At 36.7% G+C, this 57,671-nt stretch carries 49 protein-coding genes and 2 other annotated features (2 of these 51 running past the window's edge); of the genes, 47 read left to right on the top strand and 2 right to left on the bottom strand.

The features are described from left to right. From ispD to CRO00_RS09450, 20 genes are all read left to right on the top strand, one after another. Positions 1-65 carry the end of a 2-C-methyl-D-erythritol 4-phosphate cytidylyltransferase gene (ispD, locus tag CRO00_RS09355; protein WP_097073426.1) on the top strand. Its footprint begins 625 nt before the window's first position, so the window shows 65 of its 690 coding nt (coding positions 626-690); the start codon falls outside the window, past its left edge; the stop codon is at positions 63-65. A gap of 217 nt (positions 66-282) precedes the next feature. Beyond that, positions 283-1,278 (top strand): helix-turn-helix transcriptional regulator, encoded by a 996-nt coding sequence (locus tag CRO00_RS09360; protein WP_097073427.1) that lies wholly within the window; start codon positions 283-285, stop codon positions 1,276-1,278. A gap of 78 nt (positions 1,279-1,356) precedes the next feature. Continuing rightward, positions 1,357-2,115 (top strand): hypothetical protein, encoded by a 759-nt coding sequence (locus CRO00_RS09365; RefSeq protein WP_097073428.1) that lies wholly within the window; start codon positions 1,357-1,359, stop codon positions 2,113-2,115. A gap of 91 nt (positions 2,116-2,206) precedes the next feature. Beyond that, positions 2,207-4,420, top strand: coding sequence for a hypothetical protein (locus tag CRO00_RS09370; protein ID WP_097073429.1), 2,214 nt, complete (start codon positions 2,207-2,209; stop codon positions 4,418-4,420). 19 nt (positions 4,421-4,439) lie between these two features. Then, positions 4,440-4,877, top strand: a complete 438-nt coding sequence (locus CRO00_RS09375; RefSeq protein ID WP_097073430.1) for a hypothetical protein — start codon at positions 4,440-4,442, stop codon at positions 4,875-4,877. Beyond that, the gene (locus CRO00_RS09380) at positions 4,874-6,439 is read left to right on the top strand and encodes a phage baseplate assembly protein V (protein ID WP_097073431.1); all 1,566 of its coding nucleotides are present in this window, start codon (positions 4,874-4,876) and stop codon (positions 6,437-6,439) included. The genes CRO00_RS09375 and CRO00_RS09380 overlap by 4 nt, the downstream gene beginning before the upstream one ends. Positions 6,440-6,470: 31 nt before the next feature. Continuing rightward, positions 6,471-7,736, top strand: coding sequence for a hypothetical protein (locus CRO00_RS09385; protein ID WP_097073432.1), 1,266 nt, complete (start codon positions 6,471-6,473; stop codon positions 7,734-7,736). Then, on the top strand, positions 7,729-8,430 hold the full coding sequence (locus tag CRO00_RS09390) for a hypothetical protein (RefSeq protein WP_097073433.1): 702 nt from the start codon (positions 7,729-7,731) through the stop codon (positions 8,428-8,430). Before CRO00_RS09385 ends, CRO00_RS09390 begins: the two co-directional genes overlap by 8 nt. A gap of 15 nt (positions 8,431-8,445) precedes the next feature. After that, positions 8,446-10,626, top strand: a complete 2,181-nt coding sequence (locus CRO00_RS09395) for an Hsp70 family protein (protein ID WP_097073434.1) — start codon at positions 8,446-8,448, stop codon at positions 10,624-10,626. Between the two features lie 21 nt (positions 10,627-10,647). Beyond that, entirely contained in the window at positions 10,648-11,337 is a 690-nt protein-coding gene (locus CRO00_RS09400) for a hypothetical protein (protein ID WP_097073435.1), read from the top strand. A gap of 9 nt (positions 11,338-11,346) precedes the next feature. After that, positions 11,347-12,900, top strand: a complete 1,554-nt coding sequence (locus CRO00_RS09405) for an acetate and sugar kinases/Hsc70/actin family protein (protein WP_141396954.1) — start codon at positions 11,347-11,349, stop codon at positions 12,898-12,900. Beyond that, positions 12,863-13,498 carry a hypothetical protein gene (locus CRO00_RS09410; protein ID WP_097073437.1) on the top strand — a complete coding sequence of 212 codons (636 nt, stop codon included), beginning with the start codon at positions 12,863-12,865 and terminating at the stop codon, positions 13,496-13,498. The genes CRO00_RS09405 and CRO00_RS09410 overlap by 38 nt, the downstream gene beginning before the upstream one ends. After that, positions 13,498-15,000 (top strand): hypothetical protein, encoded by a 1,503-nt coding sequence (locus tag CRO00_RS09415; protein ID WP_097073438.1) that lies wholly within the window; start codon positions 13,498-13,500, stop codon positions 14,998-15,000. Before CRO00_RS09410 ends, CRO00_RS09415 begins: the two co-directional genes overlap by 1 nt. A gap of 67 nt (positions 15,001-15,067) precedes the next feature. After that, positions 15,068-17,107 carry an Hsp70 family protein gene (locus tag CRO00_RS09420; protein WP_161946656.1) on the top strand — a complete coding sequence of 680 codons (2,040 nt, stop codon included), beginning with the start codon at positions 15,068-15,070 and terminating at the stop codon, positions 17,105-17,107. Then, on the top strand, positions 17,104-20,334 hold the full coding sequence (locus tag CRO00_RS09425; RefSeq protein WP_097073440.1) for an acetate and sugar kinases/Hsc70/actin family protein: 3,231 nt from the start codon (positions 17,104-17,106) through the stop codon (positions 20,332-20,334). Before CRO00_RS09420 ends, CRO00_RS09425 begins: the two co-directional genes overlap by 4 nt. 64 nt (positions 20,335-20,398) lie before the next feature. After that, positions 20,399-20,737: a PAAR-like protein gene (locus CRO00_RS09430; protein ID WP_097073441.1), complete on the top strand. Its 339-nt coding sequence runs from the start codon at positions 20,399-20,401 to the stop codon at positions 20,735-20,737. Between the two features lie 10 nt (positions 20,738-20,747). Continuing rightward, positions 20,748-21,569, top strand: coding sequence for an SH3 domain-containing protein (locus tag CRO00_RS09435; protein ID WP_097073442.1), 822 nt, complete (start codon positions 20,748-20,750; stop codon positions 21,567-21,569). Positions 21,570-21,581: 12 nt separating this feature from the next. Next, positions 21,582-24,437 (top strand): acetate and sugar kinases/Hsc70/actin family protein, encoded by a 2,856-nt coding sequence (locus CRO00_RS09440; RefSeq protein WP_097073443.1) that lies wholly within the window; start codon positions 21,582-21,584, stop codon positions 24,435-24,437. A 137-nt stretch (positions 24,438-24,574) separates the two neighbouring features. Continuing rightward, positions 24,575-24,814 carry a hypothetical protein gene (locus CRO00_RS09445; RefSeq protein ID WP_097073444.1) on the top strand — a complete coding sequence of 80 codons (240 nt, stop codon included), beginning with the start codon at positions 24,575-24,577 and terminating at the stop codon, positions 24,812-24,814. A gap of 10 nt (positions 24,815-24,824) precedes the next feature. Continuing rightward, positions 24,825-25,280, top strand: coding sequence for a hypothetical protein (locus CRO00_RS09450; RefSeq protein ID WP_097073445.1), 456 nt, complete (start codon positions 24,825-24,827; stop codon positions 25,278-25,280). A 39-nt stretch (positions 25,281-25,319) separates the two neighbouring features. On the opposite strand, the gene CRO00_RS09455 is transcribed toward CRO00_RS09450, so the two are convergent. Beyond that, positions 25,320-26,066: an SDR family NAD(P)-dependent oxidoreductase gene (locus CRO00_RS09455; RefSeq protein ID WP_097073446.1), complete on the bottom strand. Its 747-nt coding sequence runs from the start codon at positions 26,064-26,066 to the stop codon at positions 25,320-25,322. A 206-nt stretch (positions 26,067-26,272) separates the two neighbouring features. Here CRO00_RS09455 and ispF point away from each other — a divergent pair, with 206 nt between their 5' ends. The 23 genes from ispF to CRO00_RS09570 all read left to right on the top strand — a co-directional run bounded on the left by ispF (position 26,273) and on the right by CRO00_RS09570 (position 52,108). Then, positions 26,273-26,749, top strand: a complete 477-nt coding sequence (gene ispF, locus CRO00_RS09460; RefSeq protein ID WP_097073447.1) for a 2-C-methyl-D-erythritol 2,4-cyclodiphosphate synthase — start codon at positions 26,273-26,275, stop codon at positions 26,747-26,749. Between the two features lie 135 nt (positions 26,750-26,884). Continuing rightward, positions 26,885-28,345 carry a glutamate--tRNA ligase gene (gene gltX, locus CRO00_RS09465; RefSeq protein WP_097073448.1) on the top strand — a complete coding sequence of 487 codons (1,461 nt, stop codon included), beginning with the start codon at positions 26,885-26,887 and terminating at the stop codon, positions 28,343-28,345. A gap of 76 nt (positions 28,346-28,421) precedes the next feature. Further along, positions 28,422-28,642 (top strand) — a binding site (T-box leader). A gap of 79 nt (positions 28,643-28,721) precedes the next feature. Further along, positions 28,722-30,125 carry a cysteine--tRNA ligase gene (gene cysS, locus CRO00_RS09470; RefSeq protein WP_097073449.1) on the top strand — a complete coding sequence of 468 codons (1,404 nt, stop codon included), beginning with the start codon at positions 28,722-28,724 and terminating at the stop codon, positions 30,123-30,125. Positions 30,126-30,127: 2 nt separating this feature from the next. Next, positions 30,128-30,544, top strand: coding sequence for a Mini-ribonuclease 3 (locus CRO00_RS09475; RefSeq protein WP_097073450.1), 417 nt, complete (start codon positions 30,128-30,130; stop codon positions 30,542-30,544). A gap of 1 nt (position 30,545) precedes the next feature. Beyond that, positions 30,546-31,298: a 23S rRNA (guanosine(2251)-2'-O)-methyltransferase RlmB gene (gene rlmB / locus CRO00_RS09480; RefSeq protein ID WP_202615650.1), complete on the top strand. Its 753-nt coding sequence runs from the start codon at positions 30,546-30,548 to the stop codon at positions 31,296-31,298. Between the two features lie 2 nt (positions 31,299-31,300). Further along, complete coding sequence (locus CRO00_RS09485; RefSeq protein WP_097073451.1) at positions 31,301-31,813, top strand: NYN domain-containing protein; 513 nt, start codon at positions 31,301-31,303, stop codon at positions 31,811-31,813. Between the two features lie 74 nt (positions 31,814-31,887). Then, positions 31,888-32,535 carry an RNA polymerase sporulation sigma factor SigH gene (gene sigH / locus CRO00_RS09490; protein ID WP_097073452.1) on the top strand — a complete coding sequence of 216 codons (648 nt, stop codon included), beginning with the start codon at positions 31,888-31,890 and terminating at the stop codon, positions 32,533-32,535. 86 nt (positions 32,536-32,621) lie between these two features. Then, a complete protein-coding gene (gene rpmG / locus CRO00_RS09495; RefSeq protein ID WP_097073453.1) occupies positions 32,622-32,768 on the top strand; it encodes a 50S ribosomal protein L33 in 147 nt (48 codons plus the stop codon). Positions 32,769-32,827: 59 nt separating this feature from the next. Continuing rightward, positions 32,828-33,013, top strand: a complete 186-nt coding sequence (gene secE / locus CRO00_RS09500; protein ID WP_097073454.1) for a preprotein translocase subunit SecE — start codon at positions 32,828-32,830, stop codon at positions 33,011-33,013. A gap of 168 nt (positions 33,014-33,181) precedes the next feature. Continuing rightward, positions 33,182-33,718 (top strand): transcription termination/antitermination protein NusG, encoded by a 537-nt coding sequence (gene nusG, locus CRO00_RS09505; RefSeq protein WP_097073455.1) that lies wholly within the window; start codon positions 33,182-33,184, stop codon positions 33,716-33,718. A 238-nt stretch (positions 33,719-33,956) separates the two neighbouring features. After that, complete coding sequence (rplK, locus tag CRO00_RS09510; protein WP_141396955.1) at positions 33,957-34,382, top strand: 50S ribosomal protein L11; 426 nt, start codon at positions 33,957-33,959, stop codon at positions 34,380-34,382. 122 nt (positions 34,383-34,504) lie between these two features. Further along, positions 34,505-35,197, top strand: coding sequence for a 50S ribosomal protein L1 (rplA, locus tag CRO00_RS09515; protein ID WP_097073457.1), 693 nt, complete (start codon positions 34,505-34,507; stop codon positions 35,195-35,197). A gap of 59 nt (positions 35,198-35,256) precedes the next feature. Beyond that, positions 35,257-35,406: a sequence feature (ribosomal protein L10 leader region), on the top strand. A gap of 33 nt (positions 35,407-35,439) precedes the next feature. Next, the gene (rplJ, locus tag CRO00_RS09520) at positions 35,440-35,943 is read left to right on the top strand and encodes a 50S ribosomal protein L10 (RefSeq protein WP_097073458.1); all 504 of its coding nucleotides are present in this window, start codon (positions 35,440-35,442) and stop codon (positions 35,941-35,943) included. 78 nt (positions 35,944-36,021) lie between these two features. Then, positions 36,022-36,381 (top strand): 50S ribosomal protein L7/L12, encoded by a 360-nt coding sequence (gene rplL, locus CRO00_RS09525; protein WP_097073459.1) that lies wholly within the window; start codon positions 36,022-36,024, stop codon positions 36,379-36,381. 85 nt (positions 36,382-36,466) lie between these two features. After that, positions 36,467-37,069: a class I SAM-dependent methyltransferase gene (locus tag CRO00_RS09530; RefSeq protein WP_097073460.1), complete on the top strand. Its 603-nt coding sequence runs from the start codon at positions 36,467-36,469 to the stop codon at positions 37,067-37,069. A gap of 241 nt (positions 37,070-37,310) precedes the next feature. After that, positions 37,311-40,868, top strand: coding sequence for a DNA-directed RNA polymerase subunit beta (gene rpoB, locus CRO00_RS09535; RefSeq protein WP_202615651.1), 3,558 nt, complete (start codon positions 37,311-37,313; stop codon positions 40,866-40,868). A gap of 109 nt (positions 40,869-40,977) precedes the next feature. Then, positions 40,978-44,667 carry a DNA-directed RNA polymerase subunit beta' gene (gene rpoC, locus CRO00_RS09540; protein ID WP_097073462.1) on the top strand — a complete coding sequence of 1,230 codons (3,690 nt, stop codon included), beginning with the start codon at positions 40,978-40,980 and terminating at the stop codon, positions 44,665-44,667. A gap of 133 nt (positions 44,668-44,800) precedes the next feature. Next, complete coding sequence (locus CRO00_RS09545; RefSeq protein ID WP_097073463.1) at positions 44,801-45,052, top strand: 50S ribosomal protein L7ae-like protein; 252 nt, start codon at positions 44,801-44,803, stop codon at positions 45,050-45,052. A 99-nt stretch (positions 45,053-45,151) separates the two neighbouring features. Beyond that, entirely contained in the window at positions 45,152-45,571 is a 420-nt protein-coding gene (gene rpsL, locus CRO00_RS09550) for a 30S ribosomal protein S12 (RefSeq protein ID WP_097073464.1), read from the top strand. Between the two features lie 147 nt (positions 45,572-45,718). Continuing rightward, complete coding sequence (gene rpsG, locus CRO00_RS09555) at positions 45,719-46,189, top strand: 30S ribosomal protein S7 (protein ID WP_097073465.1); 471 nt, start codon at positions 45,719-45,721, stop codon at positions 46,187-46,189. A gap of 93 nt (positions 46,190-46,282) precedes the next feature. Continuing rightward, positions 46,283-48,358 (top strand): elongation factor G, encoded by a 2,076-nt coding sequence (fusA, locus tag CRO00_RS09560; protein WP_097073466.1) that lies wholly within the window; start codon positions 46,283-46,285, stop codon positions 48,356-48,358. Between the two features lie 131 nt (positions 48,359-48,489). Beyond that, entirely contained in the window at positions 48,490-49,677 is a 1,188-nt protein-coding gene (gene tuf, locus CRO00_RS09565) for an elongation factor Tu (RefSeq protein WP_097073467.1), read from the top strand. A 247-nt stretch (positions 49,678-49,924) separates the two neighbouring features. Next, positions 49,925-52,108, top strand: coding sequence for a malate synthase G (locus CRO00_RS09570; protein ID WP_097073468.1), 2,184 nt, complete (start codon positions 49,925-49,927; stop codon positions 52,106-52,108). Positions 52,109-52,161: 53 nt separating this feature from the next. On the opposite strand, the gene CRO00_RS09575 is transcribed toward CRO00_RS09570, so the two are convergent. Beyond that, positions 52,162-53,049, bottom strand: coding sequence for a LysR family transcriptional regulator (locus CRO00_RS09575; RefSeq protein WP_097073469.1), 888 nt, complete (start codon positions 53,047-53,049; stop codon positions 52,162-52,164). Positions 53,050-53,224: 175 nt separating this feature from the next. Between CRO00_RS09575 and CRO00_RS09580 the strand changes: the two genes are divergently transcribed. The 4 genes from CRO00_RS09580 to CRO00_RS09595 all read left to right on the top strand — a co-directional run. Continuing rightward, a complete protein-coding gene (locus CRO00_RS09580; RefSeq protein WP_097073470.1) occupies positions 53,225-53,908 on the top strand; it encodes a response regulator transcription factor in 684 nt (227 codons plus the stop codon). A 192-nt stretch (positions 53,909-54,100) separates the two neighbouring features. Beyond that, positions 54,101-54,925, top strand: a complete 825-nt coding sequence (locus CRO00_RS09585; protein ID WP_237658370.1) for a sensor histidine kinase — start codon at positions 54,101-54,103, stop codon at positions 54,923-54,925. Positions 54,926-55,025: 100 nt separating this feature from the next. Continuing rightward, positions 55,026-55,787 carry an ABC transporter ATP-binding protein gene (locus CRO00_RS09590; protein WP_097073472.1) on the top strand — a complete coding sequence of 254 codons (762 nt, stop codon included), beginning with the start codon at positions 55,026-55,028 and terminating at the stop codon, positions 55,785-55,787. After that, on the top strand, positions 55,777-57,671 hold the 5' portion of the coding sequence (locus CRO00_RS09595; protein WP_097073473.1) for an FtsX-like permease family protein. The gene runs 82 nt beyond the window's last position; only the first 1,895 of its 1,977 coding nucleotides appear in the window; the start codon lies at positions 55,777-55,779; its stop codon lies beyond the right edge, outside the window. Before CRO00_RS09590 ends, CRO00_RS09595 begins: the two co-directional genes overlap by 11 nt.

Below are 57,671 nucleotides of genomic sequence, written 5' to 3' on the forward strand. Positions count from 1 at the left end.
TGACAACAAAAGAAGATCTAGTATTGGGCGAAGCAATTTTAAAGAAGCGCGTTAATAATGGTTAATTTCAAAGAAAACCTATCAACTTTAATTAGTTGATGGGTTTTTTACATTTTAAGAAACTTTCAATTAATCGATTTTCCCTACAAATATCTAATTACTGGAAATAAACTGGCTAAAATATAAATTAAATTAACAAATGTACATACGGTTGTCCAATTATATTAGTAAAATATGTATATAAAGGTTGTTCTTGAAAATTAGATTAATGGGGTGAACACCTTGAAGGAAAAAGGAAGCAAAGAGAAAGAAGAAAGTACGGCACAGTTAAATCGCATTCTATCAATTTTCGATCGTTTAAGTAAAGGTCATGCGATAACGAAACAATCTGAAGCTACAAACTTTCATGTAAATGAAAAGACAATTCAACGGGATATAGAAAATATTCGTTCGTACCTTGAAACAGCGAAGACCAATTACTATCTTGAGTACAACCGTAAAGAAAAGGTCTATAAGCTGGAAACTGATGACGAAAATTATTTGCGAAACGAACAAATATTGGCGATTGTAAAAATTTTAATTGAATCAAGAGCTTTTCCAAAACCCGATATGGATGAATTAATCGATAAACTGACCAATCTCGCACAACCAACAAAACAGCCATTTATAAAAAAAATCATGTCCAATGAAAAATATAATTACGTTGATTTACAACATAAACAATCTTTATTTGGGTTGCTTTGGGAACTCGCCAAAGCCATTCATACAAAAAAGGTAATTAACATCCGTTATAAAAGGGAGTTTGATCAACAAGATAGTGAAAGAACGATAAAACCTGTGGGAATTATATTTTCAGAATACTATTTTTATCTAATTGCCTATCAATCGAAAATTGAGTTAGATTTCCCAACAATTTATCGAATAGACCGGATTACAGCTTGCAACATTACTTCTGAACATTTCAAATTACCTTACAAAGATCGTTTTGAAGAAGGAGAATTCCGAAAGAAAATTCAGTTTATGTATGCAGGGGAATTGTTGAAAGTGAAGTTCCGCTTTAATGGTCCTTCCCCTCAGGCTGTTCTTGATCGATTACCAAATGCTTATAAACTATCAGAAGATGAAAAAGGAATTGTATTTGAAGCTGAAGTGTTCGGTAAAGGGGTAAAAATGTGGCTCTTAAGTCAGGGCGAAAATGTAGAAGTATTAGAACCAAAAGAGCTTAGGGATGATATTCAATTAAGTATTAAAGCAATGTTAGAAAAATACCAAAAATAATTTAGTAATACCAGTTTATTATTCTTGAAAAATATGAAAGAATAATAGTACTAATAGGTAAAAAGAAGGTGGTACATATTGCTTATTTCGAGAAGTCTGAATTTTCAACATCATGATTTACTCACAGTACAAATGCTAGAAGGTTTGCGTGATAACACTTTAGAGGGTGTGCTAGCTGCGTTTATTACCTATGCTGATGGGATTGTCAATGGTTTGACGGTCACTATGGATATGGAACATCAAATTTGTATTTCACCAGGGGTTATTAAATGGAACAACAAATTATATGTCATGACTGAGGAGGAGAGGATTCCCTTAGAAAAGGATTGCCGCCATGGATTGATTGTTGCACGCCCAACTGAAACTGCTTTTATCGTAACAACTACTTCACAGTTAGATGAAGGTGATTTAGAGCTTTCCCGTTTTGAACGGGATACGGGGAGCTTGGTTTCAGTGCCTCAACAGTTTAATCAACTTAAATATTTAAATCAATTTGATATCCGCTATAGGAAAATCGGTGGATGTGACCAGCAACTAACATATGGCTCTGAATTTGCACGTTTATTTGCTCAAAGTTTGCTTAGTTGTCCGGGTGTAACGATGAGTGATACCGCATTTGCTTGGCAGGCAATTCAACATCCTCCTACAAAAACTATGTGGGAAACTTTCTTAAAGCAAAATGAGCTAAATTGGTTGGAGGATAGCAAAGAATTTTATGAGCAGTTAATAAGATTGCTTAATAAAAAAATGGAAACTCCATCGACACCTTATTTTGTACAGCGTGAACAACCGACAGCAATAAAAGTTAATGAGAATATTGGAATCATTGTAGACTAGTAGACTAGTAGACCAGTAGACCAGTAGACGTGTAGACGTGTAGACGTGTAGATGTGTAGACTTGTAGATTAAATAAAAGGGAGACAGTGCTATGACTTTAAAACATACGACCACGATGTTAATTGGTGAAATTAATGAAGAAATCTTTGGACTTGATACATTTCTCGGAACAAAGGTAGGCGAGTTTGATAAATCTGTAGCAGAGCACATCATTAAAGAAATTGAAGAAAAATATATCGTTACTAGCTGGAAGGAATTTCTTGAAAAGTTTTCACCTTCTCTTTATGAAATGCCAACTGTTAATGAGGAGACAGAAAAGTTTACAATTAACTATACAACGAAAAAACCTTATGATGATGCGACTGCCATTGAGTTTTCTCATTCAACTCCATTTATTCAATCGATTATTAGGTTAATGGATCAGCGTGAGGCTAATGGTGAAACAAATGCTTACTTTGAGTTTTCTGAAGCTTTAAAAAGTTTTTCGCCAGAACGTGTTAAAGAGCAAGCACAAAGTTTAAAAAAAGAAATGCTGAGTTTAACTAATGAATATCAGAAGCTAGACGACCGTAATCCAGAAAAACAAAGAATTGGTGCTAACCTACGTACAAAACTAAACGATGCAAGTAAGCTATTTAATAATAAAACAGCTTTATTACAACTTGCCCAAGCAACAATAGGGGAACAATTATTACAACTTGCAGCACCTGCTGGAAGTAAAAATGCCGATAAGACACCATTAGCATTAACAACATTTGAAATTACAGAACAAGGTATACAAACATCCAAACTCCATATTGAGCATCGTAATTCGGATAACGATTCGTCAAACAATGTAGAAGGTGCACAAGCGTTAATTGGTTTTATCGGAAACTCTTATGATTATACAGTTTCGAAACGAATTCAAACTGCTGAAGTAGATAAACGCAATGAGTCGTACCAAAAAGATCTTGTTGTCACTGCATTTACTGCAACAGGTTCACAATTAATTAACCCAGAAGAAATTCCACAGAAAATACAACAATATAATCACTATGTGGAAGCAACGGCAAATGTTATGGAAAGCTACTTTAAAGCAATCAGTAAGATTTTCTCAACAATTGTTGGAGTTAAACTTTTCTTTGATGAATATGAACGACATACAAAATTGAAAAAAGTAAAACCTCGTCTTCTAGTTACAAATGCAAAGCTTGAAAACTTATTGGCAAAAGATCAATTCAAAAAATTTATTAATACAGTAAATGATATAAATTTTTTATATGTCCATGGTTTAACATCTGTAATTGTTCCTGGAGTAGATTTAAAGGAAAAAAGCGAAGAGCCAATGGGTGGTTTTGACCCATTAACAGGGCAAATGTTTGAAGCGCCAGTAGAAACAAAATCAGAAGGCGTTTCTTTACAAGATGTTCAAGTATTAGCGAAATACTTAGCGCCATACAAAATCCCTCTATTTTTTGGATTTAATAGTGAAAGCTCAACATTCGCAAGTTTACAACAAAATGCCTTTGACCAAGATTTAAGACCAATTTTGGAGAAATTAAAAAGTAGTCGGGAAGAGCATGACGTTCTTGTACCGTGTTACCCAAATATGACGGTTATTCCAAAGAACTCAAATTTAACAACTGCCACAAAAGTACAATTAACGGATGAGAAAAGTATTGTTGAAGATGGAAAAACTGATATTTACTTACCGGGATTTTATATCGATTCTTCATATATCGCAGCTTCATTAGTAGCGGCACATCATTGTAGCGGTTACTTAAAAGGGAAATATCCAGACGAAGCAAATCGCATCACAGATGATTATCCTGGTATTCGATTAGCTTATCCAGAGCTAGTAACGAAAACGTTATTGCCAATTGAGGTAAAAGGGTTACCGTCAAGCCTTATCGAAGAAGCCACTGATTTAGGTGTTGGATTTATGTTTATTTCTGAAAACCGCCCAGCATCGGAAAAGCGAATTACAGTTCGAATTGCAAATACATGTAAAGTAATGGACAACGGCAGAGTGCGCCCATTGTATCGTGTGCTTGTGGAACGCTTTGTTTATAACGAGGTAATTGATAACGTTAAAGGTAATAGCAAAGAAGCCTACGAAAGACAATTGGATGCTCAAGTAAGAGGATCATTAAAAGCAAATTGGGAACTTCTATCAAGAAACAATCAATTTAATCGTTTGTTTAAAGAAAAAGAAACAGTTGGATTTGAAACACTTGGTAATTCAGGGTTTATAAAAGTTTCCTTCAATAATGAGGAAACACCATTAACAGTAGATATTTCTTCAGAAGAAGTGAAATCAATTTAATTAAAAGGATGTTGAAAATATGGGTAAGTTTAATTTAATTTTTGAAGAATTGCGTGGACAAGCAGATGCTTCTGTTACATTAACGAAAATTACAGAGGTAGAGTTTAAGTATGATAGCCCGGATGAAGTGAAGGACAAAGCTTCTAGAGGGAGCATGACAATAATTGTAAAAGGCGAGATCAATGAAGAAAATGATGGGGAAACGTTAGACCTAATCAATGATTGGGTTAAATTAGAGGGGCAAGAAAAGGGTGCTTATTGTAAGGTTACACTTGATGTCTTTGGTGCAGATGAGCGATATCTTCGTCAATATATGTTCCCGCAGGCATTTGTTGTAGATTATAGTGAACATTTTGATACGGAAGGTGATGGAAAATTCCAATTACTCATTCGTCAACGTCAAGATAAGCTATCCAATATTAACATTGATGGTAGTTTCAAAGATAAACTTCTATGAAAAATTCAGAATTACACTTAAGTACTGAACCGCTTCCTTTCCTCCACTATGAAGAGTGCATTCTTCATAGTGAAGTGAACCAACATACGAAGTTAACTTTAAAAGGCTTAATATCAGAAGAATTAATTCATGAATTTATGGATGCGGCGGAGCAGAATTTAAATCTCCATTATAAAAATGATGATATAGAATTTTTCTGGGTTGGAATTATTCAAGAAATTTCAATCAAACGGTTCGCTGGTGGAACGAAAGCGGAAGTTATTGTGTTAGGAAAAACAATTGAGGCAGATCGTTCTCCTTATACACGATCCATTCAAGGGGATAGTTTGTCCTTAAAAGAAATTGCAAACCATCTTCATGATGCAGCATTTAAAAACTTTTATGGACAAGTTGCAAATACTTCATTATATAACAATTGGTTAATTCAATATGAAGAGACAAATTGGCAGTTAATGAATCGCCTTGCTTCACAAAATAACATTCCTCTTTTTATCGATGATTGGGATGGACAGTTAGAATTGTATGCAGGATTTCAAAACAACAATGAAACCTATCAATTAGGACCTCATGATTATGTTGAAATGAATACAAGACAAATAAAACTATCTTCTTTTCCACTTCATAATAAAGATTTCTTAAAACAGCCCTCTACTACTTTTCATATCGTAGGAGAAAAGCTTCAAATTGAAGGGAAGCCATACACCATTGTAGCAAGGACTTTACATTTACACCAATTTAGTTCTTTTCAAGTAGATTATGTGTTAGTGGTTGAAAATAAATGGAAAAGTAATCAGCCACAGCATCCGATTGAAGGACGGACATTCCGGGGAATTGTCGTTAATACGAAAGATCCAGAACATTTAGGGCGTGTCGCAGTTTGTCTGCCATGGGAGAATGAAAATGATGTTATCAATCGCTTTCTTCCATGGGCAACACCTTTTGCAACGAAGGAGATTGGATTCCATACACTACCGGAATTACATGAAATTGTGTTTGTGATGTTTCCAACCTGTGAAGTAGAAGATGTTTTTGTTTACCTTACAGAGCGAACAATGAGCAATGAACGGTTAACAAATGATATGCAATATTGGCGCACTGCTGATGGTACGCAAATTGCATTGAGTAAACATTTATTAACACTTTCAATCCCACATCCTGAAACACAAGAAACAAAGCGACATATAGTGTTAAAAGAGAATGAACTTGAGATTCATTTTGATGGTCGTCAAATAAAGCTAGATTCACAGAAGTTACTCGTAAATGATGATAAACATCAAATTGAGATGAATGAACAAGGAATTCATTTAACAACAGATGAAAACACCAAGATTCAGATACAACCGAATCACATTGTCTTTAAAAATGAAAAGCAACTGATTGAATTAAGTGAAAATGGGATTGTTATTAAAGGAACAAATTTAACAATTGAAGCGAATGAAATAAAAGCTGATGCCACAGAGCTTACTGCGACAGCAAAGAGCGGAATAAAATTGAGTAGTCAAAACACAACAATTGAATGTAGCCAAATCGAAATGAAATCTAGAAATATTTCAATGGGCTAGTAGATGTTCTATTTCGGAAGGAGTTTAAGAAATGTTTGATTTAAAAAAATGGCAGCGGAATTTAAAAGAAGATTTTATGAATGACGTTGAAAAGGCAAAATTGTGGAGTAATCAAATAAACCCTATAGTTGAGGAGCTCCTTCCGACTTGGGATTCTATATTAAATCGATTAGAAGAAAACGTTCAACAGCAAGTAAACGCACGGCAATCTAGCTATCCTATTATCTGTTCATTTTCAAAGCCTGGGATGATAGGGAATGGATTTACTACTATGCTAGATGAAGATTTTGAACGTCATATCATAACAAAACAACCTTTCAATTCAGTTAGTAATGAGAAATTACTACATATATTAAAAGATTATAAATCAGAGTTCAATATCTCAACACCTATTTGGGTACAATCAGGTATTTGCTATGGTGATGAACATCTTTTACAACAACAGCGTGTAATGATTCGTTTGTATAGTGGAAATAATGAAGCACTTTTAGAGGGGGCTTATGTGCGGTATGAAGGAGCTTTACAAAATATTGAAAGATTGCTAAGTAGAGCCCGGCAAATTCAACAAACCATCCCTTTTGTACCAGATTATTATGCTTCTAGGTTTTATGTACTCCAAGTGAACGAGATTGACTCGGCATCAATAGCCAATTGGACAACAATTGACCGCGTTGAGATCGAACCTTTTGAGCAACAAGTAGAGGATGAAGTAAAGATTCGTTTATATGAAGAACCTGTGTGGAATGTAAAGCTATCAACTCTAGAACCTAAAATAGGATCAAGAAAGTTAGTTAGTAACGGATTACATCGCCGGGATTTTATTTCAACTATAGAAACGCAATGGTTACCCCTTGTTCCTGACAATGGCGTTTTATGTTCATTTGAAATGGAACCAAGTATTGGTTTTCGTGCAACGGTTGAATTGCCAGGTTATATGAACACATTACCTGTAGCAACTTTTCACGAAATAAAGGTAGAAGGCAATATGATACATAATAAAAAGATTGAAAATGTACAGATTCATCATAGTCAATATCCGACAATAGCAGACTTTCAACAACTGACTCAAATTTATCCTTATATCAACTGTATAGAGATTGTAGAAGCAAAACTTGAGATTCAACCAGCTCTAGAAGGCGAATTGTGGCGCAGAGATTGTATTGTACTATCGGTGAAAGATAAACAGGATGATGATGTATTCATTACATCTCGAATGCGAGCATTAGAGCAGCTTGTCTATAATTATTGGCCTTATGCTGCGTGCCGTGTGGAATTGGTGGGGGAATCACATGCGTAAAGATGAATTATTAGAAGCGGCACTTTTTGCTGTGATGCGAGGAGCAATTCCGGAAAAACTGAAATTCCATCATCAAGACCATATGACAATGTTCCAAGGTATTTCAATTGAAAACACCCATGAACTTCAATTCAATGCAAATGATTTTTTATACGGTGATGAAGTAGATGAATCATTGGCCACTGAGATGGCAATAGCAAGCTTAATGCCTTTTTTAGTTACTTCTCACTTTTATGAAAAAGCAACATTCCGTGATTTAGAAGCATTGTTGATGGTAAAGCAACTAAAAAATGCAACGATTTATGGTGATAAAATAAGTCAACTTTATAGTGTTCAATCGACAGCTATTCAATGGGCATTGGCTTATGCATGTCTTGATAAAAAAAGTTGTACTGGAGAGCTTTTATTTCAACGTGTTATATTATCAGCCCTACCGAATGTAACGATGTATGTTCGTGATTGCTCCAATGAAAGTGTTCAACAAATCGAGTGGGTTGTGCATGTTCCAAGTTATTCATTGGACCAGGTTGATGACTTTATTCAAGTAACGGCCCTGTTATTGTTACCATTCCATCACCTTGTCACTACTGTAGCAAAGGAACCACCCGCACTGTTGCATAAGTCTCCACAAATGCGCATTGGTGGAAGCCGTATTGTGGATGCTACTTGCGACCGTATGAAGCAGTGGATTTAGAAGGGAAGTTTAGTCATGACACAAACAAAAGTGGAAGAAGTAAATTTTCAACAACTTGCAACAGATTATATTTTCGAGAAAAAAACCATTATAGAGTGCTTTTCATTATGGTGTCACCTATTGCAAGATGTGGCGAATGCAAAAAAACAGTTAAAAGCAATTAATCAATTCAAACTTAATAAGAAACAAAAGTGGGTTCAAAGTGGCGAAGAAGAATTAGCGGTATATATGTCCCCCGAACGAATTGAAAATGGTCGAATTGTTAACCAAAACAAAGAAAATGTTTACTTTATGGGCTGTATTCTTTTTGAAACATTGTTTTCAAGAACGTTTTGGCGTGAGAAGCGAATTAAAGATGAAGAACAATTTCTAAATTACTGTAATACCCATGATCTCTTTACAGTAAATGATCAGTTAGTTGAAAATTACGCATCAAAGTTAAAAGGTGTTACAAAAAATGAAGTTCAATTCATCTTTCAGTTACTTGCCTCCATGTTGCGGATAGATCCAAATGAACGACCACAATCTTTAAAACAAATTGCAGGGTGGATAGCAGAAGATAAGTATTTTAAAAGTAATACAACCTTTTATTATGCAGAGAAGGAAGATGCACAAGTTGATCAAACAGCCTATTTGGGAATTGATTTTGGTACAACAAATACGGTTGTTGTATTAGCCAAAGAAGGACGAATTTCTGAAGTGCGTATAGAAGATTCATTAACAATTCCTTCTGCGGTGTTTTTTAAGAACCCGAACACTCTTTACTTCGGTAAGCAAGCGTTAACCCGTGGAACTAACTATTCCAATTCTTTAGCTCGATCTTTCAAAAGCTATATGCAAGGTGCAGACGGACGATTCCCTAATTTATGTTACCAAGATAGCGGAGAAGAAATCCGAATTACGGGAATGGAAATTGCGCAAGCCTTCTTAACATGGGTGCGGGAACAAGCAATTAAAAGTTTACAAGAGCCTTTGAACCATGTTGTTGTTACAGTACCAGCAGAGTTTGATAATCGCCAAATCGAAACGATTAAGCGAGCAACACTTGGTGCAGGGTTTACCTATGTAGCGGTTGAGCGTGAACCAAATGCAGCTGGTTATGCTTATTTACATAGTACGAGAGAGCAATTTACGAATCATACGAATATTCTTGTATATGACTTTGGTGGCGGAACGTTTGATGTTTCCATTTTACAACGCACAGGAGAAAAGTCTTTTGAAATTATCGGACGTGATGGTGATCGTAACTTAGGTGGCGATTTGTTTACGAACGCGATTATTGATTGGTTAAAAGAGAAAATACAAGAACAATATTTTGAATTCACATTGGATGATTCCTTTAACTACTCAACAGATGAGTCAAAATTTTATTCGGCGAAGAGCAAATTGTTCGAAGCAGCTGAAGAAGCAAAGCACGCCTTAACGACGAAAAATGAAACGACGATTATATTACGCCAATTCCCAGTAACAGAAACAGATATCGTTCAATTTATGTTTGAATTGACAAGAGAACAATATGAAGACCGCATTATGGAGTATGTGGAAAGAGCAGAAAAAGCGGTAAAACGTGCTTTAGAACAAGCAGAGGGAGAAAAAGGGAATATTGAAATCCATGAAGTTGTGCTAGCCGGGGGTACCTCTTTAACGCCTCTGATTCAAAATTCTGTAGAACAATTCTTCGGTAAATTATCAAATAAGTCACAAAATATGAGTACGATGATCGCCCGTGGAGCAAGTCTCTTTGCCATGCTGGAATGGACATCAGATAAGGAACAATCCCTGTTAAAACAGGTTGTGACCAATAAAGTAACGCATGATTTTGGTGTTGGGGTTAAAATGCCGAATTCTCACCATTTAGCCTTTAAGGAATTGGTGCGCGCTGGTACTGAACTACCATGTACAGTTACTGAAAGCTTTACTACCGAGACAGAAAATCAAGAAACGCTACATGTTATTATCGGACGCCGCTCGATTCATGAACGTGAACAAGCCACATTATTTAGTCACGATGCAGTTGAACGGATTGATCGAATTGAAATTCACAATTTAACAAAGGCAAGGGCCAATGAATTAGATATTAAAGTAACCTTCCAATTTGATGGGATTGGTGACTTAGCTGTCTCTGTAAGAATACTAGACAGAAAAGGACAAGTTGTTCAACAACAGGATTTGGTCAAACATGCAGATACGTTATAACAAGAAAAGAGGCGAACTCACATGCAATATAGCGAATGGCAAGAACAGCTAGTTGAGACAGTTCAAGCTTGTCGACTAAAAGCACAAGAAGAATATAAAAAACGTTTAAATCGAATTCAAACTGCACAACCAGTTCAAAATGTTTCGGTTAAGTTAACATTTAACGATTATATAAAAAATTTTGTTGTGAATTCATCATCTGTATATAGCGGAGATTACAACATGATTGAAGGCTTCATTAATGAATGGAAAGCCCTTGTACAATCTCTTCAATTAGAACAACAGCCAGTCCATGTTCAACAGGCTATAGCCATAATGACAGGTGATATTGAGAGAGTAGTAGAAAATATCGCATCTCTTTCACCAAATGATGAAGAGTTCACACGGAAAGTAATGAAACAATTAGATGTTTTTATTAGCTACGTCATTGTCTCTATAAGAGATGGTTGGTCAACAAATCCGGAACTCTATAGCAAACTATTAACAATTACCAACGATTTTTTAAGTCAGATGGGTGTACATACCATTCCTCTTCAATTAGGTGAAAAGATAAATTACGAAACAACCGAGCCTGTTGTTTCTACTAGCAATATAACAGACGATGCAGAAGCGGACGAAACAATTAAAGAAATTCAGCTTTATCCATATGTATTTGGAAAAGAGGAAATACCATTTATCTTTGGCAAGGTCATTGCTTGGAAAAAGGGTTAGGTGAATGTTGTGAAAATAGGAATTGACTTTGGTAATAAAACATTTACATTAATGCGCGTTTTAAATAACGGAATAGAACCAGTACCAAATATCTTGCCCAATGGTTTTGGTAAACCTCAAGAAGCATATCCTGCAATTTTTACTTATAACAATGATAATTGGCTATTAACGGATGAACAGAATGAAGAAAGCTTAACAAACATTGTACAAGCTCTTCAAGAAGAACAGGAAATCACAAGTGAAGTGCGAACTATAGATGCTCTCACAGGTGGTTTAAAGACCATTCGGCAAATTATTGAGCAAAATCATCCAGGCCAAAATATAGAAGAAGTTATCTACTCAACACCACTACATCACAACGAAATTCATACATCGCTTTTTCATGCAATGCAGGAAGCTGGCTGGCCAGTGACAGACCATCAACAAGGATTAAAAGAAGCGATTGCAGCTATTTTTGGTAGTGGGTTATATGACGATCTAACAGCAATGATTGGTGCAAGCCGTACAATTTTAGTGTTAGACGGTAAAACACATGAACTAACCGCAACAATTTATACAGTGACGGTTACTGCAAATGAAGAAAACGCAATTCACTTTAATTTTTACCAATTGAATGGCCAAACAATGGAAAACTTAGGTGGCTTTTATATTGAACAAATAATGGCGCATCAATTGAAACAGATAGCTGCAGAAAAAGGAAACTTGGATATTACACAATACGCCCAAAAAGAATGGCTTAATTTAGTTGATTACATTAAAAATCTGTTTTTAGTAGAATCAGAACCTTATATTGCATATGACTTTACTTTTAACGATGGCACACCTTGGCAACAACCCGAAACAATAGATAGCCAATTAGTGTACGGTGCTTTTCGTGGTGAACCTTATTTAGATGAAAAGGGTGAATCTATTCAACGGAATCTTGAAATTGAATTACACAACTTCATTTATAAACTATGTGATGAAGGTGGAATAACGACGGATCAGTTAACGGATCTTGTCATGGTAGGAGGTACTTTTCGCTTACCATTTTGGCGTGAAACCATTCAAGCAATCTTGCCAAATGTACAGGTCGTAAATCCGCCAGATAATTTATCTGAGGTTGCCATTGTAGGACGTGGCTGTGCACAGGTTCTTCTATGGAAGGAACAATATCAGTTAACGTATACGGAACGACATAGAAGTGGTAACTATATCGGCATTTCTTATCGAGAGTTAGAGGGTGTAGAAAAATTTAAACCGCTACTAGATGTTGATAAGAAACTTGATACAAAATCTGCAATTATCTTTGTAAAAATTCCGACAGACTATCCACTAGTAATGGAAGTATACCGTGGGCAGCAAACAGAGTCATTGGACCATTGCGAAAAAGTTACGTACTTAAGATTTTTACATACAACATTAGCAAAACAAATAGAACTTGATTATGTAGGGTTTTGCTTCACATTAAATGAACAAGGTGAAGTTTATTATGAAATTCAGCATCCTTACACAAATGAAGTTTTGATTAGGGAGGAAATAATTAGTGACTTTAGAGCAAAAGAAGGTCAGCTTATCTATTGAGACGGATTGGCTGACATTTGAATACGTCGACCGATTAAGTAAAGAATTGGAGAATATCCAAAATACCATTAAAAATATTGAACAGCTAACAAAATCACGATTTGAAGAACTTCGAGAATGGTATCTTCTTGATCCAACAGAATGGTTAGAAGACATTGAAAGTGAAATTGAAACATTAAAGAAAAAATCTAAAGAGCGATTTAATAAATTAAAAGTCGAGCAAGAAGGACTAGCTGAGCGACAACTTGATGAATTTTCTAAAATGGCAAATGCAATTCTCGCGGAAGTTAGGGAGAATCGAAAAGTTTTTCTTAAAGAAATCGACCGGGTTGAAATCCAGGTAAACGACACAATTGTCGAAAGCCTAAAAAGCGATATGTACCGTCCACTTGAGCAACAAATCAGAAGCATGGAAGATAAGATTACTTCCCAAGAACAAGAAATCCAACTACAGTCAAAAAAAATCGATAATTTAACAAAACTAGTACACTCTCTTCATGAACAAAATGATATTCAACATACTCAACTACTTCATAGCCTAAAAGAATTAAAAACTCAAAGGGAACAACCTAATCATGTACAAGAGGAGGTAAGGTAATGTCGAAAGTTAAAGGTAAGAAACATTTAAATAATGGCAAGGAAAAAAAGGAGGCCACTATGAAACTTCTTTCTCGCATCATTAGGTTATTTATGGATAGTAAAGATAAAAAGGCATTAGAACTGGGCGAACAATTACAAAAAATTGAAACTAGCTGGAATGAAATCTCAGAAGATGTGTTTTCGCAACTGGGTGGAAAATTTGAAAAGAAATTAAATGAAATCGCCCCAAACCCGGATACTACAGATTTAGTGTTGCGACTAGAGGAAGCTGTTCGTAAATTGGAAGGAACAGAATTAGCTCAAACAACAGTGGCAGCTGGTCTTTCAGGTATTCATAATGTTTCTCAGTTAACAAACATTAACTCAGAAGTAGCAGAGTTAAAAGAATTACAAGGGTCTATGCGCAAAACTGTGGACGATATTAAACAATTAAATGGATTACTTCAAGATACTATTTCCGACACAAAAGATCAGGCAGATACAATTAATAATAAAACCGATGCCAATAGTCGCAAAGTAGATGAACTACTAAAAACGTTAGAAGATGAAATGGCAAAACTCGCAGAAGGCATTCATATCATTATCGGGACTACACAAGATGCAACGACAAAATTAATTCAAACTGTTCAAGAGAATGGGATGAATACAATCCATGCGATAAAGGTTAGTGAAACGAATACGACAAATGCAGTACAACATGTTGGTGTAGAAGTAAAAGAAGCTCTTAATGCTACTGCAAAAAAATCTGTGAATGCATTTAATGATGTACAAGAACGCTTTGATGATGTTGAAGAAGCCGTAACGAATATGGCAAAAACACTTAAACCATCTATAGAAGCAGTTCAAGGTAATGTAAGTACTCTAAAATCAGATATTCAACAGATAAAAGAGATTGCAAGTTTCCTAAAGCAAGAAGCAGAGCAATCATTGCAGTTAGTTGAAGCAACAGAAGATGAAGAATATGTAAAAGAAGCTGCTGAAATGATATCGGTATTAGTGGATCGTTTATTCGTTGGAGCACAATTGTATGCAAAACACCGTGAAACAATTGAAGCAATCGAATCAAAGGAACGTGAAGCGGAAGCCTGGGAACAAGAAAAAGAGCTTTATATAAAATCCGTAACATCATTAAAGACAGTAGAAGCAAAACTTGTAGCTGAACAGCAACGTGTAAGCGAACTTAATCAAGAAGTATTAGCACATCCGAAAGTCATTGAAAATAAAGAGAAGTTAGCAAAACTAGCTACTTACACAGAATTAGCAAAAAAATTGCCAATTGAAGAGTGGCCAGCTCCTTTACAAATTGCTTTAGCAGATGAGGGGATCAAAGTAGTACCTGAATATAAAAAGGGGACAATCATTGATTTAGACCAAGGAAAACCAAGTGGATTTAATAGATTAGTAGATTCTACTACGGAAGTAGGCAAAGTTCGATTAATTACATCTAGTTACATGAAGGATGTTCAGGTTATTCAAAGGGCCTCAGTAGAGCGTATATAGAAAGAAAATGAATTTCATAAAACCGTTTCGAACGATTAAAAGCGCTGTAAAAGGAGAGTTTGAGAAAATGAAGATACAGGTAGGGATTGATTTAGGAACGACAAATACCGTTTGTTGTTGGATAAAGGATGGAAAGGAACAATACGTTCGTTTTGCTGGGAAGGATACGTTACCTTCTATACTGATGTATACGAATAATCAAGTATTTATTGGGGATGTAGCAAAACGTCGGTCCATTCAAAATCCTGACAACTTTATTCGCTCTGCTAAAACATACATGGGGGATGAATCTTGGGTTCAAGAGATCGATGGAAGAAGTTTTAATGCTACGGATGTTGCTGTTGAAATACTAAAATATGTCCGTGAACAATTGATATCTTCATTCCATTTAGATTCTGACACAGAAGTTGAGGCCGTCATTACAGTACCTGCTTATTTTAAAGCAAAACAGAGGGAAGAAACTAAAATTGCTGGAGAACGAGCTGGATTAATCGTGAAAAGTATTATCCAAGAACCAGTTGCAGCAGCACTTGCTGATACGGCTAGTCGTCAGGAAGAAGAACGGATTTTTGTGCTTGATTTAGGTGGGGGTACATTCGATGTAAGTATTCTAAACTATTCACCCGATAGTCAAGAAAGTTACAGTATCGAAAAGATTGCTGGAGATTCAAAGCTAGGCGGAGATAACTTCGATGAAGAAATTAAAGAATGGTTATTTAGTAAAGTTGCAAAGGAAACAGGAGTCAATTTACGCGACGATCAGTGTGGGATTCAAGAAATAAATAGGGTACGCGAAAGAATACATCGCTTAGCGGAGGAAATAAAAATCGATTTAAGTATGAAAGAGGTTGCAGCAGGAAATTTAGCAAATTTGTTTGCTCATGATAACGGTACTTACAACTTGGAAGTTACGATGACACGAGAAGAGTTTGAAGAAGAGTGCTCTCTACTATTTAAGAAAATCGAGCGTACGATGCAACGAGCGCTACGAGATTGTTCTTTAGAACCTGATGATATTCAACGTATTTTATTAGTGGGCGGCTCTTCACAGATTCCAAAAATTAAAGAAATTACAAAGTCTCTCTTTGACAAAGATCCTCACAAAGAAAAGGATTTATCAAAAATTGTCGCAGCGGGAGCAGCTCTTTATGCTTCGAATCATGAAGGAATGGTTGAAAAAGTAGCAAACATATTACCACATTCTCTAGGGATTGAAGTAACGAGCGGTAATGAACAAGGTAAGATGGAAATCATGCTTAAAAGAGGGTCAAGATACTCAACGAAAAAGGACAAGCTCTTTACAACGAGTGAAGATTACCAAGATGCAATTATTATCAATATTTTTGAGGGTGAAAATGATTTCACGAAGGATAATGAGTTCTTTGGTTCGCTAATTCTTGATGGTATTGAAAAGGCTGAAAAAGGAAAGCCGAGGATTTCCATTTCCTTCATGTTTGATAATGATGGAATCTTACATGTACAAGCAAAAGACTTAAATACAAACGTTGAAATGAATAGCCAAGTAAAAATTGATAAACAAGCACCAAAAGTCGTTGCCCCAACCTCTACGAATATTGCCTTAATGATTGATACTTCTGGCAGTATGAAAAAAGACGGAAAGATGTTTAAAGCACAGCAAGCTGCCAAAACATTAGTAACGAAACAACTGGATTTATCTTTACACTATGCGGCTATTGTTAGCTTTGCAGATGGTGTAAAAGTAGAATCAAATTTCACACAAAATTCACAACAACTATGTGATGCAATTGATCGACTAACACCAAGGGGAGGAACACATTTACAAGTTGCCTTCCGCGAGATGCAAGAAGTGTTTAAAAAAGGTGTGAATAGTAGTAATTGCGCTATTATGGTGACGGATGGGCGGACAAGCCATGAAAAACTTGCAATCCAAAAGGCACAAGAACTTAAAGATCAAGGCGTTCGTATCGTAGCAATCGGTGTGGGTAGTGATGTGAAAATGAATTATCTAATGGGTATTGCAACAGAACAATCAGACTGCTACACGATTGCCAATATGGATGAGCTGACAGATATATTTGCGAAAGTATCAAGTTCATTATGTGTCGTGAAGGAGGCAATTGGATGATAACTGGGACAGATTTAAGAGAACAGTTTTGCAATCGTTTAAGAGAATTAGACTCGCAAAATGTATTGCCAGATGAAATTTTTACATCTCTTTATAATGAAATCATCATTTGCGACAGTACGGAGATTGAGAGATTTGGTTTAGAGATTGGGCAGCAAGTGGCCCATATATTAAATGCAGATGATGTCGACTATTGGTATGAAGTTGAAGAATTAAAAAATAAATATGTCAAAGCATTAGTCCTAGAACTTTTCTATGAAGTGCTCGCAATCGATTTTGAAGAATATAAAGACAATTATCGAGGCATTACGGGTGAACAAGCAGCAACGGAAGAAGTTGTAACGATAAACCATCATTCAAGTTTTATAGAATGGGCACAAAAAGGCACTGTAGATTTGCATAAGTTAACAACCCATGAAATCTACGAGGCGGTTGTGGATTTAGAGCAAGTTTCACTAGATATCGACTTATGGATTAGTGATGAAGTTATAAACTCAGGTGATGCTAGTACGGTTGTCGAAGCACTTGACCAAATTGAAAATAACAAAAAGTACAAGTCTGTTAAAGAACAACTATTGGAGCGTTTAGAGTTGTTATTAAAACCATATAAAGTGGGTACTTCAGAGCCTAAAGTAGAGCAAAAATCCAACGTCGACATTGAAGCTTGGGCTACCTGGTACAATAAGAATGGTGGGCAAGTGTACAATCAAGCTCAAGAAACACAAGATTCTGGAGCACCAAATAAAATTTATTGGTATGAAAACGTCAATTTAGAAAAGTACGATCAATACGAAATTCATGGACAGTTAACGTTACATGAAGAGGATGTTCTTATTTGTAATGGCCCAGATGGAGAGGTATTTGTAGGCTTAGCAAAGCTAGTAACAATCCAAGGCGAAAATGGTGAAAAACAAGTCATCACATGGAATAAAGAGATGATTGTTGAAGATGTATCCACTTTAACAAATGAACGATATTGTCTTTTAGCTGTAGAGAAGAATGACGGTCCTTTTTTCCAAGAAGCTGTGGTAAACGGCCAATTACCAAAATGCACTGTTTACCGTTTGCCTTTTAAACTAAGCTACGAGCCGTTAAATAAAATTGACTCGCCTTTATGTATTGATTTTGGTACGACCAATACGACAGTAGGCTGCTATTTAAAGCGTAATTACGTTCCGAACATGCCAACAAATTCAATTACGATTGGCAATGTACACTATGAAGGTTTAGAAATAGATGATTACGTTTCTGATGGTGTGAATTTTATTCATTTTTACGATAAAACATCTCGGGAAAAGCGTACGATTGAGGAAATGAAGAACTTTACAATTCCAACAGTTGTTTATGCCGATGCAATTGACCCATCAAGTGGGGAAATTCGTTATCAATATGGCTACGATGCATTAGCTGCTGTTCGTAAAATAAAAGATAACACACAACAATATTTAACTGAACGAAAAGTTGGAACATTAATATATGGTCTGAAACGATGGATTAATGAGTTAGATGTTTTAGAAGAATTAATTGATAGTAATGGCAACAAAGCTGAAGTCTCACGTCGAGACATTGTAAAAGGTTATATTGAATACGTTATTGAACGGGCAACACATCAAGTAAAAGGGCATTTTAATAAGCTTCATTTCTCTGCACCAATTAAAATGAAGGCACAATTTATCCAAGCGTTTACAGAAATGTTACCACAACACGAAGTATTAACAGACCAACATACATTGGATGAAGGTGTGGCTGTTTTATATGATGTGATACACCAAGAAATGGACCGTAAAAAAAATGAACAACAATATAAAGGACAGGCTTTCATTATTGATTGCGGTGGTGGTACAACCGATTTAGCCAAATGTGAATATGAAGTAGAACGAGGCGGGTTTTTAGGCGAAATCAATCTACTGATTAAAACAAATTTTGTGAATGGAAATCCAAACTTTGGTGGAAATAATTTAACGTATCGAATTATGCAAATGCTAAAAATTAAACTAGCACCATACTATTTAGATAATATGTTAGACAAGGCTGAACTAGATAAAATAACATCTGTTGACGAATATGTTTGTACTAGGGAAGAAGCGGTTCAGAAAATCAATGAATCGATCAGTGAATCGGAAGAAAGTGCAATCACTGCCATATATAAAGAATTAGAAGATACGTATAAAAAACAAGAAAAAATTATTCCAACCCGTTTCAAGCAATATGAAAGTAAAAGTAGTCAATATGTAGAGAAAGTACGTCACAATTTCTACTTCTTATGGGAAATGGCTGAAAATATTAAACGCGACTTCTTCAGTAAATTAGATAAAGTAACAATGGATTTAGACGAAAAAATTGAGGCAAAAGTAGGGCAATTTAAAGTGTATGTGGAACGTAATGGGGATTTACAGGAACAATTAGATAAGCCAGAAAAGTTCTCATTTACGATCCGTGAAGTCGAACAACTAATCGTACCGGATATTTATGCAGTTGAGCACCAGTTTTTAAATAACTTAGATTTTGAAAATATTCTTAAAATGACAACGATTAAATTAACAGGCCAATCATGTCGGATTCCGTATTTCCGTGATATGTTGAAAGAATTTATTCCAGGAAAGTATATTCGTTCATCATCACAAAGCAAAGACTCTGCTAAACAAGCATTAGAATTAAAGCTTGCATGTGTACGTGGAGTTATCCATTATTGGCGTGACCAAGCAAAAGGTGAAATAATTCCGAGAATAGAACAATTGAGTCCTGTAATACCTTATGATGTCCTGCTTGAAGCACCAGTAAAGGTACTAGATCAGACTAATAAAGTTCAGGAAACAAATTTATTGCTGTATAAAGGTGAAAAAATTGGAAGCGCAGTTGGGGTAGCGGCAATTTCAAACCGTGCTGAATATGTGGAAGTCAAAATACGCAACGAACGAAAGCAAATTGGTGGGGATCGTATCATTTCGTTAGTTGACGGGACAGAGAGCTATTATACGACTGCCCAATTACAAGATAAATTGAAAGCGAATGGCTTTACGGAGGGAGATTTACGATTACAGTTATTCAATGACCCTAGTCTGCGCAGATTTAACTTACTATTTACATATACAGATGCAGATGCATGGGGATTCACGATACAAACTACTTCCTTCGATGAGGAACAAGGGCAATGGAAAGTACGCAGCCACTATGAACCATTTGAAGGCCTAGATGCTTACGAAAACTTCTTTGACGGCGCACATTAATTAAAACTTATTTAGGTGGGTATCCGAATTGTCGGTGCCCACTTTTTGAAAGGAAAAGTGGAAAATGGATGAAATTATTGTAGATGGAGCGAGGTTAAAGTGCGCGGGTGGACCTAACGCCCTCTTAAAACTGCAGGTAGTAATGTCCTCTGTAAAAGTGAATGGCAAAAAGGTTGCGACAATGAACAATAGTAAAGTAGTTGCAACAGGCATTTGCCAAATAAAAACAACAGCTGCTCAAGGTGTTGCACAGCCCTGCATTCCTCAATTAACGCAATGGTTCCCTGCTAGTCAATCCTTAGTAGTAGATGGTTCGAAACCACTACTTACGTCAAGCTGTGTTACATGTGTGGTTGGTGGTCGCGTAACTATCCAATCAAGTGAATTTGTAAAACTGAAATAAGAGGTGTCGCATGGAAGAAGAATTCATAAAAAAGTTACTAAAAGCTTTAGAACATAAAAAAGTACAAAAGGCCATTCAAAAAATTGTCCAAAAAGAAGACCAAGTCCTGCCATATTATGAATCTCAGGAAAAAGATTATCAGATTCAACAATTAACAGTAAAACTTCAACAGATACATCAGGATTTTGATAAGGTAACTTATGAATTACAACAAGCGAATGACAAAGCGTTCAGTGAGGCACAAAAAGTTGCCCAGTTAAATCACCGTATAAATCAAATAGAAGGTGAAAACAACCAACTGAAACTAGCTTTATATAAAGAACAGCAATCCCATGATGAATGGAGACAACGTGCTGAACAAGCGGAACGTTCTTTAATAAAATCACAACAAGTAATCACTCATTTAGAATCTCGTTTTGTTGGTGCTGAAGCGGCCTTTAGTGAGTTTTTACAATTAACAGCGCCAACGAGATTAGCATTACAAGGCATTTTTAAAGGGTATTCAATCGATGAGTTTTTATACTGTGGCATTCAGCATGAAAATATAGAGCCTTTATGGGAATATATCAAGCGTGAAATCCTAGAAGATCGAGTGTCAGATATAGCTTGTTTGGTGGGGATCTTCAACTTCTTTTTTGAAGCACATAACAAAGTTTATGATCAACCGTTATTTGAACGATTGTCCGTGCTTGTGGGTGATTCATTTGATGAACAGGAACATATACGAGGGACTCAAAGTAAAGTATCTGGAATGATCTCAGAAGTATTGTTTATAGGATTTCGAAATAAAAAGACAAATAAAATCATCAAAAAGTCAATTGTACGGGTGTAGGGGGAAATAACCGTGATGGAAACAAAAGTTCTAACAACGATGCAAGTACATGAATCTGAGATAGATAAAATTGTAGAAGTAGCAGTAAAGAAAAAGCTTGATGAAGTTTTAGCCCGCTTTACCCATGAAAATGAGCTTCTTTTTAAGGAACTAGATAAGTTGATTGCAAAACGTTGGGTGTTTATGGAAAATGAAAAGGTGTTTTACGACAATGAAGTAGTTGCGTTGTTCCCAGATTTAGACCATTATGAATGTGCATATATTAATACCCCACAATTATCGAGCGTTCCAAAGTCAAAACTAAGGTTCTCCAAATTTGATGGGGAAGTTATGACATTAACTGAGTGTAAAGTAAGTTTTAATAAAAGGATCGCTTTCCCATTTAAAAAGGGAGAGCATTCTATACAATATAAAGGACAAACTACATCATACCGAATGGCAAATTTGAAAAGTGGTAATTCATTACACGGATTCGATATGGATGATGATAGTCTTCGAAGTGAACCAGGAGTGTTAATGCCGATATATCGATTAAATGGTGTAAATAGTCCGAAACTAAATAACATAGAAGTAATAAAACGGTGGCTAAAACATAGTCTAATTCCTAAAGGCCTGTCTGCAAAAGGTCAGAAACAATATAAAAGAATCTTAGAATCAAAATATATTTCCTTTGATGGTAATGCGCCAATTTTAAACGTAACAACCTTATATGAAGATGTGAATAATGGAATAGCTAACGAAAACTTCTTTGATATTAATTTAGATTGTAATGAAATCAAACAATCTCTTATCAATCAATCAGCTGAATTTCCAAAAGAACTTCTAGCAGATAAATTACTTTACTGTGAAAAGAGTCGTGCCGATATTGAGCCATATGACGAAAAAATTCTGTCGGACCCGAATAGAGGGCATTGGGATTTATGGTCATATACAGCGAGTAGCAATGAAATTGAGATTAAAGTAACTGATGGTTGGATTGCTCGGGACCCACGAACAGACATTAAAGAAGATGGCGTGATTGGCATTGACTTTGGAACAAAAAGTACAGTTGTGGTGCATCAAGAAAACAGCGATTATTCATTGCCAATGCGTATTGGGGTAGGGAATTTTAGTAAACAAATCGAAGCGAGTCATTATGAGAACCCGACCGTTATCGAATTTATTAATTTAGACCGCTTTTTGGAGCAATATGAATTGAAAAAGGGACGTCCTAATACGTTATGGGAAGATGTAACAGTTTCTCATACCGCTTTTAATAGCTTAATGGAGAGCAGTAGTGAAAACTATTACACGATTTTAAGCGACTTGAAACAATGGGCCGGGGATAAAAAACGTCAAATTCGCCTAAAGGATAAAGCTGGTGAAGATATTGTTTTACCATCATTTTTAGATTTAAGTGAAGACAATGTGAACCCGATAGAGCTGTATGCTTATTACATTGGTTTATATATTAACAACCAACATAATGGAATTTACTTAGATTATTCTTTATCTTTCCCTGTTACATACGAGAAGGAAGTGCGAGAAAAAATTATTGAAAGCTTTGAGAATGGATTGAAAAAGTCACTACCAATCGCTGTACTTGAAGATGAAGAAGTGATGAAAAAATTCCGTGTGATCAGTGGAGCAAGTGAGCCAGCTGCTTATGCCGTTTGTGCAATGCAGGAGTTTGGCTTTGAACCGGAAGAAGACGAGCCTCTATTTTATGGAGTCTTTGATTTTGGTGGCGGTACAACGGATTTCGACTTTGGTATTTGGCGAGCAGCAGAAAGCCCAAAAGAGCGCCGATTTGATTTTGTTATTGAACACTTTGGTGCAGGTGGAGATAAGTATCTTGGTGGGGAAAATCTATTGGAATTAATGGCATTTGAAGTCTTTAAACAAAACCAAGAAGTTTTACGCAATGCTCAAATTACCTTTACATTGCCACCCGAATGTCAAAAGTTTGCAGGAAGCGAAGTATTAATTAGTGATTCACAAGAGGCAAAATTAAATACAAAGCAATTAATGGAGCAGTTACGCCCACTTTGGGAACGTCATGAAGGATATGAAAGTAAATTTGACAAAGGGATTTTAAAAGTCACAACGCTATTCGATAAAACAGGTGTTCAAAAGCCAAATTTTGAATTAGATGTAGATCGTGAAGCACTAGAATCATTAATAAAAGCAAGAGTTGAAAAAGGGGTACGCAACTATTTTGATGCCCTCCAACAAGCTTTAAATAATCCACTAGCTGAAGGGGTAGAAGATGTCATTATCCTACTAGCTGGAAATTCAAGCAAGGCAGACATTGTAGAATCCTTGTTTGAAGATTATAGTGAATCATTTAAAGAAAAATTAGGAATTGAACTATTTGTATTCCCTCCACTTGGGACAAATCAAGCGTATGAAATGATGGAAGCACGTGGTTTCACCGTTGAACGCGATACAATTACACGCCCTACTGGAAAAACGGGGGTGGCATTTGGTCTTGTACAAAGTCGTAAAGGCGGCAAAATCAAAGTGGTTGATCACAATGTAGTAGAAGACGATGAAGTGAAATTTAAGTACTTTATTGGTTCAAGTAAACGTGGGAAATTTAAAGTAGATATAGACCGTGAGACACCATATAACGAATGGCTTCTGTTTATTGATGCAGCAGAAGAAGATTTTGAATTGTATTATACATCGTTACCAGAAGCTACAAATAATCAGCTCGATATCTCTCAAGTGCTACGAAAAAAATGTCGAATTGATTCAGTAAATGAAGATGCATTTGTTTACCTTCGAAAAGTAAGCCCGACTATTATTGAGTATGTTGTCGCAACAGAAGAAGGAATTCAAAATGCAACGTACAGTTCAGATATAACAACTCTGGAATTAAATTAGTTTCTACATGGCAGTGTAAAGTCTGAAGCGATTTTTCACTGCCCTTTTACATATTAAAAGTTTAAAAGTACATACAGTTGTCCAAGTGAATATATAAAATATAATTATCAGGATAAGTCACAACTGTGGAGGGAAAAATGATAGAGATCGACAAACAAATAAAAAGAGCTCATGCCGTTTACGAGAGATGGATGCAAATGCAAGACGATTGCTCTAATCATATTAATGTTGAAGTATTTATGAGCCATTATTTATACCAAGATTTAGTGCTCCTTCAAAACGAATCCACAACAGATTTAGGAGCGTATATTAAGGTGTTTTTAAATTACTCACAAACAGAAATTGCGAGAATACTTGAGAGGCAAAATCTAAACTAAGGGGTGCTATATGTTAAATAAAATAAAAGCAGGAATTTCGAAAGTGGTTGAACAAAAAGGAATTACTATTTCAATTACAGCAGATATTTTAAACAACTTGATTAATCGTTATCCAATTGACTCTATTACCAATTCTAAAGTGGAAATTGAAGATGGAATTGTACAACTTTCTGGGACAACGAAAATTAAAAAGTTTGGTTTGGAAAAAGAAATAGATTTTACGTTATTTTTAAGACCAATCAATGTTGAAAAGCGCAATTTACAACTAGAACTAGTGAACATGAAGCCGATTAATATTGATCAAATTAATAAAAAAGTGCTCCAGAGACCGCCTATCCTTACATATGAAAAAAGTATTATCAGTATCGATTTAAATGGGATAGAGGCGGTTAGAAAAATCCCTGTAGGAAATGTCCAACAGCTTGATGTGGAGGATAATAAAATTATCGTGGGGATTGGAATCTAAAAAAACACCCGAGGCTAATTTGCGCTCGGGTGTTCGTTTTTAAATTGCTGTATATCCACCATCTACAAGTAAGTTGCAACCTGTTACAAATTCATTTTCACATAGGAAGACAATCGCATGAGCAATTTCTTCTGGTTGACCAAGACGGCCAATTGGATGACGAGCAACTAACCCTTCATAGAAATCACCTAATGCTTCTCTGTTTACCATGCCTGATTCAACATAACCTGGGCATACGGAATTGATTCGAATATTTTTGCTAGAGTATTCTGCTGCTAATGATTTTGTCATAAGATTAGCAGCACCTTTAGAAGCGTTGTATGCAAATGCTCCTGCTTCACCCACTGTACCTAAAATCGATGCAACGTTTACAATTGCACCGCCACTACCTGTTTTCAAAAACTCTTGAATGGCATACTTACTGCCGTAGAAAATACTATCTTGGTTCACTTTAATTACACGGTGATATTCTTCATATGTTAGTTCATGAGTAGAGGCTAAAACACCAATTCCTGCATTGTTAACAATGATGTCTACTTTACCGTAAGTATCTACTGCAAATTTAACGAGTGCTTGTACAGCTGACTCCTCTGCCACATTCGCCTCGAAAAATGTTACTTCCCCACCAGTTTCACGAATCGAAGCCACATGTTGATTGCCTGCTTCTGTATTAATATCTGAAAGAATAACTTTCGCGCCTTTTTCAACAAATGCTTTTACTGTTGCTAATCCAATACCTGAAGATCCACCAGTAACGATGGCAACCTTATCTTGTAAGTTGAACATTTTAATAGCCTCCTCGATGTGTTGTTCACATTTAAGTATTACGTTTCCAACCTTTAATATTCAGTTTAAATTAAGGAAAATCCTGCTTACAATCAAACATAATTGGAAATATGTTAATATATGAAGTGGATAATTAGATAAATTAATTTGTAAAGGACGGTGAGTGCTGTTTGTGTCGGGTGTGACCGATCACAGCAGCTAAAAATATGTTTCGAGTTGGACAAGGTTTTGACGTGCATGCATTTGCAGAAGGGCGTCCTTTAATTTTAGGCGGGATAACGATTCCTCATGATCGTGGGCTTTTAGGGCACTCGGATGCTGATGTGTTATTACATACAGTAACAGATGCAGCACTTGGAGCAATTGGAGAAGGGGATATCGGACACCACTTCCCGGATACAGATCCAGCATTTAAAGATGCTGACAGTGCAAAATTATTACAACACATTTGGAAGATTGTTGAGGAAAAAGGCTATGTTCTTGGGAATGTTGATTGCACAATTATGGCCCAACGTCCGAAATTAGCACCTTACATTGAACAAATGCGCAACCGGATTGCTGAACTTTTAAATGCTGAGGCATCACAAGTGAATGTCAAAGCAACAACTACTGAAAAGCTAGGTTTTACTGGTCGTGAAGAAGGGATTGCTGCAATGGCAACAATCTTGTTAATTAAAAAGTAAGGATTGGCGGATAAAGGGATAACTTTGGCGGATATTACTCCAAAGCAACAATCTAAGTAAGCCAGCTTTTATTTCACGTTACACAGTGGTAAAATTGACAAAGTGATTTTTTAACATATAGGAGGCACTTATACAATGACAAAAGAAGTTCGCGTTCGTTATGCGCCGTCACCAACAGGATTTTTACATATTGGTGGTGCACGTACAGCGTTATTTAACTATTTATTTGCAAAACACCATAATGGGAAATTTATCGTACGTATTGAGGACACAGATATCGAGCGCAATGTCGAGGGTGGGGAAGCGTCACAACTTGATAACTTACGCTGGTTAGGCATTACACCTGATGAGTCAGTGGATATCGGTGGACCATACGCACCATATCGTCAAATGGAACGACTAGATATTTATACAAAACACGCAGAAGAACTTTTAGAACGCGGCATTGCCTATAAATGCTTCTGTACATCAGAAGAATTAGAAGCTTCTCGAGAAGAACAACGCGCACGTGGGGTTGCAGCACCTACTTATGATGGGAAATGCCGTCATTTAACGCCAGCTGAAGTAGCAGCAAAAGAAGCAGAAGGTATTCCTCATACTATTCGTATGCGTGTACCAGAAAACACAACGTACAAATTTACTGACCTTGTGCGCGGTGAAGTAACATTTGAATCAAAAGATATCGGTGATTGGGTTCTTGTAAAAGCAAACGGAATTCCAACATATAACTATGCGGTAGTGCTTGATGATCATTTCATGGATATTACGCATGTATTCCGTGGTGAAGAACATTTATCAAACACGCCTAAGCAAATGATGATTTTCGATGCCTTTGATTGGGAATATCCTCAATACGGGCATATGACATTAATCGTTAACGAAGATCACAAAAAATTATCAAAACGTGATGAAACAATTATTCAATTCGTTTCACAATATAAAGAGCTTGGGTACTTACCTGAAGCAATGTTTAACTTCTTCGGATTATTAGGCTGGTCCCCAGAAGGTGAGGAAGAAATCTTTACAAAAGAACAATTTATCGAAATTTTTGATGAAAAGCGTCTTTCGAAGTCACCATCTATGTTCGATAAAAATAAACTAACATGGATGAATAACCAATATATTAAAAAGCTTTCTCTTGAACAAGTTGTGGAGCTATCTTTACCACATTTACAAAAAGCAGGCTTACTTCCACAAGAACTAAATGAAGAACAACAAGCTTGGGCTACTGCTTTAATCGGCCTTTACCATAATCAAATGAGTTTCGGTGCAGAGATTGTTGAGTTATCTAGTCTTTTCTTCACAGAGGAAATTGTATATAACGAAGAAGCGAAAGAAGTGCTAGCAGGAGAACAAATTCCTGAAGTAATGACTTCATTTAAAGCTCAACTTGAAGCCCTTGAATCATTCGATCCAGCATCAATTAAAGCGGCAATTAAAGCGGTACAAAAAGAAACTGGACATAAAGGGAAAAACTTATTTATGCCAATTCGCGTAGTAACAACTGGTCAAACACACGGTCCAGAATTAGCTGATGCAATTGCATTAATTGGTAAAGAAAAAGCCATTTCCCGTATTGAAAAATATGTAAAATAGTCGATTGCTATTAATTGACTTTTCAAATACCTATTGTAAAATGGATTTAACTTTATTCGAGTGAGCTTAAATATACTGTAAAGCGTTGAGAAGGAGAAGTACGTAAAATACGTTTTAAAGAGAGGGTCATCATTGGCTGAAAGTGACCTAGACCTCTATTTTTCGGAAATGCACCTTTCGAGTACTATGCTGAAAATTTTTGTAGGCAAGTCGACTCGTCCCCGTTACCGGACTAAAAGCGGAAAGCAAGATATTGCTTTCAATCAGAGTGGAACCGCGCAATAATGCGTCTCTGTCATTTCATAATGGAATGATAGAGGCGCTTTTTTTATTGAAATAAATAACTAAGGTAAATCTCAAAAAGGAGAGATTAATTATGGTAATTCAAATTTTTAACTCTTTAACACGACAAAAGGAGCAGTTTGTCCCACTTGAAGAAGGGAAAGTAAAAATGTATGTATGTGGGCCGACTGTATACAACTTTATTCATATCGGAAACGCTCGTCCTGTTATTGTATATGACACAGTGCGCCGCTATTTTCAATATAAAGGCTACGATGTTAAATACGTTTCGAACTTTACAGACGTAGACGACAAAATTATTAAAGCTGCAAACGAACTGGGCGAAGAAGTTTTCGAACTAACAGAACGCTTTATTCATGCGTACTTTGAGGATATAACAGCACTTGGCTGTAAACAGGCAGATGTTCATCCTCGAGTAACAAACCATATGGATGACATTATTGAATTTATAAAAGTTTTGGTTGAAAAAGGTTTTGCCTATGAATCGCAAGGGGACGTATATTACCGTACTCGTAAATTTGATGGGTACGGGAAACTTTCTCACCAATCGATTGATGATCTAAAGGTTGGGGCACGAATTGAAGCTGGTGAGAAAAAAGAAGACCCACTTGATTTTGCTCTTTGGAAAGCAGCAAAACCAGGAGAGATTAAATGGGAAAGTCCATGGGGTGAAGGTCGTCCAGGATGGCATATTGAATGTTCGGTTATGGCAAGAGAACATTTAGGCGACACAATCGACATTCATGCTGGAGGTCAAGATTTAACATTCCCGCACCATGAAAATGAAATCGCCCAATCAGAAGCCTATACAGGAAAAACTTTCGCGAAATATTGGATGCATAATGGATACATTAATATTGATAATGAAAAAATGTCCAAATCCCTTGGTAATTTCGTGTTAGTAAATGATATCCGTAAGCAAATTGATCCACAGGTGTTACGTTTCTTTATGTTATCAGTTCATTACCGTCACCCAATCAATTTTGCACAAGACTTAGTGGAATCTGCACGTGCTGGTTTAGAGAGACTTCGTACAGCTTATTCAAATGTGGAATACCGTTTAAATGCTGCCACGAATTTATCTGACAATGGTGACACATATTTAGAAAAAATTGAAGAGATTAAAAAGTTTTTTGAAGAAGCAATGGATGATGATTTTAACACAGCAAATGCAATTTCAGCTTTATTTGAATTAGCGAAGCTTGCAAACACATATTTAAACGAAAGTAATACAGAAGAGCGTGTATTAAATGCATTGCTCCAAACGTTTAATCAGCTTGGAGAGGTTTTAGGTATTCAGTTTAAAGTTGAGGCAGAATTATTGGATGAAGAAATTGAGGCTTTAATTGAAGAACGAAATCAAGCACGTAAAAATCGCGACTTTGCACGTTCTGATGAAATTCGCGACCAACTGTTAAGTATGAACATTATTTTAGAAGATACACGTCAAGGTACACGTTGGAAACGAGGGTTATAAGAATGTCACAACTTCGCATAGAAGATGTAAAACAGTTAAATGCATTGGCTCTAGCTTATATGGGAGATGCTGTTCTTGAGCAGCGAGTGAGAGAGCATCTCCTTCTAAACGGAAGAGCAAGGCCAAATCGACTTCATAAAGAAGCAACTAGCTATGTATCGGCAAAAGCACAATCCATGGTCGTTCATAGAATGATGAATGAAAATTATTTAACAGAAGAAGAGATAGCTGTTTTTAAACGAGGGCGCAATGCTAAATCAGGTTCAGTTCCAAAAAATACAGATGTTCAAACATATCATAATAGTTCGGGGTTTGAAGCAGTGTTAGGAAGTCTATATTTAACTAAGCAATATACACGGGTCAATGAAATCATTGATTATGCAATAGAAATCGTTGAACAATCGAAGGGAGCGTCTTAACTTGAGTGAGCAACAAGGAGAAATGATTGCTGGAAAAAATCCAGTACTTGAAGCGTTGCGTTCAGGTAGAGAAATTAATAAATTATGGATTGCAGAAGGTGTAAAAAAGACCGGAATCAATGAAGTTTTAGATTTAGCTCGTGAACGTGGCGTGCTTGTTCAATTTGTCCCAAAGAAAAAAGTTGATCAATTGTCTGATGCAAACCACCAAGGCATTGTTGCTTCTGTCGCGGCTTATCAATATGCGGATCTAGAAGATTTGTTTATTGCAGCCAAGAAAAAGAGTGAAGACCCATTCTTTATCGTTTTAGACGAATTAGAAGATCCGCATAATTTAGGCTCCATTATGCGAACAGCCGATGCCATTGGTGTGCATGGCATTATCATTCCGAAACGGCGCGCGGTGGGATTAACTGCTGTTGTTGCAAAAGCATCAACAGGAGCAATTGAACATGTACCGGTAGTGCGCGTAACAAATCTAGCACAAACTGTAGATGAACTAAAAGACCGTGGCGTATGGATTGCTGGAACTGATGCGAAAGGCTCTGTTGACTATAGAAAAATGGACGCTACTTTACCGTTAGCTGTCATAATTGGAAGTGAAGGTAGAGGGATGAGCCGTTTATTAAGAGATAAATGCGATTTCCTTTACCATCTACCAATGATAGGTCATGTCACATCGTTAAATGCTTCAGTAGCAGCAGCACTTTTAATGTATGAAGTATATAGAAAACGTCAAGAAAAGAATGAATAATCATGCAAACCATTTTAATTGTTGACGGCTACAACATGATTGGCTCTTGGAAGGAATTACGTCCTTTAAGAGATACAAATTTTGAAGAAGCCCGCAATCGATTGCTCGAACTCATGGCAGAATTTAAAGCTGCCATGGGTTGGCGAGTGATTGTTGTATTTGATGCCCACTTAGTGCCGGGTGTACAACAGACGTATGTTCAAAACGGTGTAGAAATTATTTATACTAGAAAAAACGAAACTGCCGATGAACATATAGAAAAGTTAACAAATGAACTGAAGGGCAGAAAAATACAAATTTATGTAGCTACTTCCGATATGACAGAACAAAATGTAATATTTGGACAAGGCGCACTGCGAAAATCGGCACGCGAGTTAGAAATAGATATGCAAATTATTAAGTCAAATATTTCACAAGAAGTTAAGCTAAAACACGAAGAAAAGCCTAAATCTAGAATTCAACTATCTAAAGAAGTTGAACTAGCTTTTGAGAAAATGAGACGGGGTTTGAAATAACTATTTGACCTATATTTTCCAATTCCGTTATACTGTTGCTATCATACAAATAGAACGTTACTGGGGTGAGAACGTTGCTAAGTATTAATCAAACACAGGTGTTACAACGTTTTGAGGATTTTGCAGATGAACAACTTGTTGAACAAGTGCATCAAGGTAATACAGAGGCGTTAGATTATTTAATTACGAAATATCGAATGTTTGTAAAGGCAAAAGCACGCTCTTACTTTTTAATTGGTGCAGATAAGGAAGATATTGTTCAAGAAGGAATGATAGGTTTATATAAAGCGGTAAGAGATTTTAAGGGAGATAAGCTCTCTTCATTCCGTGCTTTTGCGGAGCTGTGTATTACTCGTCAAATCATTACAGCTATAAAAACAGCAACACGGCAAAAACATATACCGCTAAATTCCTATGTATCTCTTGATAAACCAATTTATGATGAAGAATCAGATCGTACATTGATGGACATTATTACGAGCTCTGAATCAGAAGATCCGGAACATCTCATGATTAATCGCGAAGAATATTCACATTTAGAGATGAAAATTGGAGAAATATTAAGTGAACTAGAACAACAGGTGCTTGCATTGTATTTAGATGGACAATCCTATAATGAAATTTCAGAAGAGCTCAATCGTCATGTTAAATCGATTGATAATGCCCTTCAACGAGTAAAACGTAAACTTGAACGTCATCTTGAAATTGGAAAAATAGGTTAATTGCATGAGCTTAAGCTTGTTGACATCATCTTCTTTAGGTGTTAGTCTTTAGAAGATAAAAAGCCGAAATAGGTGAATTTTCATATATGTCTAAAAAAATTGTTTTATGCTGTGAAAAATGCGGTTCTCGAAACTACTCGGTTCCTGCTAGAGCAAATGAATCTAGTCGTCTTGAATTGAAAAAGTTTTGTTCCCATTGCAATGAACACACGATGCATAAGCAAACTAGATAATTTTACTGAAAGTTTTAGTTAGAACTAGAATAGATGATTTGTTCGGAGGTTAAGCTAGAATGGGCAAGATTAAAGGGTTTCTGTCAAACGTAATGTCAGAAATGAGAAAGACAAGCTGGCCAAAAAGTAAAGAACTTACAAAATATACTGTAGTAGTTGTCACTACTGTTATATTTATGGCAATATTTTTTGTGCTAGCTGACTTAGGCATTTCAGAACTATTCCGTTTATACTTGGATTCATAATTAAGAAATGTTAATACTTTAGAAAATAGCCCGTCTTAAAACTTACGGGTTTTTTTCATTTGTTTATTTTTATTACTTTGTGATAATCGTAATATTATATTCAATCAAATTTCGCCAGCGCATAAGTGATCAGTGGAGGAGGGACGGACGTACTTGTCCGGATACAATATGGAGAAGAGATGGTATGTAGTTCATACTTATTCAGGGTATGAAAACCGCGTTAAAGCAAATCTTGAAAAACGCGTAGAAACAATGGGGATGCAAGATAACATTTTCCGTGTTATCGTTCCTGAACATGAAGAAACAGATTTAAAGGACGGAAAAAAACGTACAGTTATGCGAAAAGTATTTCCGGGATACGTTTTAGTAGAAATGATCTTAACAGATGAATCTTGGTACGTTGTTCGTAACACACCGGGTGTAACAGGATTTATCGGTTCTTCTGGTGGAGGAGCAAAACCAACTCCTTTATTACCAGAAGAAGTTGATCGTCTATTGCGTCAAATGGGTATTGATAAAAAAGCTGTTGGTGAGTTAGACGTTACTGTGGGAGAAGTTGTAGAGGTATTAGACGGACCGTTTGCACATTTCCAAGGTAAAGTGGAAGAAGTCGACGCTGATAAAGGTAAAGTAAAAGTAATTATCGATATGTTTGGTCGTGAAACAAAAATGGAATTGGACTTTGAACAAGTTCAAAAAATATAGTTAAACGCAGACGCAATGTGGCTTAAAGGGTGGAAAGTTACCGGGAAGTATATTTAATTGATATTTATACTTGCGCAACTAAATTAAAAGTGGTATCATTTCCTAGGTCAGACCGTCAAAAGATAGTTTGGCTCACATAAATTAATTTTTTAATGTTATCAGCAATATGCTGACAGACAGATATTGAGTGGGAGGGGCAACCCAATTACCACATCACGGACTTAAGGAGGTGTGTCTCGTGGCTAAAAAAGTTATTAAAATTGTAAAACTTCAAATCCCTGCTGGTAAAGCAAACCCAGCACCACCAGTTGGTCCTGCACTAGGTCAAGCAGGTGTTAACATCATGGGATTCTGTAAAGAGTTTAACGCTCGTACTGCTGATCAAGCTGGTCTAATTATTCCAGTTGAAATCACAGTTTTCGAAGACCGTTCATTTACTTTCATTACAAAAACTCCACCTGCAGCAGTGTTACTTAAAGTAGCAGCAGGTATCCAATCTGGATCAGGTGAACCAAACCGTAAAAAAGTTGCAACGGTTAAACGTGATAAAGTTCGCGAAATCGCTGAACAAAAAATGCCAGACCTAAACGCTGCATCAGTTGAAGCGGCTATGGCGATGGTTGAAGGTACAGCACGAAGCATGGGTATTGTTATCGAAGACTAATTCCCATTTTACTTGATGATGAAGGCTTTTGTTTTTGGAGGTTGCGGTATGTTCTTAGGGACTCGCAACCTCTATTCGTGGGAGGAATATCCGCTATAACCACAATCAAGGAGGAAATTATAATGGCTAAAAAAGGTAAAAAACTGCAAGATGCAGCAAAATTAGTAGACCGTTCAAAATTATATACAGCTGAAGAAGCAATCGCTTTAGCAAAACAAACAAGCACAGTAAACTTTGACGCTACAGTTGAAGTTGCTTTCAGACTTGGTATTGACACTCGTAAAAACGATCAACAAATCCGTGGTGCAGTAGTGCTTCCAAACGGTACTGGTAAAACTCAACGCGTGTTAGTATTCGCAAAAGGTGAAAAACTTAAAGAAGCAGAAGCTGCAGGTGCAGATTATGTTGGCGATGCTGAGTACATCAACAAAATCCAACAAGGTTGGTTCGAATTTGATGTAATCGTTGCAACTCCAGATATGATGGGTGAAGTTGGTAAACTTGGTCGTGTGTTAGGACCTAAAGGTTTAATGCCAAACCCTAAAACTGGTACTGTAACTTTTGATGTTACTAAAGCAATCGAAGAAATCAAAGCTGGTAAAGTAGAATACCGTGCAGACAAAGCTGGTATTATCCACGCTCCTATCGGTAAAGTTTCTTTCGATAACGAAAAATTAGTAGAGAACTTCAAAACTGTATTTGAAGTTGTTCAAAAAGCGAAACCAGCAGCAGCTAAAGGTACTTATATGAAATCAGTTAACGTTACTACAACAATGGGACCATCTGTGAAAATTGATGTTGCTAGCGTTAAATAATAAATATATATCATAAAGTTATTGACAACCATCTGCATCCTTGATATGATGTATGACGTTGTGAATATCCATTTGTACCGTAGACAGTAGGGGTGCTACTTAAGCACTTAAATTTCCCTACCGAGGACATCGAAATCAGATTCTTATTAGATGATGAATTTTCCAGCCTCTAGTCTACTTTTATGGCTAGAGGCTTTTCTTTTGTCGGTATAAATGACCCATTCTATTAGGAGGTGTCAAACATGAGCGTTAGTGCAATTGAAACTAAAAAAGTTCAAGTACAAGAAATCGCTGAGAAATTCCAATCTGCTGCTTCTGTAGTAGTTGTGGACTACCGTGGTTTAACTGTTGCTCAAGTTACAGAACTTCGTAAACAACTACGTGAAGCTGGTGTTGAGTTCAAAGTTTACAAAAACACTTTAACTCGCCGTGCTACAGAAATCGCTGGCGTAGATGCAATTAACGAATTCTTAACTGGTCCAAACGCTGTTGCGTTCTCAAACGAAGACGTAGTAGCTCCAGCAAAAATCATCAACGAGTTCGCTAAAAAGAACGAAGCGCTTGAAATTAAAGCTGGTATCATCGAAGGTAACGTATCTTCAGCTGATGATGTTAAAGCACTTGCAGAACTTCCATCACGCGAAGGCTTACTTTCAATGCTTTTATCAGTTCTTCAAGCTCCAGTGCGCAACTTCGCACTTGCAACAAAAGCTGTTGCAGAACAAAAAGAAGAACAAGGTGCATAATCACAAGCCTAAACTTCAAAAAACATTTGGCCGTATAGCCTAAAAATAAAACTAATATCCACATAGGAGGAAAATAAAATGAATAAAGAGCAAATCTTAGAAGCTATCAAAGCTATGACAGTTCTTGAATTAAACGATTTAGTAAAAGCAATCGAAGAAGAGTTTGGTGTAACAGCTGCTGCTCCTGTAGCAGTAGTAGGTGGCGCAGCTGCTGCTGTTGAAGAAAAAACTGAATTTGACGTAGTATTAGCATCTGCTGGCGATCAAAAAATCAAAGTTATCAAAGTGGTTCGTGAAATCACTGGTCTTGGCTTAAAAGAAGCTAAAGAAGTTGTAGATAACGCTCCAAAACCACTTAAAGAAGGCGTTTCTAAAGAAGAAGCTGAAGAAATCAAAGCTAAACTTGAAGAAGTTGGCGCTTCAATCGAAGTTAAGTAATTTTTTACTTACCTTATTTTCAATAAAAAAAGTAAGCTCGTCTATTTTGACGGGCTTTCTTCATTTCTTTGAGGAGGGCACGTAGATGTCTGAACATTACTATTCAAAGAAGCCTCAAACTGAAAGTAAACCACGCCAATGGAAATTTAAATTACGAGGGTATTCGTTTTTATTTGAGACGGATACAGGAGTATTTAGTAAAAGCGAAGTAGATTTTGGATCCCGTGTGTTAATAGATACTTTTACACTGCCCAATATTGATGGTGCAATTTTGGATGTTGGTTGCGGATATGGACCAATTGGTTTGTCGATAGCCAAAGAAAATCCAGAACGTATGGTCTATATGATGGATATAAATGAACGTGCAGTGTCATTAGCGAAAAAAAATGCTGAATTAAACGGAGTTCAAAATGTACGAATTTTTGAAAGTGATGGGTTAGCTGAAGTAGAAAGTGATTTACAAGTAGCAGCCATTTTAACAAATCCACCAATCCGTGCAGGAAAAGAAACGGTATTTAGGTTCTATGACGGAGCTTATGAAAGATTAGCGCAAGGTGGCGAGTTGTGGATTGTAATTCAGAAGAAACAAGGGGCACCATCGACGGTAGTTCATTTAGAAGAGAGTTTTGCAGAAGTTGATATAGTCGAGAAGAAAAAAGGATATTGGATTATACGTGCCAAAAAATAACGGAAGCGTATAAATTATTGACTTGACAAATCGGCTATGATAACATAATAAAATGCAAAAATATTATTTTGTGGGAGTTTGCCCTTTTGTATGCAACGCCATTTCAGTGGGTATACTTGCCATGAATAAGTTAAGTTTAACCGAAAATGACGTCTAAGAAAAGACTCGTTTTCTTTTTGTCTTTCGAAATCATACACTATTTAGTTGGTTTTGCAAAGACCTATTATCGCTTTAATGAGGGGTGAATGAGTTGATAGGTCAACTAGTTCAGTACGGACAACACCGCCAGCGTAGAAGCTTTGCGCGTATTAAAGAGGTGCTGGAGCTTCCGAATCTAATTGAAATTCAAACAGCATCTTACGAGTGGTTCCTTGAAGAAGGATTGCGAGAGATGTTCCGCGACATTTCTCCGATCGAAGATTTTACAGGTAATCTATCTCTTGAATTCATCGATTATACGTTAGGTGAGCCTAAATATGATGTGGATGAATGCAAAGAGCGTGACGTTACTTATGCTGCACCATTGCGTGTAAAAGTACGTCTCCATAACAAAGAAACAGACGAAGTAAAAGAGCAAGATGTCTTCATGGGTGATTTCCCTTTGATGACAGAAACTGGTACGTTCGTAATTAATGGTGCCGAGCGCGTTATTGTATCGCAATTAGTTCGTTCACCGAGCGTTTACTTCCATGATAAAACTGATAAAAACGGTAAAAAAGGTTTTGGTGCAACAGTTATTCCAAACCGTGGTGCATGGTTAGAGTACGAAACAGATGCAAAAGACGTTGTTTATGTTCGTATCGACCGTACACGTAAACTACCTGTTACAGTACTTTTACGTGCATTAGGATTTGGATCTGATGCAGAAATCATTGACATCCTTGGTGACAATGAATACCTACGTAATACGTTGGAAAAAGATAATACTGATAGTACTGAAAAAGCACTATTAGAAATTTATGAACGTCTACGTCCGGGTGAACCACCTACTGTAGAAAGTGCTAAAAGCTTATTATATTCACGTTTCTTCGATGCTAAGCGTTACGATTTAGCAAACGTTGGACGTTATAAAATGAATAAAAAGCTTCATATTAAAAATCGTTTGTTTAACCATACGATTGCTGAGACTCTTGTTGACCCAGAAACTGGAGAAATTATCGTTGAAAAAGGTACAACGTTAGATCGTCGTACTTTAGACCGTATCATTCCTTACTTAGAGAATGGCATCGGATTCCGTACTTTATCACAAGTTGGTGGAGTACTTGAGGATGATGTAACAATACAATCAATTAAAATTTATGCTCCAAATGATGAAGCTCAAAAAGAAATTAACGTTATTTCAAACGCTTATATTGATGAAGAAGTGAAAAATATTACACCAGCTGATGTAATTGCTTCAATGTCTTATTTCTTTAACTTATTATATGGCGTTGGAAATACAGATGATATTGACCATTTAGGAAATCGTCGCTTACGATCTGTCGGCGAATTATTACAAAACCAATTCCGTATTGGTTTATCTCGTATGGAACGTGTAGTTCGTGAACGTATGTCTATTAACGACACAGCTTCTATCGTTCCTCAACAATTAATTAATATTCGTCCAGTAATTGCATCGATTAAAGAGTTTTTCGGTAGCTCTCAATTATCACAATTCATGGACCAAACAAACCCATTAGCGGAGTTAACGCACAAACGTCGTCTATCTGCCTTAGGCCCTGGTGGTTTAACTCGTGAACGCGCTGGTATGGAAGTACGTGACGTTCACTATTCTCACTACGGTCGTATGTGTCCGATTGAGACTCCTGAGGGTCCAAACATCGGTTTAATTAACTCATTATCTTCTTATGCAAAAGTTAATAAATTTGGTTTCATTGAAACGCCTTATCGTAAGGTTGATCCTGAAACAGGACGTGTAACGGAACAAATTGATTACTTAACTGCAGACGAAGAGGATAACTATATTGTTGCACAAGCAAACTCACCATTAAATCCAGATGGTACGTTTGCAAACGAGGAAGTATTAGGTCGTTTCCGTGGGGATAACACTGTCTTCAAAAAAGAACGTGTAGACTACATGGACGTATCACCTAAACAAGTAGTATCTGCAGCCACTGCATGTATTCCATTCTTAGAAAACGATGACTCTAACCGTGCTTTAATGGGAGCGAACATGCAACGTCAAGCGGTTCCTCTACTTAATCCAGAAGCACCATTCGTTGGTACTGGTATGGAACACGTAGACGCTCGTGATTCAGGCGCTGCAGTTGTTAATAAATACCACGGTATTGTTGAACATGTTGAAGCCCGTTCGATTCATGTTCGTCGTATCGAAGAAATTGATGGAAAAGAAGTTAAAGGTGAATTAGTGAAATATAAACTTCAAAAATTCACTCGTTCAAACCACGGTACTTCAATTAACCAACGTCCAATTGTTAAAGTTGGCGATCGCGTAAAACCAAAAGACATTTTAGCTGATGGTCCTTCTATGGAACTTGGTGAACTTGCATTAGGTCGTAACGTATTAGTTGCCTTCATGACTTGGGAAGGGTTTAACTATGAAGATGCTGTAATTATGAACGAACGTCTTGTAAAAGATGATGTTTATACTTCTGTGCATATTGAAGAGTATGAATCAGAATCACGTGATACAAAACTGGGACCAGAAGAAATCACTCGCGACATTCCAAACGTTGGGGAAGATGCTCTTCGTAATCTAGATGATCGTGGTATTATCCGCATCGGTGCTGAAGTTCGTGATGGCGATATTCTAGTAGGGAAAGTAACTCCTAAAGGGGTAACTGAACTTACTGCTGAGGAACGTCTATTACACGCAATCTTCGGTGAAAAAGCTCGTGAAGTTCGTGATACATCTCTACGTGTACCTCATGGAGCTGGCGGTATTGTTCTTGATGTTAAAGTCTTCAATCGTGAAGATGGCGACGAATTACCACCAGGTGTTAACCAATTAGTCCGTGTTTATATTGTTCAAAAACGTAAAATTCGCGTTGGGGACAAAATGGCCGGACGTCATGGTAACAAAGGGGTAATTTCACGTATTTTACCTGAAGAAGATATGCCGTTCATGCCAGACGGAACACCTGTAGACATCATGTTAAATCCACTAGGCGTACCATCTCGTATGAATATCGGACAAGTATTAGAGCTTCACTTAGGTATGGCAGCTCGTTACTTAGGTATTCATATGGCTACACCAGTATTTGATGGAGCCAATGAAGAAGATGTTTGGGAAACGATGGAAGAAGCAGGTATGAACCGTGATGGTAAAACAATTCTGTATGATGGTCGCTCTGGTGAACCATTTGACAACCGTGTTTCTGTAGGTATCATGTACATGATCAAACTTGCTCACATGGTTGACGATAAACTTCATGCTCGTTCAACTGGACCATATTCACTAGTTACTCAACAACCACTTGGAGGTAAAGCTCAATTTGGTGGTCAACGTTTCGGTGAGATGGAGGTTTGGGCACTTGAAGCTTACGGTGCTGCCTATACACTTCAAGAAATTTTAACAATTAAATCCGACGATGTTGTTGGACGTGTTAAAACTTATGAAGCAATTGTTAAAGGTGAAAGCGTACCAGAACCAGGTGTACCTGAATCTTTCAAAGTATTAATTAAAGAACTTCAATCATTAGGTTTAGACGTGAAGATGCTTACAATCAATGACGAAGAAGTTGAACTTCGTGATCTTGATGATGAAGATGAACTTCAACCAACTGATGCATTGAACATCTTACCTAAAGAAGAAGACGCTGTAGAAACGATTGAATAATCGGTTAGTAGGGGCAGGGGTAATATACTGCCTGCCCTTTTTAAATAAACTTTAATTGTTGAGCTTCGGAAAGTCGTTAAAGGACTTATACTAAAGGGAGGTAGGCTCCTTGATAGACGTTAATGAATTTGAATATATGAAAATTGGTTTAGCTTCACCTGATAAAATTCGTTCTTGGTCATATGGAGAAGTAAAAAAACCTGAAACAATTAACTATCGTACTTTAAAACCAGAAAAAGATGGTCTGTTCTGTGAACGTATTTTCGGACCAACAAAAGACTGGGAATGCCACTGTGGTAAATACAAACGTGTACGCTACAAAGGTGTAGTTTGTGACCGTTGTGGTGTTGAGGTAACACGTGCAAAAGTTCGTCGTGAACGTATGGGTCATATTGAACTAGCTGCTCCTGTATCTCATATATGGTACTTTAAAGGTATTCCAAGTCGTATGGGATTAATCCTAGATATGTCTCCGCGTGCATTAGAAGAAGTAATTTATTTTGCTTCTTATGTTGTAATTGACTCTGGTGAATCTTCATTAGAAAAGAAACAATTACTATCTGAAAAAGAATACCGTGCATATCGCGAAAAATTTGGCAATGGCTTCGAAGCATCTATGGGTGCAGAAGCAATTAAAAAACTTCTAGAGCAAATTGATCTAGAAGATGAAACTGTATCATTAAAAGAAGAGCTTAAAACCGCACAAGGCCAACGCCGCACACGTGCGATTAAACGATTAGAAGTAATTGAATCATTCCGTAACTCAGGTAACAAACCAGAGTGGATGATTTTAGATGTACTGCCAGTTATCCCACCAGAGCTTCGTCCAATGGTGCAGTTAGATGGTGGACGTTTTGCTACTTCGGACTTAAACGATTTATATCGTCGTGTTATTAACCGTAACAACCGTTTAAAACGTTTACTTGACCTTGGTGCACCAAGCATTATCGTCCAAAACGAAAAACGTATGTTACAAGAAGCAGTAGATGCATTAATTGATAATGGTCGTCGTGGTCGTCCTGTTACTGGTCCGGGTAACCGCCCATTAAAATCGTTATCACATATGTTAAAAGGGAAACAAGGTCGTTTCCGTCAAAACTTACTAGGGAAACGTGTAGACTATTCTGGACGTTCCGTTATCGTAGTAGGTCCAAACTTAAAAATGTACCAATGTGGTCTTCCGAAAGAAATGGCAATCGAGTTATTCAAGCCTTTCGTTATGAAAGAACTTGTTGAACGTGGTTTAGCTCATAACATTAAAAGTGCAAAACGTAAAATTGAACGTTTACACAATGAAGTTTGGGACGTTTTAGAAGACGTAATTCGTGAACACCCAGTTTTATTAAACCGTGCACCGACATTACACCGTCTTGGTATCCAAGCATTCGAACCAACACTAGTAGAAGGCCGTGCGATTCGTCTTCACCCGTTAGTATGTACAGCATATAACGCTGACTTCGATGGTGACCAAATGGCGGTCCATGTACCATTATCTGCTGAAGCACAAGCTGAAGCACGTCTACTTATGTTAGCAGCACAAAACATCCTTAACCCAAAAGATGGTAAACCTGTTGTTACGCCATCTCAAGATATGGTTTTAGGAAACTATTATTTAACTTTAGAACGTGCGGGCGCACGTGGAGAAGGTTCAATTTTCTATGGCACAAATGAAGTATTAATTGCATATCAAAACGGGAAAGTGCATTTACACACTCGTATTGCAATTAAAGCAAGTTCATTAAATAACCCAACGTTTACAGAAGAACAAAATAATAAATTCTTACTAACTACAGTAGGTAAGGTAATTTTCAACGAAATTTTACCAGAATCATTCCCGTACATTAATGAACCTACTACTACAAATTTAGAAAAAGAAACACCAGAAAAATATTTCGCATCGTTAACAATCGATGAAGAAACGTTACAACAACTAGAACAATCAGATGACTATAGAAATGCAGAAGAGAATGTGAAAATTGAGCTTCAACGCCAAGAAGTGTTGAAAAAGCACTTTGAAAACGTGAAACCAATTAGCCCATTCCGTAAAAAGTTCTTGGGGCAAATCATTGCAGAAGTATTTAAACGATTCCACATTACGGAAACTTCAAAAATGCTTGACCGTATGAAAGATTTAGGTTTCAAATACTCTACAAAAGCAGGTATTACAGTTGCTATTTCCGACATCGTTGTATTACCTGAGAAAAATGAAATTCTAGAAGAAGCGCAGAAAAAAGTAGACAAAGTAATGGTTCAATTCCGCCGTGGTTTAATTACGGAAGAAGAACGTTATGACCGTGTAATCTCAAGTTGGTCTGCTGCAAAAGATGAAATCCAAGGCAAACTAATGGACTCTTTACCAGATACAAACCCAATCTTCATGATGAGTGACTCTGGTGCCCGTGGTAACGCATCAAACTTCACTCAGTTAGCAGGTATGCGTGGGTTAATGGCCAACCCGGCTGGTCGAATTATCGAACTTCCAATTAAATCTTCATTCCGTGAAGGTTTAACGGTATTAGAATACTTCATCTCTACTCATGGTGCTCGTAAAGGTTTAGCCGATACTGCGTTAAAAACTGCTGACTCAGGTTATTTAACTCGTCGTTTAGTTGACGTTGCACAAGATGTTATCGTTCGTGAAGACGATTGTGGTACGGATCGCGGTTTAACAATTGGTGCCTTAATGGAAGGTACTGAAGTAATCGAAACATTAGAAGAGCGTATTGTTGGTCGTCATACTAAGAAAACAATCCGTCATCCAGAAACTGGCGAGGTTATTTTAAATCGTGATGACTTAATCACTCAAGATGCTGCACGTTTAATTGAAGATGCAGGTATCAATGAAGTGACAATTCGTTCTGCATTCACATGTAATACAAAACATGGTGTATGTAAAAAATGTTATGGTATCAACTTAGCAACAGGTGAAGAGGTTGAAGTTGGGGAAGCGGTAGGAATTATCGCTGCTCAATCAATCGGAGAGCCTGGAACGCAATTAACAATGCGTACATTCCATACTGGTGGGGTTGCTGGTAACGATATCACACAAGGTCTTCCACGTATCCAAGAGATTTTCGAATCACGTAATCCTAAAGGTCAAGCGGTTATCTCTGAAATTTCAGGGGTAGTTTCTGAAATTGAGGAAATTCGTGAAGGATTAAAAGAATTGACAATTCAAGGTGAAATCGAAACACGTAAGTACCAAGCGCCATACAATGCTCGCTTGAAAGTACAATTAGGTGATAGTATTAAACCTGGTCAAATTCTAACAGAAGGTTCAATCGATCCAAAACAATTATTGAAAGTTAAAGACGTAGCTACTGTACAAGAGTACTTACTAAAAGAGGTACAAAAAGTATATCGTATGCAAGGGGTAGAAATTGGCGATAAACATATCGAAGTAATGGTACGTCAAATGTTACGTAAAGTTCGTGTTATTGAAGCGGGCGATACGGAACTATTACCTGGTTCATTACTTGATATTCATCAATTTACAGATGCAAACAAAGAAGCAATTGTTAATGGGAAGATCCCTGCAACATGCCGACCTGTTATCCTTGGTATTACAAAAGCGTCGCTTGAAACAGAATCGTTCTTATCTGCTGCATCATTCCAAGAAACGACACGTGTGTTAACGGATGCTGCAATTAAAGGTAAACGCGATGAACTTCTAGGTCTGAAAGAAAACGTAATTATCGGTAAACTAGTTCCTGCTGGTACTGGTATGCAACGTTATCGACAAATTCAAATCGAAGAAGACCCAATGGATTTAAGTGAAGACTTCGCTTCAGTAGAATAATTATTATTATAAATTTCTCGAGAGAATTAATATCTCTCGGGGAATTTAATAAAAAATATTTGACAGTTTAAATTGATAATGTTAATATACTTAAGGTTGATAGTTAACTGTCTGTACTTCGGAGGATATGAAAATGTCTTATGATAAAGTTAAACAGGCTAGTAAAACAATCATAGGTACAAAGCAAGCAGTGAAAGCAATCCGTGCTGGTCAAGTGAAAGAGCTTTTTGTAGCGCTTGATGCAGACAGTTGGGTAACCGATCCAGTGATTGTTCTTGCAAAAGAAGTCGGCGTACCAGTGAGTCTCGTCGAGTCGAAAAAAGAACTTGGCAAAGCTTGTGGTATTCATGTTGGTGCTGCGATTGTTGCAATCGCTGCAAGTTAGTTTTTGTGTGACTAAACACAAAGACTTTGTTTTTACCCAAAAAATGAACCACCTGGATGTGTGGTATTAACAAGGAATAAATGAAGGGAGGAAAAACCGATGCCTACAATTAACCAATTGGTACGTAAGCCTCGTCAATCCAAAGTAACGAAATCAAATTCACCTGCGTTAAACAAGGGATATAACAGCTTTAAAAAATCTTTAACAAATGTTAATTCCCCACAAAAACGTGGAGTTTGTACTCGTGTAGGTACAATGACACCTAAGAAACCAAACTCAGCGTTACGTAAATACGCTCGTGTACGCTTAACTAACCAAATCGAAGTTACAGCTTACATTCCTGGTGAAGGTCACAACTTACAAGAACACAGCGTAGTATTAATCCGCGGTGGACGTGTAAAAGACTTACCAGGGGTACGTTACCATATCGTACGTGGTGCTCTTGATACTGCTGGTGTAAACGGCCGTATGCAATCACGTTCTCTATACGGTACAAAACGTCCTAAAGAGAAAAAATAATTCTACTTTCGCAAAAAGCTAAAGAAAAAATCAGAGACCTTTTGAATGGTGATCTTCATGCTAGCAAACATTCAAGAGTACATGATAATTTCGAACTTGCAACTTGCATACTTAAAATAGTTAATATTTTTGAAAGGAGGAAAACACATGCCTCGTAAAGGTCCTGTTTCCAAACGTGACGTGTTACCAGATCCAATTTATAATTCAAAACTTGTAACTCGTTTAATCAATAAAATGATGATTGATGGTAAAAGAGGTACTTCTGAAAAGATTTTATACGGTGCGTTCGAATTAGTAAAAGAACGTTCTGGTAAAGAGCCTTTAGAAGTATTCGAAGCTGCATTAAATAACGTAATGCCAGTTCTTGAAGTACGCGCTCGTCGTGTTGGTGGTTCTAACTACCAAGTACCGGTTGAAGTTCGTCCAGAACGTCGTATTACTTTAGGTCTTCGTTATTTAGTTAACTATTCTCGTCTTCGTGGTGAAAAAACTATGGAAGAGCGTTTAGCTAACGAAATCTTAGACGCATCAAACAACACTGGTGCTTCAGTTAAGAAACGTGAAGATATGCACAAAATGGCAGAAGCTAACAAAGCGTTTGCTCACTATCGTTGGTAATTTAAACTACGTGCTAGCGGCAAGCTAGTACGTAGATTTAAATATATATTTCAACAACTAGTCTATACCCAATATGGAAGGAGAAAATTTCCTATGAAACGCGAATTCTCATTAGAGAATACACGTAATATTGGGATCATGGCTCACATTGATGCTGGTAAAACAACAACAACTGAGCGTATCCTTTATTACACTGGTAAGATTCACAAAATCGGTGAAACTCACGAAGGTGCCTCTCAAATGGACTGGATGGAGCAAGAACAAGAACGTGGTATTACAATCACTTCTGCTGCGACAACAGCTCAATGGAAAGGTAACCGCGTAAATATCATCGACACACCAGGACACGTAGACTTCACAGTAGAGGTTGAACGTTCATTACGTGTACTTGACGGAGCAGTAACAGTACTTGATGCTCAATCTGGTGTTGAGCCACAAACTGAAACTGTATGGCGCCAAGCTACAACTTATGGTGTTCCACGTATCGTATTTGTTAACAAAATGGATAAAATCGGTGCAGATTTCTTATATTCTGTAGGAACTCTACATGATCGTTTACAAGCAAATGCTCACCCAATTCAACTACCAATCGGTGCTGAAGATCAATTCGAAGCAATTATCGATTTAGTTGAAATGAAAGCTATCTTCTACGGAAACGACCTTGGTACTGATATCCAAGAGCGTGAAATTCCTGAAGAATATAAAGCACAAGCAGAAGAATACCGTGAAAAGTTAATTGAAGCAGTTGCTGAGCTAGATGAAGAATTAATGGAGAAATACTTTGCTGGTGAAGAAATCACTATCGAAGAATTAAAAGCTGGTATCCGTAAAGCTACTCTATCTGTACAATTCTACCCAGTTATTTGTGGTACTGCATTCAAAAACAAAGGTGTTCAATTAATGCTTGATGCTGTAATTGACTATCTACCAGCACCAACTGACGTAGAAGCAATTAAAGGTGTTAATGACGAAGGTGAAGAAGTAGAAAAACATGCTAGCGATGAAGAACCATTCGCTGCACTTGCTTTCAAAGTTATGACTGACCCTTACGTTGGTAAATTAACATTCTTCCGTGTGTACTCTGGTGTTTTAGAATCAGGTTCATACGTACAAAACTCTACAAAAGGTAAACGTGAACGTGTAGGTCGTATTCTACAAATGCATGCAAACTCTCGTGAAGAAATTTCAAAAGTATTCGCTGGGGATATCGCTGCTGCTGTAGGTCTTAAAGATACTACTACTGGTGACACTCTTTGTGATGAAAAACATCATGTTATTTTAGAGTCAATGGAATTCCCAGAACCAGTTATCTCATTATCTGTAGAACCAAAATCAAAAGCTGACCAAGACAAAATGGGACAAGCTCTTGCAAAATTACAAGAAGAAGACCCAACTTTCCGTGCGCATACTGACCAAGAAACTGGCCAAACAATCATCTCAGGTATGGGTGAACTTCACCTTGATATCTTAGTTGATCGTATGAAACGTGAATTTAAAGTTGAATGTAATGTAGGTGCTCCTCAAGTTTCTTACCGTGAAACTTTCCGTGGGTCTGCTCAAGTTCAAGGTAAATTCACTCGTCAATCTGGTGGACGTGGACAATATGGTGACGTTTGGATCGAATTCTCTCCGAACGAAGAAGGTAAAGGTTTCGAATTTGAAAACGCAATCGTTGGTGGGGTTGTACCGCGTGAATATATCCCAGCTGTTGAGGCAGGTCTTCGTGACTCACTTGACCGTGGTGTAATTGCTGGTTTCCCATTAATCGACATCAAAGCGAAATTATTCGATGGTTCATACCATGATGTTGACTCAAACGAAATGGCATTCAAAATCGCTGCTTCTATGGCTCTTAAAGCTGCGGCATCAAAATGTAGCCCTGTTCTTTTAGAACCTGTAATGAAAGTAGAAGTAGTAATCCCAGAAGAATACCTTGGAGATATCATGGGTAACATCACTTCTCGCCGTGGTCGCGTAGAAGGTATGGAAGCACGTGGTAACGCACAAGTTGTTCGTGCAATGGTTCCACTTTCTGAAATGTTCGGATATGCAACTACATTACGTTCTGCAACACAAGGTCGTGGTGTGTTCTCAATGGTATTCGATCACTACGAAGAAGTACCAAAATCAATTGCAGATGATATCATTAAAAAAAATAAAGGTGAATAATTGAAATTTCATCTTGCTTCAAGTATAAATAATTTGTAAGCTATGATTGACTGGCTGCGAAGGGCCCTCCAGCCAGCAGTTATAACATATAAAACTAAAAAATTAAACACATATTTAGGAGGCTAACTCTAATGGCTAAAGAAAAATTTGACCGTTCGAAAACGCATGCTAACGTTGGTACAATTGGACACGTTGACCATGGTAAAACTACATTAACTGCTGCAATCGCTACAGTTCTTGCTAAAAAAATGGGTGGGGAAGCAAAATCATACGCTGATATCGATAACGCTCCAGAAGAAAAAGAGCGTGGAATCACAATCAACACTTCTCACGTAGAATATGAAACTGCTACTCGTCACTATGCACACGTTGACTGCCCAGGACATGCTGACTACGTTAAAAACATGATCACTGGTGCTGCTCAAATGGACGGCGGTATCTTAGTAGTATCTGCTGCTGACGGCCCAATGCCACAAACTCGTGAGCACATCTTATTATCACGTCAAGTAGGTGTACCTTACTTAGTAGTATTCTTAAACAAATGTGATATGGTTGATGACGAAGAATTATTAGAATTAGTAGAAATGGAAGTACGTGACTTACTTTCTGAATACGATTTCCCAGGTGACGATGTTCCTGTAATCAAAGGTTCTGCTTTAAAAGCTCTTGAAGGTGAACCAGAATGGGAAGAAAAAATCGTTGAGTTAATGGACGCTGTTGACAGCTATATCCCAACTCCAGAACGTCAAACTGACAAACCATTCATGATGCCAGTAGAGGACGTATTCTCTATCACTGGTCGTGGTACAGTTGCAACTGGTCGTGTAGAACGCGGACAAGTTAAAGTTGGTGACGTTGTAGAGATCGTTGGTATCGTTGAAGAGCCAAAATCAACAACCGTAACTGGTGTAGAAATGTTCCGTAAATTATTAGACTATGCTGAAGCTGGTGACAACATTGGTGCATTACTTCGTGGGGTTGCTCGTGAAGAAATCCAACGTGGACAAGTATTAGCTAAACCAGGCTCAATCACTCCACACACTACTTTCAAAGCAGAAGTTTACGTTTTATCAAAAGAAGAGGGTGGCCGTCATACTCCATTCTTCTCTAACTACCGTCCTCAGTTCTACTTCCGTACAACTGACGTAACTGGTGTTATCAACTTACCAGAAGGCGTAGAAATGGTTATGCCTGGCGACAACATCGAAATGAACGTAGAATTAATTTCTCCAATCGCTCTTGAAGAAGGTACAAAATTCTCTATCCGTGAGGGTGGCCGTACTGTAGGAGCTGGAGTAGTAGCTTCTATCCAAAAATAATTTTAGTTAAACGCTTTAAACATCTTGCGGGGACGCCTGCAAGATGTTTTTTTTTTGAATTGAGATAGCCTCTTAAGACAAGATCTATCTTTGGGATTCATCTTGTGCATGTACTATAGCTAAAATGAATAATAAATATTCGAATTATGTATTTTATTTATAGAGCTTTATTCTATTATAATAATTATAGGATAAGATTGAGGGAATCTCCTCTTTCTTGAATTTTTAAATATTGGGGGATATGTTCATGACAAATTATGTTCAAGTGGGGAATCTTCAAGTAGCTTCAGTTCTTTATGATTTTATAAACAATCAAGCACTTCCGGGGAGCAAAGTAGATCAAGAACAGTTTTGGAATGGCTTTGATGAGTTAATCCATGACTTAACACCGGAAAATAAAGCGTTATTAGTAAAACGCGATGAGCTACAAGAAGCAATCAATAATTGGCATAAAGAAAATAAGGAAAACTTTAATTTTGACGCTTATAAATCTTTCCTACAAGAAATTGGTTATCTAGAGCCAAAAGTAGAGGATTTCAAAATTACTACTGAAAATGTAGATGAAGAAATTGCAGTACAAGCAGGACCGCAGTTAGTTGTACCTGTTAACAATGCGCGCTATGCAATAAATGCTGCAAACGCACGTTGGGGAAGTTTGTATGATGCACTATACGGTACAGATGCAATTAGTGAAGAAGATGGTGCAGATATCGGTAAAGGGTATAACCCAGTTCGTGGTGAAAAAGTTATCACAAAATCAAAACAATTACTAGATGAAGCAATTGCTTTGAAAGATGCTTCACATATTGATGTAGTGAAATATGCTATTGTTGAAAATAAATTAGTTGCTTCATTAGCAAACGGAGAAACAACAGGACTTGTAGATGAGTCAAAACTAGTAGGCTACCAAGGAACAGTTGAAGAACCAACAGTTTTACTATTCAAAAACAACGACTTACACATTGAAGTTCAAATCGACCGTGACCATCCAATTGGTAAAACAGATGCAGCAGGTGTTAAAGATATCGTACTTGAATCTGCTATTACAACAATTATGGATTGTGAAGACTCTGTTGCAGCTGTTGATGCTGAAGATAAAGTGTTAGTATATAGCAACTGGTTAGGATTAATGAAAGGTGATTTAGCTGCGACATTCGAAAAAGGAACAAAAACGATGACGCGTACATTAAATCCTGATCGTACTTACACAGGATTAAATGGTGAAACAATTACATTATCAGGTCGTTCGTTAATGTTTGTGCGTAACGTTGGGCACTTAATGACAAATAGTGCAATTCTTGATAAAGACGGTCAAGAAGTACCTGAAGGAATCTTAGATGGTGTGATTACTAGCTTAATAGCAAAACACGAAACTTTAGGAACAGGAAAATATAAAAACTCGCAAAAAGGATCAATTTATATTGTAAAACCAAAAATGCACGGACCAAAAGAAGTTGCATTTGCAAATAAACTATTTGAACGTGTAGAAGACTTACTAGGTTTAGACCGTTTTACATTAAAAATTGGTGTAATGGATGAAGAACGCCGCACTTCTTTAAACTTAAAAGCATGTATTAAAGAAGTAAAAGATCGCGTTGTATTTATCAATACAGGATTCTTAGATCGTACAGGTGATGAAATCCATACATCAATGGAAGCTGGACCTATGATTCGTAAAAATGAAATGAAGACTTCTACTTGGTTACAATCATATGAAAAATCAAATGTAACAGTAGGTCTTGATTGTGGTTTGCAAGGTCGTGCGCAAATTGGTAAGGGTATGTGGGCAATGCCAGATTTAATGGCTGAAATGTTAAAGCAAAAAATTGGTCACTTACAAGCAGGTGCTAACACAGCTTGGGTTCCATCTCCAACTGCAGCAACATTACATGCAACACATTATCATCAATTAAATGTAAAAGATGTGCAAAAAGGATTATCGAGCTCAGAAGATTTCCAAGACGCAATTTTACAATTCCCAGTGTCACCAACTACAAACTGGAGTCCTGAAGAAGTTCAACAGGAGTTAGACAACAACTCTCAAGGTATTTTAGGATATGTTGTACGTTGGGTAGAACAAGGTGTAGGATGTTCAAAAGTGCCAGATATTAATGATATTGGGCTAATGGAAGACCGTGCAACGCTTCGTATTTCAAGTCAACATGTTGCTAACTGGTTACATCACGGCATCTGTACAAAAGAGCAAGTATTAGAAACAATGAAACGTATGGCAAAAGTCGTTGATGGACAAAATGCAGATGATCCAGAATACCGTCCAATGGCACCGAACTTTGAAGAGTCAGTTGCATTCCAAGCAGCTTGTGACTTAGTATTCAAAGGTTATGAGCAGCCAAGTGGTTATACGGAGCCAATTCTACACAAAAAACGTTTAGAAGCTAAAGCGAAATATGGTACGGTTATAGCAAATTAATTTAAAAAAAGACATTATCTTATCCATTTGGGGTGAGATAATGTCTTTGTTGTTTATTGGGGAATAAAATCATGTGCTAATGTAATAAATTCTCTTACTGCAAAAGATAAATATTTATTTTTCTTCCACGTCATACCTAGCTCTAGAAAAATATTTTCCTCACTAAAAGGAACAGCTAAAATTGTATCGTATTGTATTTTCTCACAAATTCTCTTTGGTAATAGTGCAATACCGAGTTTTGCAGCAACCATCTCGATAATTAAGTCTTTCTGAGACGTTTCGCAAGCTATCGTAGGGAAAAAACCGCTTTTTGCACATTCGTCGATAATACGATCATACAATGTAAAATCATTTCGATAAATAATAAACGATTCCTTTTCCAACTCCGACAATTGTACTTCAGAGCGAACAGCAAGCGGGTGATCTCGATGAACAATTAACATTAATGGGTCTTTTAGAATTCCGATTGCTTCTAGATTTTCATTTGCCACACTTAAATTGCAAATTAGTCCGATATCTAATTCTCCAGCTTCTACGCCTTCCCGAATTTTTTTCGATCCAACTTCCGTTAAAATAAGTTCAATATAAGGGTACTGTTCTTTGTATTGGCTCACAAGTTTTGAAAAGAATTCAGAACCCACAATAGGCGGAATCCCTATGCGAATTTGTCCCTTTTTTAATTCCATTAAATCTGTTAACTCTGATCTTAAATTTTTAAATGCCTCTAATACATGTTGAGCATTAATTAAGACAGCTCGCCCAGCATCGGTCAATTCTAATTGTTTTGATGATCGATAAAACAGAGGGACTCCCAGCTCAGCTTCTAAGTTTTGAATTGCCTTGCTGATTGATGGCTGTGATACATGTAGAGTAGAAGCTGCTTTTGTGAAGCTTAAATGTTTAGCAACTTCTGAAAAGTATTCAATCTGACGTATATCCAAAAGAAGCATCTCCTTTACAATATCTTTGAATCTAGCTCTCTTTCAAACTATTATACATTTTAAATGATGCATCGGAATAAAAACCTTCCTTTATGATTGATTTGAAGATGTATAGTATAATAAAACTGGATTAATTAGGAAAAAGTCATACCTGTATTGAAGGGAATGAGTAAACATGAAAATTTTCTTAATAGAAGATGATAATGCTATTTTTGAGTTGATTAAGGAACGTTTTAACGGTTGGAATTTACAAGTTGGTGGACCGCCAGACTTTCAAAAAGTGATGGATTCTTTTATAGAAGAGAAGCCTCAATTAGTGATTATTGATATACAATTACCTGCATATGATGGTTTTCATTGGTGTAGGGAAATTCGTACAGTTTCAAAGGTACCAATAATATTCCTTTCTTCTCGTGATCACCCAATGGATATGGTAATGGCCATGCAAATGGGGGCAGATGATTTTGTACAAAAGCCATTTCACATGGAAGTTCTTTTAGCAAAGGTACAGGCGATTCTTCGTAGAACATATGATTATGTCGAGGAGCAAAGCGAAATTACAAGATGGAACGATGCGACGGTTGACTATGCGAAAGGTGTGATTAATTTTGATGAAAAGGTATGTGAACTAACTAAGAATGAGCTATTCATATTGCGCATACTCCTTCAGCATGTAGATAAAATTGTTTCAAGGGATGAACTAATACGTAAACTGTGGGATGATGAACGATTTGTTAACGATAACACCTTGTCTGTAAATGTAAATCGACTTAGACAAAAGCTTGAAGATATTGGCTTGGAAAATGTTATTGTTACGAAGAAGGGGTTAGGCTATATGGCAATAACCATTACGAGGTGAGATATGCTGTTACTATTTTTAAGAGAGAAAATTGCATGGATAGGATTCATCATCGGTGTGTTGATTTGTATGAATATCCTTTTCTACTTGGATTATGGGTTTTCTAACATATCTATAAGTTATTTTAATATTGTTACTATTTCTATTACTATTGTATTTCTCATTTGGCGATATAAAAAGGAAATACATCAATTGACATATTTCCTGGGAAATTTGTCGAATGGATATGATGTTTTGTCGGACGATGCAACATTCTCGCCATTTCAAAAAATGTATGTAGAGCACATAGTTGAAGTATTAGAAGAAAAGGATGCTCTATTAAATCAATCAAAAATTCAGCTTCAAGAAGATTCCGAGGATTTATTGGCGTGGGTACATGAAATGAAAACCCCGTTAACGGCGTTGAAGCTTATGATAGAGCAAACTGAAGATACAAATTTACGAAAAAAACTTGAAAATGAATGGATGCGTATTCATTTACTACTAGATCAGCAATTACATAATTCGAGGTTAGCTTTTATTGAAAAGGATAACCGTCTTGAAAAGATCTCCTTACGTACTATTGTATATAAAGAAATCCGAGAGTTTCATTCATGGTGTATGGAAAAAGGGATTGGATTTCAAGTTGAGGATTTAAAAGAAGAGGTTATTACAGATAGCAAATGGTTAGCGTTTATTGTACGTCAGCTTCTATCGAATGCTATAAAATATAGTCATCAAAATCAAGATATCAATATTTTTACGACAATAGATGATTCCGGTCATCTTTTGCTTCATATTCAGGATTATGGAGTAGGTATACGTCAAGAGGATCTGCCACGTATATTTCATAAATCATATACTGGGACAATTGGTAGAGAGTCGGTTCAATCAACAGGAATGGGTCTTTATCTTGCCAAAAACGCTTCACAGAAACTAGGTATTCAAATTATTGTCCAATCTACAAAAGATGAAGGATCAATCTTTACATTACAATTCCCTACTGAAAATGAATATGGAAGATTACTCGGTAGATGACGAAATTGTCACCTACCTTTTTATTTTGTCATCTTGAACGAAGGCAGTGGTGTTGATTCGATTGTACAATGAAAATAGTTAAAGAAAGGGGAGAAAAAGTTTGTCAGTATTGGTAGGTAGAAAAATAAGAAAAGTTTATGGGAAGAAATCGACAGCTCAAGAAGTGTTAAAGGGCATTGATATAGAAGTTCAAAAAGGTGAATTTGTTGGGATTATGGGCCCTTCTGGATCTGGGAAAACAACGCTGTTAAATGTACTTTGTTCCATTGACTACCCAACTGAAGGAATCATTGAAATTAATGGTCAAAATTTAAGAGGAATGAAGGAAAAGGCTTTAGCCAATTTTAGACGTGAACAACTCGGGTTTATCTTTCAAGATTATAACTTACTGGATACGTTAACTGTAAAGGAGAATATATTATTACCGTTATCTATAAGTAAACAACCAAAAGCGGTGGTGGAAAGCCGGCTAAAAGAACTTGTAGGGATATTAGGTATCTCACATATTTTAAACAAGTACCCGAATGAGATATCTGGTGGACAAAAGCAAAGGACTTCTGCAGCTCGTGCCCTTATTGCAAATCCTACATTAGTATTTGCAGATGAGCCGACTGGTGCACTTGACTCAAAATCAGCAAATGCTTTATTAACAAACTTAGAAACGATAAATCAAGAAAAAAGCGCGACCATTATGATGGTTACACACGATCCAGTAGCGGCGAGTTTTTGTTCCCGTGTTCTATTTTTAAAGGATGGTGCAATCTATACAGAGTTATATAAAGGGGACAAAACACGTCAACAATTATTCCAACAAATATTAAATACGCAAAGTATACTAGGCGGTGATGGTTATGACGCTTAGTCGATTAGTGCTAAGAAGTATGAGAAAAAACATTAAGCAATACTATTTATATTTCTTTGCACTGATTTTTAGTGTGACATTGTGTTTTTCATATACAACATTACAATATAATCCCACAGTAGTATTGGCTCTTGAAGAAAGTGGAACCGCATCAGCAGGTTTTAAAGCTGCAACATATGTTTTATATTTCATCGTGACATTTTTTGTACTGTATGCAAGTCATTTATTTATGAAAAGGCGGAGTAAAGAAATTGGAATATATCAATTGATCGGAATGACGAAAGGATTAGTATTTCGTCTAATCGCTTTAGAAAATATCATTCTATTTTTACTTGCCGTAATAGTAGGGATGGTTGTAGGCTATTTTAGTTCGCGCTTCTTTGCAATGGTGTTATTAGAAATTTTAGAAGTGGATATGATTGTTCAATTGAAGTTTTCTGTTGAAGCTTTTAAACAATCTGCCATTATTTTTTCTATTTTGCTTGTGATTATTTTATTGCAAATGGCTTGGGTAATTAGAAGCTTGTCGCTGCTCTCACTATTTACTGCATCTAAAAAAGCGGATGAGCAAATTAGAGGTTTTAGTATATTCCAGATGGTGATGGGGTTTATTGGGCTATTCTTAATCATCTTTGGATATTATCAATCTACACAGTTGTTCAATGTAGAAAAGAGTAGTTTTTTTGATAATTTGTATTTACACATGCTTGTTATACTAGGGGCAACAATTATTGGGACATACCTTTTTTTCAGGTATACTGTTGCTTTAATTATGAATATGATCCGTGCAGGCAAAAGAGGGCATCTAAGAATAACTGATGTATTAGCCGTAACACCAATTATGCATAAAATGAAAAGTAATTCTAAATCATTAACGTTAATCACAACTCTAACGGGTTTAGCAGTAGGTATAATGAGTCTAGCTTATATTGCATATTATTCGTCAAATTCAAATGCACGCTTTGTATCCCCTTATGACTATATTCTACTTAACGATCAAGGAATTGAGTTTTTAGATGCGTTATATCAAGAAGGGATTAAGTTTGAGAAGGACACGTATCAGATTTCTAGTGTAAAGTTAAATATTAAAGATTTAGTATCGGAAAATCTACAAGATAGCCCTTTGTATAGTCTGGAAACAGATACAGTAGTCGTGTCGCTAAGTGATTTTCGTCAAATAAAGCCGAACTATACATTAAAAAAAGGAGAAGCTTTGTTAACAAGTTATGCGAATGTGTTATCAGAAGTCTTACCGCTCCAAAAGAATAAAGATATTATTGTAAAGTCCGGAAAGCTGGAATTTCCCCTACACATTACAGAAATTCGTAAAGATTACGTAATATCAAACTATGTTTCAAATGGTAGTCCAATTTTAGTAGTATCGGATAAACTGTTTAAAGAAATTGAAGAACAAAATAAAGAGCAACAAGCAATTACTTCTCAAATCGGTATTAACCTTGTTGAAAGAGAAGATGTAGAAAAGGCAGAAATGCTCTATAAAAAATTCTCAGAACATAGAAAGGTGTTCTTAGATAAGGAACATAGTCTAATCCACAAGTCTTTTGAAGAACAAAGGAAAAACAATATTGCTAGCCTTGGCTTAACGATTTTCGTCACGGCATTCTTAGGTTTAGCTTTTCTACTAACTACCGGAAGCATTCTATATTTTAAACAAATTGCAGAAGCAGATGATGAAAAAGAGTCCTATGTTATTTTGCGTAAGATTGGTTTTTCAACAACACACATAATGAAGGGGATTTATGCAAAACAAGCATTCAATTTCGGGGTTCCACTTATAATAGGTCTATTCCATAGTTACTTTGCTGTAAAATCTGGTTGGTGGTTATTTGGTACTGAACTTGTGGCACCATTAATCATCACAAT

Source organism: Ureibacillus xyleni (genome assembly GCF_900217795.1).
In the GTDB taxonomy this organism is placed as follows: Bacteria; Bacillota; Bacilli; order Bacillales_A; family Planococcaceae; genus Ureibacillus; species Ureibacillus xyleni.

Bases quoted from the DNA above. Each gene is read 5' to 3' on its own strand.
- CRO00_RS09370 (WP_097073429.1), top strand. From the start codon at position 2,207: ATGACTTTAAAACATACGACCACGATGTTAATTGGTGAAATTAATGAA.
- CRO00_RS09375 (WP_097073430.1), top strand. From the start codon at position 4,440: ATGGGTAAGTTTAATTTAATTTTTGAAGAATTGCGTGGACAAGCAGAT.
- CRO00_RS09380 (WP_097073431.1), top strand. From the start codon at position 4,874: ATGAAAAATTCAGAATTACACTTAAGTACTGAACCGCTTCCTTTCCTC.
- CRO00_RS09385 (WP_097073432.1), top strand. From the start codon at position 6,471: ATGTTTGATTTAAAAAAATGGCAGCGGAATTTAAAAGAAGATTTTATG.
- CRO00_RS09390 (WP_097073433.1), top strand. From the start codon at position 7,729: ATGCGTAAAGATGAATTATTAGAAGCGGCACTTTTTGCTGTGATGCGA.
- CRO00_RS09395 (WP_097073434.1), top strand. From the start codon at position 8,446: ATGACACAAACAAAAGTGGAAGAAGTAAATTTTCAACAACTTGCAACA.
- CRO00_RS09400 (WP_097073435.1), top strand. From the start codon at position 10,648: ATGCAATATAGCGAATGGCAAGAACAGCTAGTTGAGACAGTTCAAGCT.
- CRO00_RS09415 (WP_097073438.1), top strand. From the start codon at position 13,498: ATGTCGAAAGTTAAAGGTAAGAAACATTTAAATAATGGCAAGGAAAAA.
- CRO00_RS09420 (WP_161946656.1), top strand. From the start codon at position 15,068: ATGAAGATACAGGTAGGGATTGATTTAGGAACGACAAATACCGTTTGT.
- CRO00_RS09425 (WP_097073440.1), top strand. From the start codon at position 17,104: ATGATAACTGGGACAGATTTAAGAGAACAGTTTTGCAATCGTTTAAGA.
- CRO00_RS09430 (WP_097073441.1), top strand. From the start codon at position 20,399: ATGGATGAAATTATTGTAGATGGAGCGAGGTTAAAGTGCGCGGGTGGA.
- CRO00_RS09435 (WP_097073442.1), top strand. From the start codon at position 20,748: ATGGAAGAAGAATTCATAAAAAAGTTACTAAAAGCTTTAGAACATAAA.
- CRO00_RS09445 (WP_097073444.1), top strand. From the start codon at position 24,575: ATGATAGAGATCGACAAACAAATAAAAAGAGCTCATGCCGTTTACGAG.
- CRO00_RS09450 (WP_097073445.1), top strand. From the start codon at position 24,825: ATGTTAAATAAAATAAAAGCAGGAATTTCGAAAGTGGTTGAACAAAAA.
- CRO00_RS09455 (WP_097073446.1), bottom strand. From the start codon at position 26,066: ATGTTCAACTTACAAGATAAGGTTGCCATCGTTACTGGTGGATCTTCA.
- ispF (WP_097073447.1), top strand. From the start codon at position 26,273: ATGTTTCGAGTTGGACAAGGTTTTGACGTGCATGCATTTGCAGAAGGG.
- gltX (WP_097073448.1), top strand. From the start codon at position 26,885: ATGACAAAAGAAGTTCGCGTTCGTTATGCGCCGTCACCAACAGGATTT.
- cysS (WP_097073449.1), top strand. From the start codon at position 28,722: ATGGTAATTCAAATTTTTAACTCTTTAACACGACAAAAGGAGCAGTTT.
- CRO00_RS09475 (WP_097073450.1), top strand. From the start codon at position 30,128: ATGTCACAACTTCGCATAGAAGATGTAAAACAGTTAAATGCATTGGCT.
- CRO00_RS09485 (WP_097073451.1), top strand. From the start codon at position 31,301: ATGCAAACCATTTTAATTGTTGACGGCTACAACATGATTGGCTCTTGG.
- rpmG (WP_097073453.1), top strand. From the start codon at position 32,622: ATGTCTAAAAAAATTGTTTTATGCTGTGAAAAATGCGGTTCTCGAAAC.
- secE (WP_097073454.1), top strand. From the start codon at position 32,828: ATGGGCAAGATTAAAGGGTTTCTGTCAAACGTAATGTCAGAAATGAGA.
- nusG (WP_097073455.1), top strand. From the start codon at position 33,182: ATGGAGAAGAGATGGTATGTAGTTCATACTTATTCAGGGTATGAAAAC.
- rplA (WP_097073457.1), top strand. From the start codon at position 34,505: ATGGCTAAAAAAGGTAAAAAACTGCAAGATGCAGCAAAATTAGTAGAC.
- rplJ (WP_097073458.1), top strand. From the start codon at position 35,440: ATGAGCGTTAGTGCAATTGAAACTAAAAAAGTTCAAGTACAAGAAATC.
- rplL (WP_097073459.1), top strand. From the start codon at position 36,022: ATGAATAAAGAGCAAATCTTAGAAGCTATCAAAGCTATGACAGTTCTT.
- CRO00_RS09530 (WP_097073460.1), top strand. From the start codon at position 36,467: ATGTCTGAACATTACTATTCAAAGAAGCCTCAAACTGAAAGTAAACCA.
- CRO00_RS09545 (WP_097073463.1), top strand. From the start codon at position 44,801: ATGTCTTATGATAAAGTTAAACAGGCTAGTAAAACAATCATAGGTACA.
- rpsL (WP_097073464.1), top strand. From the start codon at position 45,152: ATGCCTACAATTAACCAATTGGTACGTAAGCCTCGTCAATCCAAAGTA.
- rpsG (WP_097073465.1), top strand. From the start codon at position 45,719: ATGCCTCGTAAAGGTCCTGTTTCCAAACGTGACGTGTTACCAGATCCA.
- fusA (WP_097073466.1), top strand. From the start codon at position 46,283: ATGAAACGCGAATTCTCATTAGAGAATACACGTAATATTGGGATCATG.
- tuf (WP_097073467.1), top strand. From the start codon at position 48,490: ATGGCTAAAGAAAAATTTGACCGTTCGAAAACGCATGCTAACGTTGGT.
- CRO00_RS09570 (WP_097073468.1), top strand. From the start codon at position 49,925: ATGACAAATTATGTTCAAGTGGGGAATCTTCAAGTAGCTTCAGTTCTT.
- CRO00_RS09580 (WP_097073470.1), top strand. From the start codon at position 53,225: ATGAAAATTTTCTTAATAGAAGATGATAATGCTATTTTTGAGTTGATT.